Source organism: Microbacterium sp. NPDC019599, from assembly GCF_040632175.1.
Lineage (GTDB): Bacteria > Actinomycetota > Actinomycetes > Actinomycetales > Microbacteriaceae > Microbacterium.
This window is the reverse complement of the sequence record NZ_JBEYBL010000001.1, coordinates 1-57,173: the sequence shown is the minus strand read 5'-3', so window position 1 is coordinate 57,173 and position 57,173 is coordinate 1. Positions and strand designations below refer to the sequence as shown.

Here is a 57,173-nt window from a genome sequence, read left to right as displayed (position 1 = left end):
ATGATCGGCGCCGGTGTGTTCTCGGCCTTCTCGCCCGCGGCCGCCGCGGCAGGCGCCGGGCTGCTCGTGGGCCTCGCGCTCGCCGCTGTCGTCGCGTTCGGCAATGCGATGTCCTCCGCACAGCTCGCCGCCGTGCACCCGACGTCGGGCGGCACGTACGCCTACGGCCGGGCGGAGCTGGGGCCCTGGTGGGGGTTCGTCGCCGGCTGGGGGTTCGTGATCGGCAAGACGGCGAGCTGCGCCGCGATGGCGCTGACCTTCGCCGCGTACGCCGCGCCGCCCGGGTGGGAGCGACCCGTCGCGATCGTCGCCGTCGCCGCGCTCGTGACGGTGAATCTGTTCGGCGTGACGCGCACGGCACAGCTCACGCGCGTCATCGTCGTCGTGGTGCTGCTGACGCTCGCGGTCGCGGTCACGGCGAGCCTGTCGGCACCAGACTCCGCCGACTGGCTCAGCGCCGAGGGCCTCACCGCCGGCGGGTGGTACGGCATCCTGCAGTCCGCCGGCCTGCTCTTCTTCGCGTTCGCCGGCTACGCCCGGATCGCGACGATGGGCGAGGAGGTGCGCGATCCCGCGAGGACGATCCCCCGCGCGATCGTCCTCGCCTTCACGGGCGCGCTCGTCGTCTACGCCGCCGTCGCCGTCGCGGTGCTTGCGGCGCTCGGCCCCGACCAGGTCGCCGCATCGAGCGAGCCCGTCGCGGCGGCGGTCGCGGCATCCGGCTGGTCCTGGGCGGAGCCCGTCGTGCGCATCGGCGCGGCGTTCGCGTCGCTCGGCGCGCTGCTCGCCCTCATCGCCGGCATCGGCCGCACGACGTTCGCGATGGCGCGCGAAGGCGACCTGCCGCGATACCTCGCGGCGGTGCATCCGCGACGACACGTCCCGCACCGGGCCGAGCTGACGCTCGGCGCGATCGTCGTCGTGCTGGTCGCGCTCGTGGATCTGCGCGGTGCGATCGGGTTCTCGTCGTTCGGCGTGCTGCTGTACTACCTCGTCGCCGACGTCGCGGCCTTCCGCCAGCGCGGCGATGCTCGCCGCTATCCGCGGTGGCTGCAGGTCGTGGGAGGCGTGGGGTGCGGCATCCTGTCGATCACCCTGCCGTGGCAGAGCGTCGTCGCAGGGATCGCGATCGTCGCGATCGGCGTCGTCTACCGCGCCCTGCGCCTGCGGCTCACGAGAGCTGCTTGACCTCGAGCGCGTCGCGCGTCGCGCCGGCTGAGACCGTCGCGAACGACGTGTAGCCGTCGGATGCTGCGCGCTCCAGGAGCGGCTTGAGGTTCTTGGTGCGCTGCTCGAGCCGCACGCGCGAGCCCTCCGCGACGAGGGCGGCCTTGAGGGCGAGCAGTTCGCCGACCGGGACGTCGCGGTCGTGCACGAGGACGATCGCGGCCGCGCCGTGGGCATCGGCGGCCTCGACGAGGTCGACGATGCGCTCGAAGCCGATCGAGAAGCCGACGGCCGGCACCTCCTGGCCGAGGAACCGACCGATCATGCCGTCGTAGCGTCCGCCGCCGCCGAGCGAGTACGAGACCGACGGATGCGCGAGCTCGAAGATCGTGCCGGTGTAATACCCCATCCCGCGCACGAGGAACGGGTCGAACACGAGCGGCACATCGACCTCGGCACGCGACGCCGCGACGGCCTCGCCGATGCCGACGAGGTGGGCGACGACGTCGTGGGGCGCTCCTTGCGGCAGCGCCTTGCGGATCTGGCGCTCGCCGTACGGGTTGTACTCGAGCGTCACGGGCCGGGTCAGGAACGCCTCGAAGGCGTCGACCGCCGCGGGGGTCGCGCCGCGGCGGCGCAGCTCGGCGGCGACGCCGTCGGGTCCGATCTTGTCGAGCTTGTCGACCGTGATGAGGACTCCGGGGCGCTCGTCCTGCGTGAAGCCGAAGCTCTCGAGCATCCAGTCCAGGGCGCGCCGGTCGTTGATCCGGACGCTTCCGCCCTCGAGCCCGAGGGCGTCGACCGTGTCGAGGGTCGCCACGACGAGCTCGGCCTCGGCGCGTGCCGAGGCATCCCCGATGATGTCGATGTCGCACTGCACGAACTGGCGGTACCGGCCCTTCTGCGGCCGCTCCGCGCGCCACACGGGGGCGATCTGGATCGACCGGAAGACGGTCGGCAGGCTGGCGCGGTTGCTCGCATAGAACCGCGCGAGCGGCACCGTGAGGTCGTAGCGCAGGCCGAGGTCGGTCAGCGCCGACTGGTCGTCGGCCGCCGCGCGGACGGCATCCGCATCCATACCGCGCTTGAGGATGTTGAACGCGAGCTTCTCGTTGTCGCCGCCGATCCCGGAGTGCAGGCGCGCATACTCCTCGACGACGGGCGTCTCGATCTCGTCGAAGCCGTGCACGCGATAGCGCTCGCGGATGACGGCGAGCACGCGCTCGCGCCGGGCCTTGTCTGCGGGGAGGAAGTCGCGCATGCCGCGCGGCGGGTTCACGGATGCCACGGCACTATCTTTTCAGGTCGACAGGACGGGTCACGCCTGCCTGGGCCCTCCAGCTCGGGATGACGTAACCCGGTCGTTGAGCGAGCGGAGCGAGACGAAACGCACCGAGCCTTCGTGAATCGTCGGTCCGGGGCGTTTCGTCTCGGTCGCTTCGCTCCCTCGCTCAACGACCGGGTGTGGGATCCGCCTCCGCGGAGCGGATGCTGCGCTCGAGGCTGCGGAGACGCTCGCGCAGCGCGCGCTCGGCGTCCCAGCCGTTCGCGCGCGCCGCCGCGACGAGCGCGAGGAGCGCGTCGCCGAGCTCTGCCTCCGAGGTCGGCACGGGGTTCGACCCCTCGACAAGCTCGGGGATCGAGGTCGGGTCGGGGGCGCTGACCGAGGCGGCCTTGCCGACGAGCTTCTGGGCGAGCGCGAGCGAGGGCATGTGGGGTGACACGCCGTCGAGGACGCTCGTGCGGGTGCGCTTCTCGGCGGCCTTGGCGGCGTTCCAGTGCACGAGCACCTCCTCCGGCGTCGTGGCGACAGCATCCCCGAAGACATGCGGATGCCGGCGCACCATCTTCTCCGTCAGCCCGCGTGCGACGTCGTCGATGTCGAACGGGTCGTCCAGGTCGCGCGAGGCGATCTCGGAGTGGAACAGGACCTGCCACAGCAGGTCCCCGAGCTCTTCGCGCAGGTCGGCTCGCGTGCCGTCCTCGACGGCGTCGATGAGCTCGGCGCTCTCCTCGACGAGGTAGGGCACGAGCGCCCGGTGGTCGATCTGCTGTGTCCACACGCAGCGGTCGCGGACGGCGCGCATCGTGTCGGCGGCCTCGCGGAGCGGATCGGTGGTCATGACTCCTCCTTCGCGGTCAGCGCGAGTCTGCGGTGATGCCGGGCGCGCCATGCCACGACGGTCGACGCCAGGACCGCCGCGATGAGCGACCCCGCGAGGACGCCGAGGATCGCCTGGTCGCGGATCGCCTCCTCGGTCGCGAAGGCGAGATTCGCCAGCAGCAGTGAGACGGTGAAGCCGATCCCCCCGAGCGCACCGGCCGCGAGGAGGTCGCCGAACGCCAGCTTCGGATGATCCGGGGATGCCGCGAAGAGCCGCTGACCGAGCCAGCCGACCCCCGCGATCCCGATGAGCTTTCCGACGGGGAGTGCGATGAGGATCGCCCAGAACACGATGGAGAAGCCCGAGCCCGGGGCCGGGATCGGGACCAGCGCCGCCGTGAACGCGAACAGCGGCAGGACCACGCCGTTGACCCAGGGCTCGAGCACGTGCCGCGTCAGCAGGGCGGGGCTCTGCGCCATCGCCAGCCCGAGGAGCACGCCCGCGATCGTCGCGTGGACACCCGACAGGAGGATGAAGATCCACGTCGCGACCCCGAGCACGACGAGCGCCGCGGCGATCCACCATCGCGCGCGCAGGTGCAGGAGGCGGCTCAGGGCGCCGAAGAGAGCCGTCGTGACGAGGCCGGCTGCCAGCATCCCGAACTGCAGATCGCTTGCGAAGAGGACGGCGATGAAGATGATGCCGACGATGTCGTCGAGGATCGCGAGGGCGAGCAGGAAGATCCGGACGTTCGACGGAAGACCTCGGCCGAAGACTGCCAGCACGCCCAATGCGAAGGCGATGTCGGTCGCGGTGGGAATGGGCCAGCCTTCTTCGAATCCGCTCCCCGCAGCGACGATCAGGTAGATCCCGATCGGAACGATGACGCCGCCCGCGGCCGCGAGGGCGGGCTGCAGGGCCCGCCGCGCGCTGCGAAGCTCGCCGCGGGTCAGCTCGAACTGCAGCTCGATGGAGACCACGAAGAAGAAGAGCACCAGGAGCCCGTCCGACACCCAGTGGGTGAGCGACAGGTCCACGCCTGTGCCGGGGACCGCCAGGTGGACGTGCGAGAACTCGACGACGTCATGGCCGATGGGCGAATTGGCGATGATGAGACCCGCGGCGGCCGCGATGAGCAGCAGGATCGCGGGGAACCGGGCAGAGCGCAGCAGCTTCACGGAACCTCCGACAGCGATGCTAGCGAGCGCGCTCGGCGTCACACGTGACGAGTCGGAAACACCGCGGCGTTACCGTTGAAGCCATGCCCGAACTCACCAGGACCGAGGCCATCGACCTCGTCGGACGGTACGAAGCAGGCCAGGAGATCCCGGAGCGGATGCGTGCCGACGTGCGCAGGCTCGGCGGGCTGCTGGGCCGCGTGCTCCGCGAGAGCGGCTCGCCCGGCCTGTACGACGACGTCGAGCGGCTGCGCTTCGCGACGATCCAGGCCTACACCGACGAGACGCCCGAGGCGTTCCAGCGCGCCGCCGAGATCGCCGACTCGTTCACGATCGAGCGCGCCGACGAAGTGGCGCGCGCCTTCACGGTCTACTTCCACCTCACGAACCTCATCGAGGAGCACCAGCGCGTGCGCGTGCTCCGCGAACGCGACGGTCGGCCCGAGAGGGAGGATGCCGCAGACTCCGTCGCGGCCGCGTTCGTGCGACTCTCCGCCGAGGTGGGCGACGACACCGCACTCAAGCGCCTCCAGGCGCTGCGGTTCCACCCCGTCTTCACGGCGCACCCCACGGAGGCCCGCCGCAGCGCCGTCTCGCGCAGCATCCGTCGCCTCGCCTCGCTCCTGGACGAGCTGGACACGGTCCTGCGCAACGGCGCCGACGAGCGCCGCACCGAGCGCCGCATGATCGAGGAGATCGACACGCTGTGGCGGACGGCTCCCCTGCGGCCCGAGAAGCCCTCGCCGACCGACGAAGTGAGGTCGGTCATGGAGGTCTTCGACGAGACGCTCTACACCGCGATCCCGCACGTGTACCGCCGGGTCGACGACGCCCTTCAAGGCCCCGCCGCGGGCTCGCGCGCGCCGATCGTCAAGCCGTTCGTCCGCGTCGGGTCGTGGGTGGGCGGCGATCGCGACGGCAACCCGTTCGTGACGGCCTCCATCACGCGCAAGGCCGCCAAGATCGCCAGCGAGCACGTCCTCATCGGCCTCGAGCGCACGGCGGCCCGCATCGGCCGAACGCTCACGCTCGACGCCGCGTCGACTCCCCCGAGCACGCACCTGCAGCTGCTCCTTCAGCGTCTCGTGAACGACGACGAGGTGGCGGCGGCCGAGATCGCCAAGCGGTCGCCCAACGAGCCGCACCGCCGGACGATGCTCCTCATCACGCGCAAGATCGCGGCGACGGCCCGACGCGATGCGCGGATCGCCTACACGCGCGCCGAGGACCTCGTCGCGGACCTGCGGATCGTGCAGGACTCGCTCGCGCAGGCGCATGCACCCCGTCAGGCGTACGGCCACCTGCAGCAGCTCATCTGGCAGGTGGAGACGTTCGGGTTCCATCTGACCGAGCTCGAGGTGCGCCAGCACTCCGCGGTCCACCGCAAGGCGCTCGAGAATCTCGAGGCCGGCGGCCCGCGCACGGATCAGACGCTCGAGGTGCTCGAGGTCTTCCGCAGCATCGTGGCGATCCAGCAGAAGCTCGGACCGCGCGCCGCGGGACGCTACGTCGTGTCGTTCACCCAGTCCGCTCAGGACCTCGTCAACGTGCACCGCCTCGCGGCGTACGCCGCCGAGGGCGGCGGAGCCGTGCCGGTCCTGGACGTCGTGCCGCTGTTCGAGACGTTCGCAGACCTGCAGGCCGCGCCCAGGATCCTCGCCGAGGTCATCGAGCACCCCGAGTTCCGCGACCGCCTGGAGCAGACGGATCGCCGGCTCGAGGTCATGCTCGGCTACTCCGACTCGTCGAAGGACGTCGGACCCGTCGCCGCAACGCTCGCACTGTACGAGGCGCAGGCCGCGATCTCGGCCTGGGCGCAGCAGAACGGCATCGAGCTGACGCTCTTCCACGGCCGCGGCGGCGCGCTCGGCCGCGGCGGCGGCCCCGCGAACACCGCGATCCTCGGCCAGGCGCCGCATTCTGTCGACGGCCGGTTCAAGCTCACCGAGCAGGGCGAGGTCATCTTCGCCCGGTACGGCGACCCCGCCATCGCGATGCGGCACATCGACCAGGTCGCGGCGGCGGTGCTGCTGGCGTCGGCGCCGTCGATCGAACAGCGCAACCGCGACGCCGCCGAGCGGTACGCCGAGGCGGCCGCGACGATGGACGCGGCATCCCGTGAGCGCTTCTTCTCCCTCGTCAAGGCGCCCGGGTTCGCGCCGTGGTTCGCGCAGGTCACCCCTATGGAGGAGATCGGCCTGCTCGCGCTCGGCTCGCGCCCCGCGCGGCGCGGGCTCTCGGTCGAGTCGCTCGAGGACCTCCGCGCCATCCCGTGGGTGTTCGCGTGGACGCAGGCGCGCATCAACCTCGCCGGCTGGTTCGGTCTCGGCTCGGCGCTGGAGGCCGTCGGCGACGAGGACCTGCTGCGGCGCGCGTACGACGAGTGGCCGCTGTTCCGCACCCTCATCGACAACGTCGCCATGAGCCTCGCGAAGGCCGACAGCCGCATCGCGCAGCGCTACCTCGACCTCGGCGATCGTGACGATCTCGCGCGTCTGGTCATGGGAGAGCTCGAGCTGACGCGCGACTGGGTCATCCGCGTCGCTGGCGGCGACGAGCTGCTCGAGAACCGGCCCGTGCTGCAGCGCGCCGTGAAGCTGCGCAGCCCCTACGTCGACGCGCTGTCGTTCCTGCAGCTGCGGGCGCTGCGCGGACTGCGGGATGCCGCGGCGACGGGCGCGCCCGCCGATCCCGACCTGCAACGGCTCCTCCTGCTGTCGGTCAGCGGCGTTGCGGCGGGCCTGCAGAACACCGGCTGACATGCGAGTCGCTCCTGGCCCCCGCGGAGCCCCGGCGTACCGTGGGGGCCATGGTCAGGACGTGGGAGGACGGCGCGGTCGCCGTCGAGACGTGTCCCGTGTGCGCCTCGCTGGAGGTGCGCACCATCGAGCCGGACTGGTTCGCGGTCGAGCTCGAGCGGAGTGCCGAAGTGCGCGCTCAGGACGTCGGGTTCGAGATCGAGTTCGCGTGCAGGGAGTGCGGCGCGGTCTGGAGGTGACGGGATGCCGGGTCCTCCGGCATCCGCTCACCCGATCTGGACGTCGTGCGCGTGGCGCGCGAGCCCTCGCCCGTAGCGCTCCGTGAGCTGCACCATCAGGTCGGGTGTCTCGCGGTCGAGGCCGAAGACGTAGCCCGGGAAGTCGAGCTCGCGCTGCGCCGCCTGGATCTCGTCGTGGCGCTCCGGGGAGAGGATCTGGACGGGATCGCCGACGGCGACCCACCCGATCGGCACGAGGGTCTCGGGCGGCAGCACGGTGCGCAGGTGCACGACGGCGTTGATGCGGACCTCGCTGCGAACGCCGATCTTCGCGCCGTTGAAGACGCGCGTGCCGGTGGCCAGGAACACCTCGTCGGCGATCGTCGCGCCGCTGATGCTCGCCATCGGACCGACGAGCACGTGGTCGCCGATGTGCACGGGGTTGACGGAAGTCGCGCGGACGAGCGCGTTCTCCATCACGATGACGTTCTCGCCGAGCGTGATGGCACCGCCCTCGGCTGTGATGACGGCGCCGTGCAGCACTTGCGCGCCCGGCCCGATCGTGACGTCGCCGCTGATGACGGCGGTCGGAGCGACGACGGCCTCGGGATGGATCCGCGGTCGCACACCCAGGTGCTCGAACTGCATCATGCCTCCTGCGGGGTCGGTGCCAGCGTAGCGCCGCCTCGTCATCTGGGAAGACGGCTCAGGTGGCGGACATAGGCTGGAAACGGCTTCCCCCCGGCCGCTCCCCTGTACAGAAAGCTCCACCGTGACAGAGACCCTCCTTGCCGTGCCCTCCGTGGTCGACGATGTGTTCACCACCGTCCTCACCCGCAATCCCAACGAGCCCGAGTTCCAGCAGGCCGTCCACGAGGTGCTGGTCTCGATCGCGCCCGTTCTGGAGGCGCACCCCGAGTTCGTCGACGGAGGGATCGTCGAGCGCCTCGTCGAGCCCGAGCGGCAGATCCTCTTCCGCGTCCCGTGGGTCGACGACGCGGGGCGGCTGCAGGTGAACCGCGGCTTCCGCGTCCAGTTCTCGTCGGTGCTCGGCCCGTACAAGGGCGGTCTGCGCTTCCACCCCTCGGTGAACCTCTCCATCATCAAGTTCCTGGGCTTCGAGCAGATCTTCAAGAACGCCCTGACCGGCCAAGGCATCGGCGGCGCGAAGGGCGGCAGCGACTTCGACCCGCACGGGCGATCGGATGCCGAGATCATGCGGTTCTGCCAGTCGTTCATGAACGAGCTCTACCGCCACCTCGGCGAGCACACCGACGTCCCGGCCGGCGACATCGGCGTCGGCGCGCGCGAGATCGGCTACCTCTTCGGGCAGTACCGCAAGATCACGAACCGCCACGAGTCGGGCATGTTCACCGGCAAGGGCGTGCAGTGGGGCGGCGCGGAGGTCCGCACCGAGGCGACCGGCTACGGTGCGGTCTTCTTCGCCGAGGAGATGCTCGCCGTCCGCGGCGAGTCGCTCGAGGGCAAGCGTGTCTCGGTGTCGGGCTCGGGCAACGTCGCGATCTACGCGATCTCGAAGGCGTGGCAGCTCGGGGCGCTTCCGGTGACGGCATCCGACTCGTCCGGCTACGTCGTCGACGACAAGGGCATCGATGTGGACCTGCTCCGCCAGGTCAAGGAGATCGACCGCGCACGCATCAGCGAGTACGCCGCCCGCCGGCCGAGCGCGCGCTTCATCGAGGGCGCGCGGCCGTGGGATGTGCCCGTCGACATCGCCATCCCCTCGGCGACGCAGAACGACGTCGACCTCGACGACGCGCGGGCCCTCATCGGCAACGGCGTCAGCGCCGTCGCGGAGGGCGCCAACATGCCCTCGACCCCCGAGGCGGTCGCGGCCTTCCAGGAGGCGGGCGTCCTCTTCGGACCCGGCAAGGCCGCGAACGCGGGCGGCGTGGCGACGTCGGCGCTGGAGATGAGCCAGAACGCGGCGCGCCAGCGGTGGTCGTTCGACGACAGCGAGGCGAAGCTGCGCGCCATCATGAAGAACGTCCACGACTCCGCGTTCGACGCGGCGGCGCGCTACGGCCACGCCGGTGACTACGTCGTGGGCGCCAACTCGGCCGGCTTCGAGCGCGTCGCGCACGCGATGCTCGCGCAGGGCGTCATCTGACTTTCGAGGAACGGCTCGGGGCCGGAGGATCCGATGCGGATCCTCCGGCCCTTTCTTCGGCGCCTTGAACGGACCTGCCGGTACTCTGTGCTACTTTGTACCGGTACTCGGTAGCACTTTATACCGACGAGACAGGACTTGCGATGGATGACTTGACCGAGATGCTCAAGGGCACGCTCGAGGGCTGCGTGCTCGAAATCATCGCCGGGGAAGAGACCTACGGGTACGCCATCACTCGACGCCTGAACGAGCTCGGCTTCACGGACGTCGTCGAAGGGACCGTGTATACGATCCTGCTGCGGCTCGAGCGCAACCGCCTCGTCGAGGTCGCGAAGAAGCCCTCCGGCGTGGGGCCGCCCCGCAAGTTCTACGCGCTGAACGATGCGGGCCGCGCCGAGCTGGCGCGATTCTGGGCCAAGTGGCAGTACGTCACATCACGGATCGACAAGCTCAAGGAGGGCGAAGGATGAACTTCTGGGAGACCATCACCGGCAGCGATCTGACGAGGGACTGGAAGGCGTTCGAGGCGAGAGCGGGCGCTCTCCCGCCCGAGTACCGGGCCGCGTGGAGCGAGATCACGACACAGCTCTTCGCATACGGAGACTTCACCGGCCGGAACCTCACGCCGATCGCGGACAGCGCGCTCGGACTCCTCGAGGAGACCGCCGGCGACGGTCTGAGCATCGAAGAGGTGTTCGGCCACGACATCCCGGGGTTCTGCGAGGCACTCGCCGGCGGCGCGAATCGCCGCACGTACCGCGACCGGTGGCGGGCGCAGTTGAACAGGAACGTCGCGAGGCGACTCTCGCAGCTGGGAGGCTGACGTGGGCATCAACGAGATCATCGAAGGCAAGAAGCAGTGGCGTGCGCATGTCGCCCGGGTGAATGCGCTCCCGCCCGACTACCGGATCGTCTACGAGGAGATCCAGAAGTACCTCTTCAAAGTGGGACCGGTCAGCCTGACCGAGGGCACGCTCCTCGCGGACCTCGTCGACTTCTTCGAGGAGGGCGCGGCCTCCGGCAAGGGCGTACTCGAGGTCACCGGCAGCGACGTCGCCGCGTTCTGCGACGACCTCATCGGCGACACCGCCACCTACGCGGACGTCTACCAGGAGTCGCTGGGCCAAGGGCGCCAGTCGTAGCGGCGGGTGTGCGCATCTGAGGATGGGCTCCGCGGCGCGACCGCGGGGCCCATCGTCACGTCCGGCGGCGGACCGGTCCAGGGCGCGAGCGGATGCCGCGCGAAGCGACGATGATGCCGTGGACGACGAGTCCCGTCACCGCACCGAGCATCGCAGCAGGCACTCCGACCTCGATCACGGCGAACCAAGCGGTCGGCGGGTACGCGATCAGGCCGAGCACGAGTCCGACGGCAGCACCCGCAAGCGCACCGACGGACAGTCCGAGGAGCACGCGCCTCGACAGGCTCATACGAGAACTATGACTCGTGCGTCGGGGACGCGCCATCCTCGGTCGCGCGGAGTGGTCGAGATGAATGACGAAGAGTGCAGGACCGTCCTATTTCTCATTTCGAATCTTTGTACTACACTGTTTGCAGAAGCAGCGCACGTGCCCACTATGCGCTCGACCGTCGCAGAGGCCTTCTCTGCCCGTTGCGGGAGTGATCGTGGGGCACGACATGAAATCCGGCGTCCAGCCGAGTGCGTGGCCGGCTCTGGACGCGCTCGTCACTGAAGTCGTCGAGACCCGCCGGGCGACGGCCACGCTGCAAGCCCGTGAAGCACGCCTGCTCAGCGAGGCCATCGATCTCGTCGCCGACCGCGCTGCAGAACGGCGCGCGACTGGTCAACGTCTGCGCGAGAGCGATCTGCCCGCGCGCGAAGTGGCCTTCGAGCTCGCCGCAGCAATGCGTCTGAGCGATCGGACGGTCCAGGGTCGGATGAGCGACGCGGTGATGCTCGCGACCCGGCTGCCTGCGACGCTGCGCGCGTGGGAGGCCGGCGACATCGACGCCGGCCATGCGGGTGCGATCCTGGATGCCGGTTCCATGATCGACGACGACGCGGCGCGGGCGCGATTCGAGTCACTTGCTCTCGAGGCGGCCGAGACGGAGTCTCCGGCACGACTGCGTGCCGTCGCAAAGGCCATCGCTGCACGTGTCGACCCGGGCTCGGTCGAGGAGCGCATCGCGCGCAGCCAGGCAGATCGATTCGTGCGAGTCATTCCGCGAGACGACGGCATCGCGAGACTTCTCGCCGATCTGCCCGCTGTCCTCGCATACGCGATCGAAGACCGCCTCACGCAGATGGCACGCGATGTGAAGGATGCCGAGCTCTCGGCTCAGGTCACGGCGGACAGCGGCGGTGCCACGAAACTCGGAAGAGGCGACACCGATGACGTCGATCGCTCGGAACAGCCAGGCGACGTCGTGCACACCGGCCCGACCGTCACCGACGGCATAGCCGCACGGGCACGGACGATGGACCAGCTTCGTGCCGACGTCCTCGCCGATCTCCTGCTCACGGGCTCGCCCGTCGCTCACGGCGACGGCGGCGCGCTCGGCGCCATCCAGGGGCGGGTGCAAGTGACGGTCCCCGTCCTGACGCTCGCGGGAATCGATCACGAGCCGGCGCTGCTGGCAGGCCACGGTCCGATCGATGCTGCAACGGCCCGGATCCTGGCGGCCGGCGCACCGGGGTGGGATCGCGTGCTGACCGATCCGATTACCGGCGTGCCGCTCGCGGTGGACAAGTACCGGCCCGATGCCACTCTCGATCGATACCTTCGGGCGCGGGACGAACACTGTCGTGCGATGGGCTGCACGATGCCCGTGTGGCGGTGCGACACCGATCACACGAAGGATGCTGCACACGGCGGCCCGACCGAGTGCTGCAATCTCGCGCACCTGTGTCGGCATCACCACATGATCAAGCACGCCACCGCGTGGCTCGTGCGCCAGCTCGGTTGCGGCGTTCTGGAGTGGACGAGTCCGGCCGGGCGCATCTACGTCGAGCGACCGCCCGCCGCGGTCAGGTTCGTCCCGAACCACGTCTTCACGCCGAGAGCCGGAGCCTCGGTCGATGACGGCGACCCGCCGCCATTCTGACGACCGGCGCTGTGATCAGTGCGCCGTCGAGAGTTGCTGCGCGGCCCCCGCGAAGTCGCCGAGCAGAGCCGCGAGGTGCGCAGAATCGGCCGTGGGATCCTCGGGGTGCCACTGCACGCCGACGACCCACCCGTCGCCCGCGAGCTCGACGGCCTCGATCACGCCGTCCGGCGCGGTCGCGCTCACCACGAGGCCGTCGCCCAGCTCGTGGATCGCCTGGTGATGGCCCGACCTGATGTCGTGAGGGCCCGCACCCACGACGGCCGCGAGTCGAGTACCGGCCGCGACCTCGACGGAGTGCGTGACCATGAGCACGGCGGAATCGGGGTCGCGGTGGATGCCGATGCCGAGATCCTGCACGAGCGTCCCGCCGAGCGCGACGTTGAGCAGCTGCGCCCCGCGGCAGATCGCGAGGAGCGGCGTGCTCGCCTCGATCGCGGCGCGCATGAGCGCGGCCTCGAAGGCGTCGGCGGCAGCATCCGCAGAATCCATCCAGGCGCCGGCGACTGCCGCGCCGTACCCGGTGGGATCGACGTCCGCGCCGCCGAGCACGATCACTCCCCCGCTCGAGGCCACGAGGTCGTCGGGAGAGGCATCCGGAGCCGCGGCGTTGACCCACCGCACCTCGAGGCCCGCATCCCGCGCGGCCGCCCCCGCCACGTCCGCGAGGTCCCGCAGCTCCTGCGCGAACTGCGCGTCGTGAAGCGGGGTCGAGCTCGAGTACGAGACGACGACGGGGGTCACTGCGCGGACCTGCCCGCCGACGCAGCCGCGTCGGCGGCCGCCGGGGCTTTGACGGGCCACAGCTGGTCGAGCAGCTGTCCGACCCACGCGATCAGGTCGGCGTCGCCGAGAGGACCGCCGCCCGCCGTGGGCAGCGGCACGACGAGCGCTTCGCCGCCGGAGAGCAGCTTGGCCTTCGGATAGAGGCGCTGCAGGCGCACGCGCATCGAATCAGGCAGATGCGCTGGCGCAATGCGCAGGTTCGGGCCCATCGCCACGACGTCGGCGAGACCGGCCTGTGCGGCTCGACGCCGCAGGCGCGCGACAGCGGTGAGTCCCTCGACCTCGGCGGGCGCCTCGCCGTAGCGGTCGCGCAGCTCGTCGATCACGAGATCGATCGCGTCGTCCTTGGCGGTGGCGGATGCCGCGGCCGAGAGCTTCTGATACGCCTCCAGGCGCAGCCGCTCGCTGTCGATGTAGTACTCCGGGATGCGCGCCTGCACGGGCAGCTCGAGCCGGAGCTCGGCCGGCCCCTCGGCCTCCTCGCCGCGGAACGCCGAGACGGCCTCGCCGATCATCCGCAGGTACAGATCGAAACCCACGCCCGCGATGTGGCCCGCCTGCTCGGCACCGAGGAGGTTGCCGGCACCGCGCAGCTCGAGGTCCTTGAGGGCGACCTGCATGCCCGACCCGAGGTCGTTGTTGACGGCGATCGTCTCGAGTCGGTCGGCGGCAGTCTCGGACAGCGGCTTGAGGTCGTCGTACAGGAAGTACGCGTACGCGCGCTCGCGCCCGCGGCCGACGCGGCCGCGGAGCTGGTGCAGCTGCGACAGGCCGTACTTGTCCGCGCGGTCGATGATGATCGTGTTGGCGTTGGAGATGTCCAGGCCCGTCTCGATGATCGTCGTCGAGACCAGCACGTCGGCCTTGCGCTCCCAGAAGTCGTCGACGACCTGCTCGAGCTGGTGCTCGCCCATCTGGCCGTGCGCGACGACGACGCGCGCCTCGGGCACGAGCTCGCTCAGCTCGGCGGCGACGCGCTGGATCGACTGCACTCGGTTGTGGACGTAGAACACCTGCCCCTCGCGGAGGAGCTCGCGCCGGATCGCCGCGGCGATCTGCTTGTCGCTGCGCGCTCCGACGTAAGACAGGATCGGATGCCGGTCCTCGGGTGGAGTCTGCAGCGTCGACATCTCGCGGATTCCCGTGACCGCCATCTCGAGCGTGCGCGGGATCGGCGTCGCGCTCATGGCGAGGATGTCGACGTTGGTCTTGAGCTTCTTCAGGGCGTCCTTGTGCTCGACGCCGAAGCGCTGCTCCTCGTCGATGATCATGAGGCCGAGGTCCTTGAAGACGACCTTCTCGGTGAGGATGCGATGCGTGCCGATGACCATGTCGACGGTGCCGTCGGTCAGGCCCGCGAGCGTGTCGCGTGCCTGCTTGTCGGTCTGGAAGCGCGACAGCGGCCGCACCTTCACGGGGAATCCGGCGAACCGCTCCGTGAACGTCTCGAGGTGCTGCTTGGCGAGGAGCGTCGTGGGGACGAGCATCGCGACCTGCTTGCCGTCCTGGATCGCCTTGAACGCCGCGCGCACGGCGACCTCGGTCTTGCCGAAGCCGACGTCGCCGGACAGCAGCCGGTCCATCGGGATCGGCTTCTCCATGTCGGCCTTGATCTCGTCGATCGTCTGGAGCTGATCGGGCGTCTCGGCGAACGGGAACGCCTCTTCCAGCTCGCGCTGCCAGGGCGTGTCGGGGCCGAAGGCGTAGCCCTTGGCCGCCATGCGTGCCGAGTAGAGCTTGACGAGCTCGACCGCGATGTCGCGGACCGCTTTGCGCGCCTTGCCCTTCGCCTGCGCCCAGTCGCTGCCGCCCATCTTCGACAGGGCGGGAGCCTCGCCGCCGACGTAGCGCGACAGGAGATCGAGCTGGTCGGTCGGGACGAAGAGCTTGTCGCCGGGATAGCCGCGCTTGGACGGCGCGTATTCGAGGACGAGGTACTCCCGCACGCTCTTGACGGCGTTGCGTCCACCACTGGAGACCTCGCGCTGCGTCAGCTCGACGAACTTGCCGATCCCGTGCGTCGCGTGCACGACGTAGTCGCCCGCCTTCAGCTGCAGCGGGTCGACGACATTCTTGCGCCGCGACGCGAGCTTCTTCACGACCCGGCTGTCGCCGCCGATCGTCCGGCCGTAGAACTCGGTCTCGGTGAGCACCGCGAGCTTCGCGTCGGGTGCCTCGAAGCCGCGCTCGAGCACCGCGGCCACGACGTGCGCGACGCCGGGCTCGGGCGCCTCGAGCACGTCGTCGACCTTGCGCGCCGCGATCCCGCGCTCCCCGAGCACGTCGCGCGACCGCTCCACGAGTCCTGATCCGGATGCTGCCACCACGACGCGCCAGCCGGCTGCGAGCAGCTCGCCGATATGCGCCGTCGCGCCGTCGACGTTGCCCTGGAACGAGGGCACGGCACCGCCGGGCACGCGGATCGCGGCGGAGGCCTCGAGCGCGACGTCCAGATCGTCGAGCAGCCCTTCCGCCGAGGCATCCGCCGCCCCGGAGTCGAAGCCGGACAAGGTCCACCAGACGTCACCGCGATCGGCCGCGACCTCTCGGAGCCTCGGCAGCGTGAGGAAGTCGCCCGCACCGAGGTCGATCGGGGTGCTCGCGCCCGAGGTCGCGGCGCTCCACGCGGCATCGAGGAACTCTCGATTGGTCTCGCCGAGCGTGATGGCGCGCGTCACCGACCGCTCCGGGTCGGCCAGGGCGATCGCCGCGCCTTCGGGGAGGTAGTCCACGATCGTCACGAGATCGTCGACGAGCGCCGGCAGCAGCGACTCCATGCCCTCGACGGGGATGCCCTCCGCCATCTTCTCGAGCATCGTGCGCAGGCCCGGGAACTCGTCCTTCAGCTGCCGGGCACGACCGCGCACCTGATCGGTGAGCAGGAGCTCCCGGCTCGGGACGAGGGCGACCTCGCGGACCTCGCCGGGCAGTGAGCGCTGGTCCGCGACCGAGAACGCCCGGATCTGGTCGACCTCGTCCCCGAAGAACTCAATACGGTAGGGATGGTCGGCCACCGGCGGGAAGACATCGAGGATGCCGCCCCGCAGCGCGAACTCGCCGCGCCGCGACACCATGTCGACGCGGTGGTACGCGAGTTCGACGAGCCGCGCCGCGACCTCGGACAGCTCGTGGCCGCGACCGCCGACCGTCAGCGCGATCGGAGCGACCTCGGCAAGGCCGCCGGCGAGAGGCTGCAGGGCGCCGCGGACCGACGCCGTCACGATGAGCGGGGCGTCCTCGGACCGCTCCGCCAGACGACGGATGACCTCGAGCCGCCGCCCTACGGTCTCGGGGCTGGGGCTCAGACGCTCGTGCGGCAGGGTCTCCCACGCCGGGAAGTGCACGACCTCGGCCGTCGGGACGAGCCCTTCGAGCGCGACGCCGAGCGACTCGGCACGACGCCCCGTCGGCGCGATCGCGAGGAGGACGGGTGGACGGCCTGACGCGCGCCGACGCTCGAGCAGGGCCGCGAGGAGCGGCGCATCGAGGCCGTCCGGGAGCGAGAAGTCGGCATCGAAGGATGCCGCGGCCGCGGCATCCGCGAACGACTCGGCCTGTTCGAGGGCGCGCACGATCCCGGGAACTGTCACCGGAAGATTCTACGGTCCGCCTGCGACACGGCGGCCGGCGAGGCGGCTCCTAGGATGAGTGCGTGAGCGACCCCCTCCCGCCGCGACCGCCGCTGCCTGCGGCCGCACAGCCGACGCCCGCGCCCGCGTGGCCGCCGCTTCCGCCGAGGCAGCCGGCGACCGCGCCCGCCGGATCCCCGGTGCCGCCGGCCGGATCCCCCACGGTCGCGCGCCGGCCCGCCTACGGCGGACCGCTCTCCTCCCCTGCCCGCACCAACACCGTCGGCCGCGTCGCACTCGTGGCCGGCATCCTCGCCTTCGCGCTCTCGACGATCGTCGTGTCGATCGCGGCGTTCCAGATCGGCCTCGGCGCCGGCCGCGAGCTCGCTTCACGAGAGTTGACGGCGGACTTCGACTGGAGCATCCTCTCCCCCGTCCGCGACTGGGTGCTGCTCGGCGAGTCGGCCTTCTGGGCCGGCACGATCCTCGGCCTCTGGACCCTCGTGCAGGGCATCGTCGCCCTCGTGACGGATCGCGGTCGCCGCGCCGGCATCGCCGCCGTCGTCCTCGCGATCGCGGCCCCCATCGCCTTCGCCATCGCGCTCAACGTCTTCCTGACGATGGGCCTGTCCGCAGGCTCCGGCATCGGCGGCTGACGCCCGGACGGACTCAGCGGGGCGAGTGGTGCTTCTGCTGGGCCGCGAGCAGGCCCTCGTCGATGAGCTGCTCGACGGCGTCGGCGGCGTCCCCCACGAGGACGCCGAGATTCTTCCGCTCCGAGGCGCCGAAGGGATCGAGCACCCAGTCCGCGGCGTCCTGACGACCCGAGGGGCGGCCGATGCCGACACGCACGCGAGGGAACTCCGCCGTCCCGAGAGCCTTCGCGACGTCGCGGACGCCATTGTGCCCGCCGTGACCGCCGCCCACTTTGAGCTTGATGGTGTCGAAGGGGATGTCGAGCTCGTCGTGGACGACGACGACGCGGTCCGGCTCGATGCCGTAGAACTTCGCAAGGCCGGCCACCGGTCCGCCCGACACGTTCATGAAGGAGTTGGGCTTCGCGAGGATGATCTTGGGGCCGCCGGGGCGCAGCCAGGTCTCGGCGGCGCGAGCGTTCGCCTTGTGCTGCTTGAACGGCTCGTTGCGGCGGGCCGCGAGCTCGTCCACGACGAGCTGGCCGACGTTGTGACGCGTCAGCTCATACCGCGGCCCGGGATTGCCGAGGCCCACGATCAGCCATGCGTCCGCCATGTCTTCCATCCTCCCCGATCCGGCGACCTGCGCCGGAATGCGACGAGGGGGTGCGGCATCCCGCACCCCCTCGCCGACTCAGTGGTCTTACTCGGCGGCAGCCTCGGTGGGCTCGGCCTCGTCGGCCTGCTCGGCGGCGGCAGCCTCGTCGGCGGCCTCGATCTCCTCGACGGCGGCCGCGGACGGGACCGCGACGGCCACGATGAGGAGGTCGCCCTCGGCCGCGAGCGTCGCGCCCGCGGGGAGCTTCAGGTCGGCGGCGGTGACGTGCGTGCCGTCCTCGAGGCCCTCGACGTCGAGCTCGATGTGCTCGGGGATGTGCGTGGCCTCAACCTCGAGCGCGACGCTCGTGGCGTCGAGGTTCGCGATGGCGTCACCGGCGGGCTCGCCCACGACGACGATCGGGACGTCGACCTGGATCTTCTCGCCCTTCTTCACGACGAGGAGGTCGATGTGCTCGATGATCTGGTGTACCGGGTCCTTCTGGACGTCCTTCACCAGCGTGAGCTGCTCCTTGCCGTTGACGTCGAGCTCGAGCACCGCGTTGGCACGGCGGACCAGCAGCGACACCTGGTGGCCGGGGAGCGCCACGTGGACGGGCGACGTGCCGTGGCCGTAGATGACCGCGGGGATCTGGCCGGCGGCGCGGAGGCGGCGGGCGTAGCCCTTGCCGAAGTTCTCGCGAAGCTCGGCGTGGACCTTGGTGTCGGTCTCGGTCGACATGATGGTTCTCCTTGCGGGCGCACGGGCCCGTATCAGTTCAGGCGCGAAGCCTGGCGTATGGGGTCTGGATTCGACTCGAACGCGTGCGCGTGAGGAAAGCCGTGAGCCTTGATCACCGCGTCGATCACGGATGCCGCATCCGGCCGTCGGGCCGGTGCGAGGCATCCCTCGCCGAAGTTCAGTCGGCAAGTCTACCAGTGAGCGGGGGCGTGCCACGGACAAGCGCCCTCGAGATCACTCGAGCAACCATGAGCGCCCGCCCCGCTACGATGAGGAGCGCCCACTCGCCCCGACCGGAGGTCCCCATGGATTACGGCTTCGCATCCCACGTCGTCCTCTGGCTCATCGGCGCCCTGGCCGCTGTCGGCGGCGTCCTGACGGTCTTCGCGTTCTGGTCGATGGGGCGTCAGGCGTACCGCAAGAACTGAGCGCCGACCGCCTCGACGACAGCATCCACGACCCGCTCCGTCACACGCGGGCCGAGTCGAACTCGATGAGCACCTTCGAGGATGCCGCTGCCTGGCCCGCGATCTCGAACGCCTCGACAGCGCGGGCCACGGGGAGCACGTGGGTGACGATCCCCTCGACGTAGAGACTGCCGTCGGCGAGCGCCGCGATCACGGGCTCGAGGTCGGCGCCGAATCGGAACGACCCCACGAGACTCAGTTCACGTGTGATCGCGGTGGCAAGCGGCGCCTCGACGGACCCGTGACGCTGCAGTCCGAGCATGACGACGGTGCCTCCGCGAGCTGCCGCCTCGATCGCCGCGGCGAGGCCCGGCACTGTGCCGCTGGACTCGACGACGACGTCGGCGTGAAGGGCCGCGATCGCCTCCGCGTCACGAGCGTCGAGAGTCCGTGCGCCGAGCGACTCCGCGATGCGGCGCGGCAGCGGCTCGAGGTCGGTCGCGATGATCTCGGCGGCGCCGTGGTGGCGCGCGACGGCCGTGACCAGGAGTCCGATCGGCCCGGAGCCGATGACCGCGACGCGCTTGCCGCGCACGTCTCCGGCGCGCTCCAGACCGTGCCAGGCGACCGCGGCCGGCTCGACCAGCGCCGCCCGCGCGAGGCTGAGGGAGTCGGGGACCGGGTGCAGCATCCGCGACGGCAGTGCCGCCCGGTGGACGAACGCGCCCTGCGTGTGCGGCAGACGCAGCGCGGAGCCGAGATAGGTCGAGCCCGGTGCGAGGTTCGGGCGGTCCTGCGGCCACGGGGTGACGCCGTCGCCGTGCGGCGTCAGCGGGTGGACGGCGACACGCGTGCCGGCGACCGGTCCCGAGCCGTCGGCCGCCGGCGCGACGACCGTCCCGGAGACCTCGTGACCGAGGAGCATGGGCTCGCGGAGGACCGAGAGCCCCGCCGCGCCGTGGCGCCAGTAGTGGAGGTCCGAGCCGCACACCCCGCCGTACGCGATCTCGACGATCGCCTCCTCCGGCGCGGGCACGGGCTCGGGGAGGTCGGACACCCGCAGATCTCCTGCCGCATGGGCGACGACACCGATGTTGGACATGGCGGACTCCTCTCGTCAGCGCGTGGGCGTGACGAGCAGGACGTTCCCGACCTGGACCTCGACCACCGCCCCCGGCTCGATCGGGACATTGGTGAAGGGAGCACCCGTCATGACGACGTCGCCCGGGCCCAGAGGCGCCCACGACGCGATGTAGGCGAGGCACTCGCGGATCGAGACGGGCAGAGCCGCGGCATCCGTCTCGCCGACGGTCGTGCCGTCGACCCGCAGCGCGAGCGTCACGGTGTCGATGTCGGCCTGGGTGTCGATCCACGGCCCGAGCGGCGTGTAGCCTGTCCCGGCCTTCGACTCGAAGTTGCGCGGGTCGGACGCGCCGCGGTCGGGGCTCGAGAGATCGTCGACGGCGGTGACGCCGAGGACGTACTCGTGGGCGTTGGATGCTGTCAGCCCCGCGGTGTCGCGCCCGATGACGACGGCGATCTCACCCTCGGCGACCGTGGTGCCGGCATCCCGTCGGAGGGTGACGGGGATGCCGCTCCCCACGACGCCGCGCGGGCTCTTCAGCCACGCCTGCACGGGCGAGGCGTGCGACGGGCCGTTCTGGGCGACGCCGACGACGAGAACGGGCTGCGACGGTGCGATCAGCTCCCCGTCGACCGCTCCCCCGGCGTCGGCCGGGGACTGCCCCGTCGCGAAGGCCGCGTAGGGATCGGCGATCTCGATCAGGTCGTCGCCGGCCTCCCGCACGTGGACGGGACCGTCCGCCGTCATCACGCGCCCGATCCGCATCACACCACCGCCGTCATTCCACCGTCGACGTAGATCGTCTGACCGTTGACGAAGTCGCTCGCGGCGCTCGCGAGGAAGACGAGCGCGCCGACGAGGTCGCGGGTGCGGCCCCAGCGGCCGGCGGGCGTGCGCCCGCGCACCCACTGCGAGAACTGCTCGTCGGCGACGAGCGCCTTCGTGAGCTCGGTGTCGAAGTACCCCGGGGCGAGGGCGTTGGCCTGGATGCCGTGCGGCGCGAGGTCGGCGCAGAGCCCCTTCGTGAACATCGCGATGGCCCCCTTCGTGGCCGAGTACGGCGCGATGCCGGGTCGAGCGAGCTGCGATTGGACGCTGCCGATCTGGATGAGCTTGCCCGATCCCCGCGCCACCATTCCGCGGGCCGCACGGCGAGCGACGTAGAAGACGCTCGAGAGGTTCGTGGTCACGATGTCGTCCCAGTCGGCGTCGGTGAACTCCGTTATCGGCGCGCGGCGCTGGATCCCCGCGTTGTTGACGAGGATGTCGAGGGCCCCGTGCTCGGCCTCGAGGGCGCCGATGCCGGCATCCACGGCGGCGGGGTCCGTGACGTCGAACACCGTGCTGGAGACGGGGCGGCCCGTGGCGGTGGCGATGTCGTCCGCCGTGCGTGCCGCCTTCGCGGCGTCCCGCCCGTGCACGACGACGGTCGCCCCCGCTTCGGCCAGGCCTTCCGCAAGCGTCCGGCCGATGCCCTGGCTCGAGCCCGTCACGAGCGCCACCCGGCCCTCGAGGCCGAACAGGGCCGTCACCACTCGACGGTCCGGATCGTGACGGTCGTCGCGCTCACGTCGTCGCCCACCTCGTCGCGCGAGACCTTGACGGCGTCGTCCCGGCGGAGCAGGTCGCGGCGCAGCGTCTCGGGAACGAGGAAGGTCGAAGCCGTCGTGATGACCGCCAGCGTCGCCATGTAGATCGCCAGCAGGAGCCAGTTGCCGCCGCTCACCGCGATGAGGTACGCACCGAGGACGCCGGCGAGACCTCCCGCCAGGACTGCCGAGAGCTCGCGGGCCATGGCGACGCCGAGGTAGCGGTGACGGTTGCCGAACAGCTCGGGCAGCATCGCGCACTGCGGTCCGAGCATCGAGTTCACCCCGACGCCGATGCCGACGGCGACGACCGCGATCGCAAGCCAGTAGTTGCCGAGCGACAGCGACCACCAGGCCGGGAACGAGTAGAGGAGCAGGAACACGGCCCCGAAGCGGTACACGGTGCGCCGACCGAACCGGTCGGACAGGGCGCCCGTGATCGGCACGGAGAAGATGCCGATGAGCGAGCCGAGCGTGACGCCCCACGTCAGGAGGCTCCGGTCGGCGTCCGCGCCGATCATCGAGACGAAGAAGGCCAGCGCGAGCGTGTTGAACATGTACGAGCCGCCGTTCTCGGCCATGCGCAGGCCGATGCCGACGATGACGCCCGGCAGTCCTCTCGTGAAGATCTCCTTGATCGGGTGCTCTGCGATCTGCTCGCTCTTCTCGAGCTCGATGAACGTCGGCGTCTCCTTGAGGCGCATCCGGATGAACAGGGCGACGAGGATCAGCAGGAACGATGCGAGGAACGGGATGCGCCAGCCCCACGTGAGCAGGTGCTCCTCGGGAAGCAGTGTGATAAGGCTGAAGACGAGCGCCGCGAGCAGCGTGCCGGCCTGGATGCCGATGAACGGCAGCGCGGAGAAGAACCCGCGGCGCCGGACCGGCGCGTACTCAGCCATGAGGACCGTCGCACCTGCCTGCTCGGCACCGGCTCCGAAGCCCTGCAGCAGTCGGCACGTGACCAGGAGGATCGGGGCCAGGATGCCGATCGCCTCGTAGGTCGGGAGGAGCCCGATCGCGGTGGAGGCTCCGCCCATCAGCAGGATCGTGATGACCAGCACCCACTTGCGGCCGAGCTTGTCACCCAGCGTTCCGAAGAACAGCCCGCCGAAGGGACGCGCGAGGAAGCCGACGCCGTAGGTCGCGAATGCCGCCACCGTCGCCATCGCCGGGTCGTTCTGCGGGAAGAACAGGACGTTGAAGATAAGTGCTGTCGACAAGCCGTACAGCGCGAAGTCGAAGTACTCCAGTGCGCTGCCGATGCTCGATGCGAGCGTCGCGCGGCGCAGATTGGCCGCGTACTCGGGGTCGTCGGTCGGCATCGGTGCCAGGTCGGGGGTAACGCTGCTCATGCCATCTCCTTCGATCGGCATCGCCGAGGTGGCGATGTCCTCACGATACCAACCCGATGGACAGAGTTCAATATGTTGAACAGAACTTCCTAGCGAGCGCTCTTCCGGGCGGCAGCGCTGAAGGGGTTGGTCAAGGCCTCGGCGGCTTCCGAGAGCGCGGCCGCGACCCGCTGGATGTGCGCGTCGTCGGCCTCCGCGACGGACATGCCGACCCCGAGGGCGAGACGCGGATCGCCGGGAGCCCACGGATCCAGCGGCACCGCGACGCCGACGATCCCGGGGTACGACTCCTCGGCATCAAGCGCCCACCCGCGCTCGCGCGCGGCGGCCAGACGCTCCAGAAGAGCGGGGAGGTCGCTCGGGGACCGCTCCGTGAGCTGGGGGAAGGGAGCCTGGTCGGCGAGGAGCTCGGTGACGAGAGCATCTTCGAAGCCCATCAGCAGCGCCCGCCCCGTCGCCGAGAGCGCCGCCGGCAGGCGTGAGCCGAGCGGCGTGCCGAGACGCACCCTCGCCCCGCCCTCGTGTCGCGCGAGGTAGAGCGCATTCGTCCCGTCGAGCATCGCGACCTGCACCAGCTCATGACGGAGCACCGGCGAGGCGTCGCAGACCGAGTAGAACTCCCGCACCTGCTGGAACTGCGCCGCGAAGGCCCCGCCGAGCTGCGCAGTGCGGCGTCCGAGCCGGAAACCCACCGCGACACGCTCGATCATGTCGGAGGCCTCGAGCGCGAGGCACAGGTTCGCCGTCGACGACTTGGCCAGCCCGAGAGCAGTGGCGAGCTCTGTGAGGGTCATCGGGCCGCTCGACTGCGCGAGCAGTTCGAGCAGACGGATGCTGCGCGTCACTGCGGGAGCGGGATCACGGCCCAGTCGGTCGTCCTGGTCGTCGCTCATCGCAGTCCCTTCGCTTGGAGCTGCGCGGTTCGCGCGCGCTCAGTAGAACTCGACCGTATCCACCCTGCCTCGGGGGGCGCGACCATCCAGGAGCCGTGTCGCGCTCTCGGCGAAGCGCCGCGCGATCCGCTCCTCCTCCTTGCTGCTGAGAGCGGCTGTGTGCGGACTCAGGAGAACGCTCGGATGGGACCAGAGTCGAGAGTTCGGCGGGAGCGGCTCGACCTCGAAGACGTCGAGGGCAGCGAACGAGATGCGTCCGTCGTCGAGCGCGGGCAGCAGCGCCGCCTCGTCGATGACCGTGCCGCGCCCGACGCTCGCGAGGATCGCTCCGGGCTTGACGGCCGAGAGCACCCGCTCGCCGATGATGTGGTGCGTCTGCTCCGTGCCGGGCAGCGTCACGACGATCGCGTCCACATCGGCGACGGCCGACTCCAGCTCGTCGAGCGGGATGAGCCGGTCGACGCCGTCCACCGGCGTGCCGGACCGGCTCGTGCCCCAGACCTCCGCGCCGAGGGCGCTGAAGCGGCGCGCGCATTCCGCCCCGATCCCGCCGAGCCCGACGACGAGCACCGTGAGCTCGTCGAGCTGACGCATCTCCCATCGGTCGGGCCACGCCCCCTCCCGCTGATCCTGCAGGAGTCGCGGGAGACCCTTCGCGCCGGCGAGCACGCCGAACACGGCGAACTCGGCGAGCGGGCCGCCGTGAACGCCCGCGCTCGTCGTGAAGACGATGCGGTCGAGCGCCTCGCGGTCGAGGTCGGCCGCCTTGATCTGACTGCCGCCGCCGGCCGCCGTGGTCATGACCCAGCGCAGGCGTGGATTGGCGGCCACGGTCCGGGCGAGCGCGGCGGGATCCACATCCGGGATGCCGAAGAGGGCGTCCGCCGAGTCGATCATCTCGTCGAAGGCCGCCTGCTGCTCGGGCGTTCGCACGAAGCCGGGGTCTCCGGACCAGTCGGCCGCCCCGCGCATGGGGCGCATGAGAGTGTGGTCGCGGATGACCTCGACGCGGGGCTCGAGCCGCTCGATGAGCGCGCAGAGGTCCTCGCGCAGCGGCACGGCGGCCACGACGCGCAGAGTCGCCACCTCGACGGCGGTCTTCACTGAGTCGATCATCGGGATCCCTTCCTCGGGGTCAGTCCTTCCACTCTACCGTGAGTTCAGCCGGTTGAACACTGTCCTTCAGAATGGCCATGTCGTATGCTTCACGGATGAGCACCCTCCCCACGCGCGACGACGAAGCGAGCGGCATCTCGAGTCCCGGCATCCTGGGCGTGATCGGGCTCGGCGCGATGGGCGAGCCGATGGCCCGACGCCTCCTCGCCGCGCGCGGGCGGCTGGTCGTGCATGGTCGAAGGCGGCACGCGGGCCTCATCGACGCGGGAGCCGTCTGGGCCGCGACGCCCCGGGACCTCGCTCGTGAGGTGGACGCGGTTCTCGTGATGCTGCCGGATCTGCCGGAGCTCGAGGCGCTGCTGGAAGGGCCCGACGGCCTGCTGGCGGGCGCGCACGAGCTGCTCGTCATGATCGGGTCGACGTCCTCCCCCACCGGCGTCCGCGCGCTCGCCGACCGGCTCCGCGCCGTGTCCGACGGCCGCATCCGCGTCGTCGACTGTCCTGTGTCGGGCGGCGTCGACGGGGCGACGGCGGGGACGCTGTCGATCATGCTCGGCGGCGGGGCCGAGGACGCCGCGCGGGCCGCCGAGCTCCTGCGGCCGTGCGGACGTCCGGTTCACCTGGGACCGCTCGGCGCGGGAGAGGTCGCGAAGGCGTGCAACCAGCTCATCGTCGCGGCGACGATCCTCGCGCTCGGCGAGGCGACCGTGCTCGCGGAGCGCTCGGGCATCGACCCGCGCACGCTGTGGGACCTGCTCGACGGCGGCTATGCAGGCTCGAACGTCCTGACCAGTCGGAAGGACCGGCTCGTGACGGGCGACGACTCCCCCAGCGGCGCGGCGAAGTACATGGTGAAGGACCTCCGGTTCGCGACCGATGTCGCCGAAAAGACCGCGACGTCGCCCGTCGTGCTGCCTGCGGTCCGCGCGGGATTCGACGAGCTCGTCGCGGCAGGCCTCGGCGATCGCGACATCGCCGTCACGCGCCGCTTCATCGAGGAGCGGGGTCCATGACCCCTCACAATCCGCGCCCGGCGGCCGTGAGCATCCTGCCCACGGCGCGTAACACCGGTGCGCCAGACTCTAGGCTTGATGTCAACCCCTGCGCTTTTCACCCAAGGAGCACGTGTGTCTGAGACCACTTCGAATACCGACCCGGCCGTCCAGACGAAGGTCTCCACCGACCAGCAGCAGGCCCCCGAAGAGGCGACCACCGCCCACGAGGGCGCACCTCCCATCGAAGAGGTCGAGCGCCCGGCGCCGACGCCCGAGGGTCCTGCGGCTGCGCAGCCGACCGCCAACATCGGCGTCGTGGGCCTCGCCGTCATGGGCTCGAACCTGGCCCGCAACCTCGCGTCGCGCGAGGGCAACACCGTCGCCGTCTACAACCGCAGCCGGTCGAAGACCGACGAGCTGGTCACCGAGCACCCCGAGGCCGAGTTCGTCCCCTCGTTCTCGTACGAGGAGTTCGCCGCCTCGCTCACCAAGCCCCGCACCGCGGTCATCATGGTCAAGGCCGGTCGTCCGACGGATGCTGTCATCGACTCGCTCCTGGAGGTCTTCGAGCCGGGCGACATCATCGTCGACGGCGGCAACGCCCTGTTCACCGACACCATCCGCCGCGAGAAGGCCGTCCGCGAGACCGGCGTCAACTTCGTCGGCATGGGCGTCTCGGGGGGCGAGGAGGGCGCGCTCAACGGCCCGTCGCTCATGCCCGGCGGCCCCGACGAGTCGTGGGTGACCCTCGGCCCGATCCTCAAGGGGATCGCGGCGGTCGCCGAGGGCGAGCCGTGCGTCACGCACGTCGGCCACGACGGCGCGGGCCACTTCGTCAAGATGGTGCACAACGGCATCGAGTACGCCGACATGCAGCTCATCGCCGAGGCCTACGACCTCATCCGCCGCGGCACGGGCAAGACCCCCGCCGAGATCGCGGAGGTCTTCGCCGAGTGGAACACCGGCGAGCTGGAGTCCTACCTGATCGAGATCACCGCCGAGGTGCTCCGCCAGAACGACGCCGAGACGGGCAAGCCGCTCGTCGACGTCATCCTCGATCAGGCCGGCGCCAAGGGCACCGGCGCGTGGACGGTGCAGACGGCCCTCGACCTGGGCGTCCCCGTCTCAGGCATCGCCGAGGCCACCTTCGCGCGGTCGCTGTCGAGCCACCCGGAGCAGCGCTCGATCTCGACGAGCCTGCCCGGCCCCTCCGAGGCCCTGAAGGTCGACGACGCCGACGCGTTCATCGAGGACGTGCGCCTGGCCCTGTTCGCCTCGAAGATCGTGGCTTACTCGCAGGGCTTCGACGAGATCCGCGCGGGCGCCGCCCAGTACGACTGGCAGATCGACCTCGGCGCCGTCTCGAAGATCTGGCGCGCCGGCTGCATCATCCGCGCCCAGTTCCTCAACCGCATCGCCGACGCCTACGCCGCCGAGTCCGACCTCGCGGTCCTGCTCACGGCGCCGTACTTCGTCGAGGCGCTCGAGCGCGCGCAGGGCGCGTGGCGCCGGATCGTGTCGACGGCCGCGGGCTCCGGCATCCCCGCCCCCGCCTTCTCATCGTCCCTGGCGTACTACGACGGGCTGCGCGCCGAGCGCCTGCCCGCGGCCCTCATCCAGGGCCAGCGCGACTTCTTCGGTGCGCACACCTACAAGCGCATCGACAAGGAAGGCACCTTCCACACGCTGTGGTCGGGCGACCGCACCGAGATCGAAGCCGAAGACACGCACTGACCGTGACACACGAGGAGGCTCCGGGCGACCGGGGCCTCTTCGCATATCCGCCGCCGATCAGGCGGGGACGACGTTGTGGTTGCGCGAGAACAGGTTGCGCGGGTCCCACTGCGCCTTGAGGGCGACCAGGCGCGCCATCGTCTCGGGCGGATACATCCGGGCCGCGAAGGCGGGATCGGTCGTCGTCGTGAAGTTGCCGTAGACGCCGGCACCACGCGCCTCGAGGTCGGCCCACGCGGCCTGCAGCTCAGCACGCCGCGCATCGTCGACCATGCCGGGGATGTCGAAGGCGCCCGCCATCGCGAACCACGTCGCCCCACGAGCCGGGAACGGCGTGGCATCCTGCGCCACTTCGCCGAACGCGCCGCCGAGCGAGCGCAGGAACAGCACCGACGCCGGAGTGCCCTCGCGGAAGGCCGCGAGGCCGTCGATCAGCTCGTCGTCGAGGTCGACGACGAGGGTGTTGCCGCCGATGAAGCCCGGAAGCGGCTGCTCGGGGTCGGGCATGGGCGCGTCGAGCAGGATCTCGGGGTACGCGCGCACGCTGAGGTCGACCTCGGTCACGGCGTCGAGCGCGAGCAGCGGCGCGAGAGCGGAGCGCAGCGCCTGCTCGTCGTCGCCGATCCAGCACGCCACGATCGAGGCCCCCGCCGGAGCGCTCGGGTCCATGGCGGGGACGTCCATGTACGTCACCGTGAGCTCGCGCGGAGCCGTCGCGAGCACGTCGCGCAGCACCCCGAGGATGGGGCGTGCGTCGCCGGAGACGCCGAGGGTCGCCGACACGACCGCCGGCAGATCGTGCGCGCGGAAGTCGAACCGCGTCACGACGCCGAAGTTGCCTCCCCCGCCGCGCAGCGCCCACAGCAGCTCGGCGTGCGAGGACTCGGAGACCTCGACCAGCTCGCCCTCGGCCGTCACGACCTGCGCGCCGACGAGCTGGTCGGCCGCCAGGCCCCACGCTCGGACCATCCAGCCGATCCCCCCGCCGAGCGTCAGGCCCCCGACGCCCACCGAGCGCGTGTCGCCCGAGCTGATCCCGAGGCCCTGCTCGGCCAGTGTGTCGGCGACGTCGCCCCACCGCGCTCCCCCGCCGACACGCACGAGCGCTCCGCCGTCCGGATCCTCGACGACCTCGACGGCGTCGAGGGCCGTGAGGTCGATCAGGATGCCGTCGTCCAGCGTGCACCAGGCGCTGTGGCCGCCGGCACGGACGACCGCGACCCGTCGGGATGCCGCGGCGAAGCGCACCGCCTCGCTGACGTCGTCGACGGAGGAGACCCGCACGATCACCTCCGGCCTTCCGACTCCCGCGTGGGAGGCGCGGGCCCCGTCCCACCCCTGTTCCCCGGCGGCGAGCACGGATCCTGACACAGCGGTGCGCAGCGGCGTGATGTCCATATCGGGCACGCTACCGGCATCCGCCGACATGCGGGCAGCCCGGCTGTCAACCAGGTGGCGGCATCCGCACGGGCCCTCTAGCGTCGGCCCGTCGGCGGCGACCTCGGAAGGGCGGACCACGTGCGGGTAGCGATGCTCGGACCGATCGCGTGGCGGACCCCGCCCGTGCATTACGGTCCGTGGGAGCGCGTCACGAGCCTCCTGACCGAGGGGCTCGTGCGGCGAGGCGTCGACGTGACGCTCTTCGCGACGGCGGACTCCGTCACGTCTGCGCACTTGGAGGCCGTCGCACCGCACGGGTACTCCGAGGACGACGCCATGGACGGTCGCGTGTGGGAGGCGCTGCACGTCGCGCATGCGCTGGTCCGCTCGGGCGGGTTCGACCTCGTCCACAACCAGCTGGACTGGCTCCCCCTGGCCTTCGACCGGTCGTGGCAGGCACCCGTGGTCACGACGATCCACGGGTTCTCCGGCTCCGGCATACTTCCCGCCTACGCGCGTTCGCGATCGGCGTTCGTCTCGATCTCGGACGCGGATCGATCGCCCGAGCTCGACTACGTCGCCACGGTGCATCACGGCATCGATCTCGCGGAGTTCGACGACCTGCCGCCCGTCGGCGACGACCTCGTGAGCTTCGGGCGCATCCATCCCGACAAGGGAACCGCCGAGGCGATCGCCATCGCCGCGGCCGCCGGTCGGCGTCTCGTGATCTGCGGGATCGTGCAGGATGCCGCGTACTTCGCCGAGCAGGTCGAGCCGTGGATCGACGGGGAGCGCGTCATCCACCTCGGCTCCGTGGGTCCGGCGCAGCGCACGGCGGTGCTCGGCGCGGCGGCCGCGCTCCTGCATCCCATCGCGTTCGACGAGCCGTTCGGCCTCTCGGTCGTCGAAGCCATGGCGTGCGGCACGCCGGTCATCGCGTACCGGCGGGGATCCATGCCCGAGGTCGTCGACGACGGCGTGACGGGATTCGTGGTGGACGGTCGGGAGCAGGCGATCGCGGCCGTCGACCGCGCCGTGGGACTGGACCGCACCATCGTGCGGGCTCGTGCGCGGGAGCGATTCCACGTCGATCGGATGGTCGGCGAGTATCTCGACGTCTATCGGTCGGTCCTGGAGGACCCGCGATTTGTCAAGGGTCGATGACGTCGCGCGGAACGGGTGTTCAATGGCCCTGCGCGGAACGGGAGTGCCGCGCGCACGCCGGACTTGATGAAGGCGAGACCCTCGCACTGACAAGAAGGCGCTCATGACCCGATTCGGCATCCTCTCGACCTATCCCCCCACCAGGTGCGGTCTGGCGACGTTCACGCACGCGCTCGAAACCGCGCTCACGGCCTCCGGCCGCGACACCGCGCTCATCGTGCGGGCCGTCGACGGGCCGGCGGACGACATCCCACGGGGGCGCGAATCGGCGCGGTCCGCCGGTCCTGAGCTCGTCGCCGGCGACCCCGCGAGCATGCGGAGGGCGGCGTCCGCCCTCGACGCGTGCGATGTCGCGATCATCCAGCACGAGTACGGCATCTACGGCGGCCCCGACGGGGACGAGGTGGTGACACTGCTCGGGATGCTGGGCGTGCCCGTCATCGCGGTGCTGCACACCGTGCTCCCCTCGCCGTCGGAGCATCAGCGGGTGGTCCTCGAGCGGGTGTGCGCGAGAGCCGCCGGCGTCGTCGTCATGACGAACAACGCGCGGGAGGTCCTCCTCTCGACGTATCGGGTCGCCTCGGCGAAGGTCGTCGTCATCCCGCACGGCGTGGCCGTGCCGCAGCAGGCCGCTGCCGCCCACGGCGCGTCTGCGCGGCGGCGGATCCTCACGTGGGGGCTCATCTCGCGGGGGAAGGGCCTGGAATGGGGCATCCGCGCCCTCGACAGACTGCGGGACCTCGACGTCGAGTACGTCATCGCGGGCCAGACGCATCCGAAGGTGCGGGCGACGGAGGGCGAGCAGTACCGGGAGCATCTCGCGAGCGTCATCCGCGAACTCCGCCTGGAGGATTCCGTGATGCTCGAGGATCGCTACCTCGATGCCGCCGAGCTCGACCGTCTCGTAGCGACGGCGGATGTCGTGCTCCTGCCCTACGAGTCGACCGAGCAGGCGACCTCCGGCGTGCTCGCCGAGGCCGTCGCCGCCGGGATCCCGGTCGTCGCGACCGGCTTCCCGCATGCGGTCGAACTGCTCGGAGACGGCGCGGGACTGATCGCCGCGCATGGCGACCCCGCGTCGATGGCAGAGGCGCTGCGGGCGATCCTGGAACAGGACGACGACACGCGGCGCCTGCGGACCGCCGCGTCCCGGCACGCGCCGCGCTGGACGTGGCCCGTGGTCGCGGAGCGCTTCCGCGACCTCGCAGGCACTGTGCGGGCGGTGCGCGCGGCATGACGCCGTGGCATGACCGCCCCGTCTTCGCCCACCTTCGGGCGCTGACCGACGAGCGCGGCGTCTTCGAGCACGCGCTCCGGGACGAGCCCCGCCGCGGCGGCGGCTATTGCGTCGACGACGTCTCGCGCGCGCTCATCGTGCTCGCGCGCGAGCCCGACTCCCGGCCCGACGTGCGCGGCGTCGTGAGCCTGTGCCTCTCGTTCGTCGAGGCCGCCGTCGCGCCGAGCGGACGGGTCCGCAACCGCATGGCCCGCGACGGACGCTTCACCGATGTGCCGGCGGTCGGCGATTGGTGGGGCCGCGCCCTCTGGTCGCTCGGCGTCGCCGCCGCGCGACTGCCCGACGAGGCCGAGGCGGCGCGTGCGCTCGCGGCGTTCCACCGCGCCGCGTCCGCTCGCTCGACCTATCTGCGAGCGATCGCGTTCGCGGCGCTCGGCGCCGTCGAGGTGCTGCGGGTCCGCCCCGGCGACGACCGCGCCGTGCATCTCCTGCGCCGCGCCGCCGGCGTCATCCGCCCGGGCGCCGATCCGCGCTGGCCGTGGCCGGAGCCGCGCCTGCGCTACGCGAACGCCGCCCTGCCGGAGGCGCTGCTCGCGGCCGGAGCGGGGCTGGAGGATGCTGGACTCGTGGACCACGGGCTCGGGATGCTGCAGTTCCTCCTCGACGTCGAGACGAGCGACGGCCATCTCTCCGTCACGGGAACGCGCGGACGGGGTCGCGGCGAGCGCAGCCCGCAGTTCGATCAGCAGCCGATCGAGGTCGCCGCCATCGCGGATGCATGCGCGAGGGCCTTCGACCTGACGGGCGATCCGGCCTGGAGGGAAGGAGTGGCGATGGCGTGGGCGTGGTTCGAGGGGGACAACGACACCGGCATCCCCATGCTCGACCCGCAGACCGGAGCCGGGTTCGACGGTCTCACGCGCGCGGGGCGCAACGAGAACCGCGGCGCCGAGTCCACGCTCGCGATGCTCGGGACCTTCCAGCAGGCGCGACGCCTGGGTGTGATCACGGCGGCAGTCCGATGAGACTCACGGGTCACGACGCGCACCTCGCACACGACCCGGGGCGCGTCGTGACCCGGTTCTTCCTTCCGGGCGAGGATCCGGCGTCGTCCGAGGCGCGCGCCGAGAGCATCGTCGCGCGCGTCCTCACCCTCTCACCCGACGAGCTCGCCGCGACGGCGCGGCAGGTCGTCGCCGAGTTCGCGTCGCAGCACGGCGATGTCGAGGCGACGCTCGTGGCCCACGCAGAGGCTGTCGTCGACCGCGGCGCCGGCGAGGGGTCACTGACCCGCGACCAGGAGCTCGTGATCGGCTCGGTCTTCACGGCCGACTTCGCCGTCGAGGGAGCGGCCCTGTGCAACCCGAGCGCCGTGCCGCACCCTGCGCAGGACGGGCTTGCGGCCGGCGAGCTGCGGGTCGCGCTATCGCTCCGCTGCATCGGGGAAGGACACATCTCGTCGATCGGCTTCGCCGAGGCGGTGATCGGCGCCGACGGGTCGTGGACCTTCGGCGAGCGCGAGAGGCCCCTCATCCGGCCGCGCGTCGCGGCGGGCGAGTGGTCACGCGCGCACTTCGCCCACGTCGTCGCGGACGGCGACGGCGTCGGGGCCAGCGACATCGCGCACGCCGTGCTCGCAGCCCTCCCCGAGCGATTCGGTCACGCCGACGTGGAGGCCGCGATCGAGGGTCTCCCCTATGCGCTGGCGGTGCGCCCCAGCAGCGCAGGCCCGATGCGAAGGCTGCGCGAAGCCTGCCTGTCCGCCTACGCCGCCGCGTTCCCCCCTGAGTCGCCGCTGTCGTCGCGCACGCTCATGCCGGTCAGACCGGAGGAGGACCACGGCGTCGAGGACGCCCGCTTCGTGCGCTTCATCGACGGGGACGGCGCCCCGACGTACCGCGCCACGTATACGGCGTACGACGGCAAGCACATCGCTCCGCGGCTCATCACGTCGCCCGACCTCGTGGAGTTCTCGTTCCACCGGCTGAGCGGGACGGGCGCTCACAACAAGGGCATGGCGCTCTTCCCGCGCCTCGTCGGCGGTCGTCACCTCGCCCTGACGCGTCTCGGCGGCGAGGACATCTCGCTGGCGGCTTCGGAGGACGGCCTCGTGTGGGATGACCTCGGGCGGATCTGCGCGCCCCAGGAGCCGTGGGAGCTCATCCAGCTCGGCAACTGCGGCTCGCCGATCGAGACGCCGGAGGGATGGCTCGTCCTGACCCACGGAGTCGGACCGCTGCGGACCTACTCGCTCGGCGCGCTGCTGCTCGACCTCGACGACCCGTCGAGGATCATCGGTCGTACGCGCACGCCCCTCCTCCGGCCCGAGGGAGAGATGGCCGCCGGATACGTCCCGCGCGTCGTCTACTCCTGCGGCGCGATCGCCCATCGCGACACCCTCTGGATCCCGATCGGCGTCGGGGACCGGCGCATCGAGGTCTACTCGATCTCGCTGCGCGACCTCGCGGCGGCGCTCGACCCGGTGCCGGTCAGAGCCAGCCGCGGCGCTTGAAGATGAGGTAGAGGGTCACGCTCGTGACGGCCATGAGCCCGAGTGCCATCGGGTAGCCCCACGGCCAGTCCAGCTCGGGCATGTACTCGAAGTTCATGCCGTACACGGTGCCGACCAGCGTCGGCGCGAAGAGGATCGCAGCCCACGACGAGACCTTCTTGACCTGATCGTTCTGCGTGATGCTGTGCTCCGTCATGCGCCGCATCGCGTCGTTGTTGGCCTGCTCGACGAGCGTCGCATGCACGCCGAGGGCCGATTCCAGCGTGCGACGGAAAGCGTCGACCCGATCGGTCACGTGGCGCGCGGCATCCTCCACCTCGTGGAATGCCGGAGCCGTCGCGCTCTCCGCGGCATCCCCGAGCTCGTCCTGCACCCGCACGAGCATCCCGGGCAGCGGCGAGGTCGCGTGCTGCAGGTCGATGACCTCGCGCTGGAGCTTGAAGATGCGCCGCGAGACGCCCTCGCCGTGGGAGAAGAGCTGGTCCTCGATCTCGTCGATGTCGTTCTCGACGCCCGCCAGTACGGGCCCGTACTCGAAGAGGATGTGCTCGACCATCGCCCACAGCGCCGCGAGCGGGCCCTTGGCCAGGATCTCGGGATGCTGTTCCAGCTTCGCGCGGACCGCCTCGTCGTCGATGCGATCGTCGCTGTCGACCGTCACGACGTAATCGGGCCCGACGAAGAGGTCCACCTCTGAGCACTCGACCGTCTCGCGGTCGTCGAAGTAGCGCGCGGGCTGCAGGACGACGAACAGCAGGTCGCCGTAGCGCTCGAGCTTGCTGCGCTGGTGGCCCTTGAGGGAGTCGCGGACGGCGAGCCGGTCCAGATCGAGCAGCTCTGCCAGCTGCTGGAGCTCCTCGGGGCGGGGCCGGCTCAGCGAGATCCACGCGATGCCGCCCGCGGCGCGCGCCTGCTCGACCGCCTGTGCGGCCCCCAGGCGACCCCCGGCCCGCGCTCCCCCGACATAGACGCCCGCGTCGATCACCGCCACGAGGCCACCCTAGGCCTCCCGTCGGATCGCGAGACTTCACGAACGGGGCACGACACGCCGTCGCACACCCCGTTCGTGAAGTCTCGCGGGAGGTGGGGCGGTCAGCCGCGCGTGATGTCGCGGACAGTGCCCTTGTCCAGGCGCAGACGGCGACGGGCGCGGCGGGCGACCGCCGAGTCGTGGGTCACGACGATGAGGGTCAGGCCCTCCGCGTTGAGCGACTCCAACACCGCGAGGATCTCGTCGCGCATGTGCTCGTCGAGATTGCCCGTGGGCTCGTCGGCCAGCAGCACGCGGGGGCGCTTGACGATCGCCCGGGCGATCGCGACACGCTGCTGCTGACCGCCGGACAGCTCACCGGGCCGGTGGTCGCCGCGGTCTGCGAGGCCCACGTGGGAGAGCGCCTCGGTCACCCGCGCCAGGCGCTCCGCCTTGGACAGGCCGAGCGGCTCGAGCGCCATGTCGACGTTCTCGTGGGCCGTGAGCGTCGGGATGAGGTTGAAGCCCTGGAAGACGAACCCGATCTCCTCGGCGCGCAGGCGTCCGAGCTGCGCGTTCGAGGCGGTCGCGGCATCCGTCTCGCCGATGACGACCGATCCGGTCGAGGGGCGATCGAGGGCCCCGAGGAGCTGGAGCAGCGTCGACTTGCCGCCGCCGGTCGGGCCCTGGATCGTCACGAAGTCGCCTGCGGCGATCTCGAGATCGACGCCCGTCAGGGCCTTCACGATGCGGTCCTTCTGCTGGTAGGTGCGCGTGACCCCGGTGAGCCGGTAGATCGGCGCAACGGGCGCCTCGGGGCTGAGCTCGGCGGGCGAGCTGTCGATGATCGTCATGGCTGGATCTCCTGTCGTGGGTGACTGTTGCGGAATGGTGTTCATGGCCTCAGGCCACCGAGCGCAGCGCTTCGGCGGGGCTCAGGCGCGCGGCGCGCCACCCGCCGAAGGCTCCCGCGATGAGTCCGCCCGCGACGGCGAGACCGACGGCGGCGACGACGACCCACAGCGTGAGGGGTGCGGTGAGGACGATGTCCGTCGCGGTCTGGGACATCGCCTGGAAGATCCCGCCGCCGGAGCCTCCGCCTCCGGGGCCGCCGGCGAAGCCGTCCTGCGCTGCGGGAGCCGACGAGATCGTGGGCTGGATGACGTTGATCGCGAAGATGCCCGCGAGTCCGACGACGAGGCCGATGGCGCCGCCGATGAGCCCCTGCACGACGGACTCGCCCGCGACCTGGCCGACGACGCGGCCGTTGGACCAGCCGATGGCCTTCAGGGTGCCGAACTCGCGCGTGCGGCGCGAGACGCCCGAGATCGTGAAGAGCACGGCCAGCACGACCGCGACGGCCAGCACGATGATGGACAGCCACGTGCCGAGGTTCGTGATGAGCGACGTCGCGCTGGACAGGGACCCCGAGACGGTCGAGGCGAGGTCGGACTGCGAGCTCACCGTCGCGTCGGGCAGCTCGGCCTCGATCGCCGACTGCACGGCCGAGATCTGGTCGGCCGACTCGGCCTGCACGTACACCGTCGACACGACGTCGCCGGCGCCGGAGAGGTCCTGCGCGACATCCAGCGGGATGTAGACGTTCGCCGCGGTGTCGGCCGAGCTGCCCGTCGAGGAGATGATGCCGACGATCTCCATGTCGGTGCCGCCCACGTCGATCGTGTCGCCCACGGCGAGATCGCTCGAGGTCGCGTACGTCTCGTCGAGCACGGCGACGAACTGTCCTGCGTCGGACGTGTCGAGGGCTCGGCCGTCCACGACGTCCACGGCCGAGAGCGGGCCCACCTCGGTGTTCGCCGAGTCGATGCCGAGGACGCTGAACGCATCGACGTCGAACGAGCCGCCGCCGAAACCGCCCTGGCCGCCGCCCTGCTGCGCGCCGTCCTGCGGGGGCTGCTGGCCGTCGGTGCCCTCCGTCGGCCGCTGCGGGAGCTCGCCGTCGAAGGTCGTGTTCGTGAGGGAGAGGGCTCCGGATGCCGCCTCCACCCCGTCGACGGAGGCCACCGTGTCGACCGTCGACGACTCGAGCGTGCCGCGCATGAAGTCCGTCATGAGGCGCGACTGGCTGAGGTTCGTCGTGCCGTCGTCGGAGGTCTCCCCGCCGTCCTCGTCGAACTCGAAGCGCGGACCGCCGCCTTCGCCCGGCTCGGCCTGCGCGCCCGTCACCGTGAGGTCCGTGCCGACGCCGTAGACCGACTCGAGCGCCTGCGCCTGAGCGGCGCTCACTCCCGCCGACAGGGCGTTGACGATGATGACGAGGGCGATCGCGATGGCGAGGCCCGTCGCGACGATGATCGTCTGCTTCTTGCGGCCGGCCAGCTCCCGCCGCAGGTAGGTCCAGTACATGAGTCTCCTCTCGGCAGGCAGGGGGCCGGCCGTCGGGATGACGCTATGGAGGCCGTCGATGCGACCGATCTGGGAAGCCTATGAGTGGGTTATGCGCGAGGACGCGGCATCCCGATCGCGTCGCCCGTTTCACAGGAGGCGCATAGGATTCGCCATAGGAACCGCATAGGTTGGCGGCTCAGGATGGTGGCATGACCGTGACAGCTCCCTCTCCCGCTCTGCGCCGACCCGACGGCTCGCCTCTTCGCGTTCTGGTCGTCGACGACGAGCAGATGCTCACCGACCTGCTCTCGATGGCGCTGCGGATGGAGGGCTGGGAGGTCCGCACCGCGGCATCCGGCTTCCAGGCTCTCCAGGCCGCCCGCGACTTCGATCCGGACGCCATGGTGCTCGACATCATGATGCCCGACCTCGACGGCATGGCCGTCCTGCAGCGGCTGCGTCAGTCCGGCAACGACGTCCCCGTCCTGTTCCTGACGGCCAAGGATGCTGTCAGCGACCGCGTCGCAGGACTCACCGCCGGCGGCGACGACTACGTCACGAAGCCGTTCAGCCTCGAAGAGGTCGTCGCGCGGCTGCGCGGACTCATGCGCCGCGCCGGGACGGCGCTCGCAAGCGACGCCGAGCCGATCCTCCGCGTCGGCGACCTCTCGCTCAACGAGGACAGTCACGAGGTCGAGCGCGCCGGCGAGCAGATCGAGCTCACGGCGACCGAGTTCGAGCTCCTCCGCTACCTCATGCGCAACCAGCGCCGCGTCGTGTCGAAGGCGCAGATCCTCGACCGCGTGTGGAACTACGACTTCGGCGGGCGCTCGAGCGTCGTCGAGCTCTACATCTCGTACCTGCGCAAGAAGATCGATCAGGGCCGCGAGCCGCTCATCCACACGGTGCGCGGCGTCGGCTACATGATCAAAGCGCCCCAGTGACGATCACGACCACGGCCATGACCGCCACGGAAGCGCCCCCTCCCCCGCCGCCGTCGCGGGGACGGCGGCCTCTGAGCCTGCAGACGCGGCTCATGGTGACGATCACGGCGATCGTCGCCCTGATCCTCGTCGGCATCGCCGTCGCGATCAGCGCGTCGCTCGGGCAGATCCTGCAGGAGAACCTCGACACCAAGGTGCAGGATGTCGCGAACGTCACCGCGGCGACCCACGCGCGCATGCAGGGCCCGCCCGTCGCCGGCGCGGAGGTCACGGCGTACGACGTCCTGAGCGAAGTGCGCCAGCAGGGCACCCTGTTCGTGGTGAGCCCCTTCAACGGCACGCCCACGGGCGCCGTGGTCGAGGACGACGGCACCGTCACGGAGCTGACCTCCGTTCAGGTCGACGAGGTGCTCGACGCGATCCAGCATCCCGGCCTCGACTCCGTCACGATCGACGGCCTCGGCGAGTACCGCGTCTACGCCTATCAGCTCCAGTCGTATGTCGGCGTGGTCGGCCTGCCGCTGAGCGAGGTGCAGAAGACGCTCGCGCAGATCGTGACGGCCGTCCTCGTCGTGACGGCGGCCGGGCTCGTCCTCGTCGGCGCCGCCATCGTGCTCATCGTCCGCGCGGGACTGCGGCCGCTGCACGCGGTGGCCGAGACAGCGACGCGCGTCGCGTCCCTGCCGATGTCGGAGGGCGCGGTCTCGATCGACGAGCGCGTGCCCGCTGAGGAGGCGGACGACCGCACCGAGATCGGACGCGTCGGGCACGCCCTGAACACGCTCCTCGACCACGTCGGCGAGTCGCTCGACGCGCGCCAGCGCAACGAAGAGCGCATGCGCCGGTTCGTCGCCGACGCGAGCCACGAGCTGCGCACGCCGCTCGCGTCGATCCGCGGGTATTCGGAGCTCTCCCTTCGCGCGATCCGTCAAGCCGAAGCATCCGGAATGCCCTTCGAGGACACCGCCGAGACGACGGGACAGTCCCTCGAGCGGATCCAGGCGCAGTCGCTGCGCATGACGACGCTCGTCGAGGACCTCCTGTTGCTCGCGCGCCTCGACGAGGGGCAGGAGCTCGTCTACGGCAGCGTGGACCTGACGAGGCTCGCGATCGAGGCCGTGGAGGATGCCCGTCCCGCCGGACCCGACCACGTGTGGCAGCTGGAGGTCGGTGAGGAGCCGGTCGTCGTCGCAGGCGACTCGACGCGCCTGCACCAGGTCGCCGCCAACCTTCTCGCGAACGCGCGCACGCACACGCCGGCCGGAACGGTCGTCACGGTGAGCGTGGCGCGCGACGGCCACGACGCCGTCCTGCGCGTGCACGACGACGGGCCCGGCGTCGATCCCGGCATCCGCGACGAGCTCTTCGAGCGCTTCTCTCGGGGCGACCGCTCCCGCGCGCGCAAGACGGGCGGGACGGGGCTCGGCCTGTCGATCGCCAGCGCGATCGTCTCAGCGCACGACGGGACGATCACCGCCCGCAGCCAGCCAGGCGACACGACGTTCGAGGTGCGCCTGCCCGCGCGGCCCGCCGACCCCGCGGCATCCTGACCCGGCCCGGTCGTTGAGCGAGCGGAGCGAGACCAAGCGCCTCGAGCCCGGCTGATCAGTAGCCCGAGAAGGCGTCGGTCGTGATCGACCGCGCCTTCTCGAGCGCGGGTGCGAGCTCGGCGATGAGGCCGGGCGCGCCCGAGATGTAGGCGTGGCGGGACGCGATGTCGGGCACGACCCGCAGGAGGCCGTCGGCGTCGAGGCGCACGCCGCGCGCCCACATCCAGTGCGACGGCAGGTCCTTCGGCAGATCGCGCGTGAACACGATGACGGGGATGCCGGATGCCTCGAGCTCTTCGCGGAAGGCCAGCTCCGAGGCATCCGACGCGACGTAGACGAGCACGACGTCCCGGTCCTCGCCCGCGAGGCGCAGGTGGCGCAGCTGCGACGCGAAGGGCGTGATGCCGATGCCGGCCGCGACCATGAGGACGGGGCTCGTCCCGCGCTTGGGCAGGACGAAGTCGCCCCACACGCCCGTGACCGCGAGCCCGGCCCCGGGCTGCACCTCGGCGAGGGCCTTCTTGTACGACGACTGCGGCTTGGCGCCGGGGCCCGACATCTCGCGGAAGGCGACGGTGAGCTGAGGCAGATCCTCGGGCGCCGACGCGATGCTGAACTCGCGACGCGTGCCGCGGGCATCCGGATGGCGATGAGGCACCTCGAGCTCGAGGTACTGGCCCGGGATGAAGGCGAGCCTGCTGTGCGTGCGGAACGTCAGCTGCCGCACCGTCGGCGTGAGATCCGTGCGCGCGATGAGCGAGAGGCGGACCGCCGAGCGCAGCGAGAAGGCGAAGACGAACGCGACGGCATTGCCGACGAGGAGCGCGCGCTCCTGACCGAGCGTGATCTCGCCGAGGGAGATCGGCCAGCCGGCGAGGACGCCGACGACGGCGGCGATCGTGAACTGCTGCCAGCGGCGCGGCGGGAGCGTCAGCGGCTCGGAGAGCATGAAGGCGCCGAGGAAGAGGAACGGTGAAGCCCACAGGATCTGCCAGAACACGTCGGAGGCTGGGAACTCGATTCCGAGCGTCTGGTACTGCACCGCCACCCGCATGAACGCGACGACGACGGCGATGACGAGGAACACGGCGACGACGCGGACCTTCTCGGTCCGCAGAAGGACGAGGAGCCCCAGGATGACGACGGGCGCCGCCAGGACCGGCGTCCCGATCCACCACGACGACGCGCCGAGCCCGGGCAGCCAGATGCTCAGCACCGTGAGGACCGTCGCTCCGACAGCCGCCGGGTTGAAGATGTGCCGCCCGCGCCACGCGAGGAGGTACTTCGAGGCGGAGGCGACGATCCCGGCGATCGCGATGCCCGCGAGCGCCGCGAGATCGAGCGTCGGCCGCAGGACGAACAGCAGGATGTGCGCCGTGATGAGCGACGACTCGATGCGCCACGGGAGTTTGAGGATCGCCTGGGCCGCGGCATCCGTCGCGGCGCACACGGCCGAGAGGAGGGCGAGAGTCGCGACGAGTTCGAGCGGCTGCGGCGCGATCGAGCCCGTGAACGACACGAGGAAGGCGATGACCGCGAGCGCCGCGAGCGCGAGATAGACGAGGCGGTACATCGAGACGCGCCCCAGCACCGCGAAGACGCGGTTCCACAGGGCCGTGAGGGATCCGATCACGTGAACAACTCTGCCTTACTGCCGGGCGACCACTCGACGCGGCCGTCCGTCGTCATGCGCACCCAGTCGACGCCCCACTCGTGCGCGAGCCGAGGGCCGCCGTCGAAGAAGAGCGCCGTCGCGACGGCATCCGCCCGCATCGCCGTCGGCGCGATCGCCCACGTCGCCGCGATCGTGCGGACGGGCTCGCCCGTGCGCGCGTCGAGCACGTGATGCAGTCCGTCGCCCCAGGCACGCCGGTTCGTCGCGGACGCGCAGAGCGCGGCATCCGTCACTTCCACGACCCCGATGGCGCGACGGGGGTCGTACGGATGCTCGAGCCCGATGCGCCGCGCGGGTCCGCGCACCGCGAGATCGCCGCCGGCGTCGACGACCAGGTCATCCGCCGCCCACGGCGCAAGGGCCGCAACCACGAGGTCGACGAGGCGGCCCTTGCCGAGCGCCCCGACGTCGAGGACGGCGGGCTCGCTCAGGGCGAGCTCGTCGGCGGACCACGTCAGGATCCCGCGCCAGGCGGCCGGCGCGGCTGCCGGTCCGTGGTCGGCGAACGAGTACACCGGGTCATAGCCGCGTCGCGCGAGCGCGTCGCCCACGAGCGGGTTGACGGCGCCGTGCGTCGCGTCGGCGAGGTCGGCGTAGAGCCCGAGCATCGCGCCGGCATCGGCCGGCGCAGGGGCCGCGCCCCCGCCCGCGAGGCGGGAGACGACCGAGTCGGGACGGAACCGGGACCACTCGGCGTCGAACGACGCGATGCACGCCGTGACGGCGCTCCGCGCAGCCGGTGGCAGGGCCTGAGGGGTCTCGATCTCCCACACCGTCCCGATGGCGTCGAAGCCCCACACCGAGCGGGCATCCGGGCTCATCGGCGTCAGGCGGCGGCTTCGGACTTGATCTGCTCGATCGCCTGGTTGAAGCCGCCGCTCGTGAGGGACGAGCCGGCGACACGGCTGACCGAGATCTCGTCGATGTCCTGGCCGACGACGACATCGGCGATCCCGCCGATGAACTGGCCCTGGTACTGCTCGGACTCGCGCGCCTGCGGGTCGCCCGACACGTCGACGGACGTGATGACGTCGTCCTCGAGTGTCACGGTGACGGTGATCGTCTCGACGGCCTCCGGTGTCACGTACGAGCCCTCGGCCGTGTACGTGCCGTCGGCGTAGCTCGCGTCGCCGCCCGAGCCCGAGCCCGAGCCGCTGTCTGTGGTCGAGCCGGTGTCTGTGGTCGAGCCCGCGTCGGACGTCGTGTCGGAGCCGGAATCGGCGGCGGAGCACCCGGCCAGGGCGATGATTCCGACGACACCGACGGCAGCGGCGCCGGCGCGGACGGAGCGGGGTACGGCGGCGGTGCGGATCATCATGGTCCTCCTTCGTCGGTGCCTCGCGGCGGGTCTCATTCCACGCTAAAGGACACGGTGCGAGGGCCCGGCCGGTTCAGCTATGAACCCCTTGTGAATTCAGCCGCATGGATCAGCGCCGGCGGCGGAAGAGGCCCTTCAGGATCTCGACGGCGAAGAAGATGACGATCGACAGCCCGATCGGGAGGATCCACGACGTCGCAGCGAGCGGCTCGGACTCGAAGAGCGTGTTCATGACGGGCACGTACGTGTAGAGCAGCTGCAGCACGATGAGCGCCCCTGCCGAGATCCAGATCATGCGGTTTCCGCGGAAGACGTCGAGAGTGAGGCTCGAGCGCGTCATGAACCGGCAGTTGAGCAGGTAGGCGAGCTGCCCGAGCGCGAGCATCAGGACGGCCTCCGTGCGTGCGTAGTTCACGTCCACGCCGCCGGCTGCGACGCCGTAGAACACCCCCATCGCGGCACCGCCGATCAGGAACGACACGATGAGGATGAAGGCGAGCTCCTGCAGGTTGATGATCGGCCCACCGCTCTTGCGGGGCGGGCGCTTCATGATCCCGCGCTCCGCCGGCTCATAGGCCAGGGCGAGCGAGAGCGTCACGGCCGTCACCATATTGACCCACAGGACCTGGACGGACGTCAGGGGCAGGGTCAGACCGAAGACGACCGCGACGAGGATGACGAGGGACTGCGCGCCGTTGGTCGGCAGCAGGAACACCACGGACTTGCGGAGGTTGTCGTAGATGCGCCTGCCCTCCGCGATGGCGCTGCGGATCGTCGCGAAGTTGTCGTCCGCGAGCACGACCTCGGCGGCCTCCTTCGTCGCCTCCGTGCCCTTGATGCCCATCGCGATGCCGACGTTCGCGCGCGTGAGGGCGGGCGCGTCGTTGACGCCGTCGCCCGTCATGGCGACGACCTCCTCGTGGGACTGCAGCGCGCGCACGATGCGGATCTTGTGCTCGGGGCTCGTGCGCGCGTAGACGTCGACGTCGCGCACGACCTCCTTGAGCTGGTCCTGGCTGAGGGCCTCGAGGTCGGCCCCGGTCAGGACCCGGACGTCCTCGCCCCGGACGAGGCCCATCTCGCGTCCGATCGACAGCGCGGTGCCCGCGTGATCGCCCGTGATCATCTTGACCTTGATCCCGGCCGTGTGGCAGTCCGCGATGGCGTCGATCGCCTCGGGGCGCGGCGGGTCGACGATGCCCCACAGCCCGAGGAACTCGAGGTCCTGCAGATCGTCGACCGCGAGCTCGTCCGAGCCGGACCGGACGGCCTTGCGCGCCGCCGCGAGCACCCGCAGCCCCTGCGCGCTCAAGTCGTCGATCGCGGCCCCCCAGCGCACGAGGTCCAGCGGCTCGGCGCCCGCGGCGCCGCGCTGCGTGAGGGAGCGCTCGAGCAGGCGGTCGGGAGCGCCCTTCACGAGGATCGCGCGCGAGCCGTCGGCCCCCTCGTCGAGGGTCGCCATGAACTTGTTCGCCGAGTCGAACGGGATGACTCCCACCCGCCGCGAGCCGCCCGGGTCGAGGCGGCCCTTCATCGCGACGACCTTGAGCGCACCCTCGGTCGGCTCGCCCACGAGCGACCACGCGGGCGCCGATCCTGAGCCTGTCGAAGGGCCGGACTCGACGATGTGCGCGTCGTTGCACAGGGAGGCGACCGCGAGGATCGCCGTCAGGTCTCCCCCGGCCTTCGCGTCGGCCTCGGGGACGATCTCGCCGTCCGGGTCGTAGCCGAGGCCCGTCACCTCGTAGCTCGCGAGCGGCGTGACGATCCGGCGGACCGTCATCTCGTTCTTCGTGAGCGTGCCGGTCTTGTCGGAGCACACCGTCGTGACAGAGCCGAGAGCCTCGACGGCGGGCAGCTTGCGGGTGATCGCGTTCTGGCGGGCCATCTGCTGCACGCCGAGCGCGAGCGTGATCGTCACGAGCGCGGGAAGGCCTTCCGGGATCGCCGCGACGGCGAAGCCGATCGCCGCCGAGATGAGCTCGTCGAAGGGCATCTGGTGGAGGAACCGGCCGATGAGCAGCATCGCGGCGGCCATGCCCAGGATGACGATCGTGAGCACGCGGCCGAAGTCGTCGAGCTGCCGCGTCAGGGGTGTGGCGAGCGCCCCGGCTTCGTCGGCGAGCGTCTGGATCTTGCCGATCTCGGTCGTCGTGCCCGTCGACGTCACGATGCCCCGGCCTTGCCCGGCCGAGACGATCGTCCCGGAGAACGCCATCGAGCTCCGGTCGCCGACGCCGGCATCCGTGTGGACCGGGTCGACCTCCTTCGACGACGGCACCGACTCGCCCGTCAGCGCCGATTCGTCGATCCGCAGCTGGAACGCCTGGAACAGCCGGACGTCGGCGGGCACCTTGTCGCCCGGCATGAGCCGGATGACGTCGCCGGGGACGAGCTCGGCCGCCGGCACCGTGACCCAGCCGCCGTCGCGGCGCGCGTGCGCCTCGGCGGACAGCATCCCTCTGATCCCCGCGAGGGCCTTCTCGGCGCGGCCCTCCTGGATGTAGCCGATGACGGCGTTGATGATCGCGACGGCCATGATGACCCAGAAGTCCAGCCAGTCGCCCATGACGGCCTTGATGACCGCGGCGGCCAGCAGGATGTAGATCAGGGTGTCGTTGAAGTGCGAGAGGAACCGCACGACGGCGGGCTTGCGCTTCGGCTCGGGCAGCTCGTTGCGCCCTGCGAGGGCCAGGCGGGCTGCGGCATCCGCCGAATCCAGACCGGACTTCCGCACCCCGAGCTCGCGCACGACCTCGTCGACCTCGAGCGCGTAGGGGCGTGCGACGACGAGCTGTGCCTCAGTGAGCTGCGGTGCCATGGCGGTCCCTTCGACAGGGTCAGGCTATGGCACGTTCCGCCCGCCGGGGTCACTACCACTCCGGGCCGGCCTCGCACGGTCGCCGACCTCGTCGCGCGTGAGCCCGATACTCATCTCCGGTCGTTGACCAAGCGACGCGAGACGAGACGTGCGGACCCAGGGCCGCGCTGCCGATCGCTGAGCTTGTCGAACTCGAGCCCGCCGCCGGGCGCGCCTTCGACCCTTCGACAAAGCTCAGGGATCGGGACTCAGGGATCGGGGAGCCCCGGGGACCGTACCCCACGCCTCGGTCGTTGAGCGAGCGAAGCGAGACGAAACGCGTGAGCCCGGCGTCGGCGTGGTGGCACCCATCGGCTCCGGCCGCATCGTCTCGGTTGCTTCGCTTCCTCACCCGACGACCCATCCCCACCCGATCGCTGAGCTTGTCGAAGCGTCGAACACGAGCCCGCCGGCAGGGCTCGGGTTTCGACCCCTCGACAAGCTTGCGGATCGGGGTTGGAAAGTTCGCTTGAACGGGGATTACCAGCATCCGGGATGTCGGAACCCCTCGTCAGAATAGGGTCATGGAAGCCCTGCTCGACACCCTCCGCGGCACCGTCGAGCAGCTCCACGACCTCACCGATCAGGGCCTCCGCGGCGGCGCGATCCGCACGTCGTCCGACGCCGACTTGGTCGACGCGCTCCGCATCGCGGGTGACGCCGCGCGGCTGGTCGACGCACTGCTGGTCGAGGGCGCGGGCGAGGTGGCCCGTCGTTCCCGGATGCCCGAACGCGACTTGCGCCTGTCGACAAGGATGGGCTGCCACGACGTCAACGAACTCCTGCAGCGCCTCACCCGCCTCGCCCCGTCCTCCACCGCACGACTGCAGCGCGCCGCGCGCGCCGTGCTGGTCGAACACCGCCTGGACGGCGAGGAACTCCCCGCGACGCTGCCCGCGATGCGCGAAGCACTGATCGACGGCCAGGTCGGTCTGGACGGCCTCCTCGCGGTGGCCGGGCCGTTGGAGGCGATGGGCGACCGGGTCGGCCGGGAGGACCTGCTCACCGCCGACGCCGTGCTGGCCGCCGAGGCCCGCGGGGAGGGGCCCGATGCCGCACCCCCGGCCTGCGCCGACCTGCTCCGCGTGCAAGCCCTGGTGTGGGCGGCGGCGCTGGACCAGGACGGCCCCGAACCCCGCGAACAACGCGCCACCCGGCTGCGCGGCGTCTGGTTCGGTCGGGAGCGCGACGGGATCATCCCGATCAAGGGCGCGCTGCTGCCCGAGGTCGCCGCGCAGTTCCAGCGGATCTGCGACGCCACCGGGTCACCCCGCGCATCCGGCAACGGGGTGAGCTTCCACCCCGACGCCCTCGAGGCGGACCCGGTCCTGCCAGACCCGCGCACCACCGCGCAACGCACCCACGACGCCCTGGCGACGGCCCTGTTCACCGCCGCATCGAGCGAACTGCTGCCCACCCTCGGCGGCGCCGCGCCCACCCTGGTCGTCTCCGTCCGGCACGAAGACCTCCTCGCGGGCACCGGGTGGGCGCACGTGGACGGCGTGACGGAGCCGGTGTCCATCGCGGCGGCCCGGCATGCGGGGTGCGCCGGCGTCATCCAACGCGTCCTCCTCGGCGGCAACGGCCGGATCATCCGGATCGGGACCGAGGAACGCGTGTTCAACAAGCACCAGCGTCGCGCCATCGCCCTCCGCGACGGGAACTGCATCATCCCCGGCTGCGGCGTGCCCGCCGCCTGGTGCGAAATCCACCACGTCACCGACCACGCCCAAGGCGGCCCCACCCACACCGACAATGGTGTGCTGCTCTGCTGGCACCATCACCGGTTCATCGACACCGGCACCTGGAAGATTCGGATGAACCACGGCATCCCGAAATCCAAGCCCCGAAATGGCACGACCCCAGCCTCCGGTGGAGACCCGTCACCACCTCCCCGACGCACCTCCGCGACCGCACCGTCAGACGCACCTGAGCGGATGTCGCCCCAGCACCGTGCGCTCAGGAGACGTCGCTACGTGGTGGTCGCGCGACGCCTCGCCGCACGGCCGTGACACCATCGCGCGACGACGCGAATTCGAGCCGCGTCCGGTTTCGACGCGATCAGGCCGCGCCGTCGAACATGCTGGTGACCGAGCCGTCCTCGAACACCTCGTGGATCGCGCGCGCCAGGAGCGGCGCGATCGGGAGGATCGTGAGGTTCGGGAAGCGCTTCTCGGGCGGGAGCGGGATCGTGTCGGTCACGACGACCTCGTCGATCGCCTCGCTCTGCAGCTTCTGCGCGGCGGGGTCGCTGAAGATGGGGTGCGTCGCGGCGACGATGACCTTGACGGCGCCGTTCGCCTTGAGCGCCTCGGCCGCCTTCACGATCGTGCCGCCCGTGTCGATCATGTCGTCGACGAGGAGGCACACGCGGCCGTCGACCTGGCCGACGATCTCGTTGACGGTCACCTGGTTGGCGACGTTGGGGTCGCGGCGCTTGTGGATGATCGCCAGCGGGGCGCCCAGGCTGTCCGACCACGTGTCGGCGACGCGGACGCGGCCCGTGTCGGGCGAGACGACCGTGAGCTTGGCGCGGTCCTCGTCGCTGAGCGTGTTCTCGAAGTACTCGAGGAGGACGGGCTTGGCGAAGAGGTGGTCGACGGGGCCGTCGAAGAAGCCCTGGATCTGTGCGGCGTGCAGGTCGACGCTCATGACGCGGTCGGCGCCCGCCGTCTTGAGCAGGTCGCTGACGAGCCGGGCGCTGATGGGCTCGCGCCCGCGACCCTTCTTGTCCTGTCGCGAGTACGGGTAGTACGGCGCCACGACGGTGATGCGCTTCGCGGAGGCGCGCTTGGCCGCGTCGAGCATGATGAGCGTCTCCATGAGCCACTCGTTGACCGGCGGGCCGAAGCTCTGGATGAGGAAGAAGTCGCAGCCGCGGATGGAGACCTCGAAGCGGGTGAGGATCTCACCCGACGCGAACGTGCGGTACTCGGTCGGCACGAGCTCGGTCCCGAGCGACGCCGCGACATCCGCCGAGAGAGCGGGGTGAGACCGGCCCGACGCGACGACGAGCCGCTTCTTGGTCTTGGCGACCAGTCCGGGTGCGATGTCGTTGTCGCGGTCGAGATCGACCGTCTTCCTCTTACGACCCATCGTCCGCCTTCTGTGCGGACCGGGCACGGGCGGCGACGTCGGCCGCTCCCGTTCCCGGTCGGTTCTTCTCGACCCACCCCTCGATGTTGCGCTGAGGAGCGACGCTCAATGCCAGTGCGCCGGCGGGGACGTCCTTGCGGATGACGGCCCCGGCGCCGGTCTTGGCACCATCACCGATCCTAACGGGCGCCACGAAGACGTTGTGCGAGCCGGAGTGCACCTCGTCGCCGATCTCGGTGCGGTGCTTGGCGAGGTCGTCGTAGTTCGCCGTGATGGCGCCCGCGCCCAGATTGACGCCGCGTCCGATCGTGGTGTCGCCGACGTAGGACAGGTGCGGGACCTTGCTGCCCTCGCCGATCGTGGAGTTCTTCGTCTCGACGAACGTGCCGATCTTGCCGTCCACCGCGAGGACCGTGCCCGGCCGGAGGTACGCGAACGGGCCCACGCTCGCGCCTGCGCCGATCACCGCGAGCGTCGCGTCGGCACGCCGGACCGTCGCGCCCTCGCCGATCTCGCAGTCCACGAGGCTCGTGTCGGGGCCCACGATCGCGCCCGTCTCGATGACTGTCGCACCGAGGATGTGCGTGTTCGGGAGGATCGTCACGTCGGGCGCGAGCTTCGCGTCGACGTCGATCCACGTCGTCGCGGGATCCAGGATCGTCGCACCCTCGAGCTGCCAGCGCCGGACCGTGCGGGCGTTGAGGATCCGCGCCGCCTCGGCCAGCTGCGCGCGGTCGTTGACGCCTAGGGCGGCCGCCGCATCCGGGGCCGTCGAGACGGCCATCGGCAGGTGGGCCTGGTAGAGGAGCCCGACGACGTCGGTGAGGTACTTCTCACCCTGCGCGTTCGCGGTGCCGACGATCGCGAGGTGCTCGCGCAGCGCGCCCGCGCGGAAGACGTAGACGCCGACGTTGATCTCGGAGACGGATGCCTCGTCCTCGGTCGCGTCCTTCTGCTCGACGATCCGCTCGAGGTCGCCCGCCGAGCCGCGGATGATGCGGCCGTAGCCCGTCGCGTCGTCGACGTTCGCGCTCATGACGGTCACGGCCGCCCCGGAGTCGCGGTGCTCCGCGACGAGGGCGGACAGCGCGTCGCCGTCCAGCAGCGGCACGTCGCCGCTCAGCACCAGGATGTCGCCGTCGAAGGCGTCGAGCTGCGCGAGCGCGATCTCGACCGCGCGGCCCGTGCCGGGCACCTCGTCCTGATCGACGACGAGAGCGTCCGGCGCCGCGGCCAGGACGGCTTCGGCGACGAGGTCGCGCTCGTGCCGGACCACGACGAGGATGCTGGCCGGCGCGAGGCGGTGGGCTGTGTCGAGGACGTGTCCGACGAGCGGGCGTCCGCCGATGCGGTGCAGTACCTTCGGCAGCGCGGACTTCATGCGCGTCCCCTGCCCCGCGGCGAGGACGATGACGGCGAGCCCGGGATCGGCGGCGGTGTTCGACATGCTCCGCCGCCAGGACTCGAACCTGGACCTAACAGCTCCAAAGGCTGTCGTGCTGCCATTACACCACGGCGGATCGGCGGCCCTCGGGGCGGCCGTCGTCCAGTCTGCCATGGTCGCACTGGACGCTCGGTGAGGGGTCCCGGATGCGCACTCGGCATCCGGGACCCCCGGCTCAGCGCTTCACCGTGACTGCGAGCGTCTTGCTGGAGGTGATGCCCGCGTCGTTCAGGAATTCGACCCGGTACGAGTGCGAGCCCTTCGACTGGCCCACGACCGCGAGAGTCGCGGCCTGCGCGCCCGGCGACTTGGCGACGAGGGCGCCGGTGGCCACGACCACGCCGTCCTCATAGAACCGGTAGCCGGTCGCGTTCGTGCCCCACCACAGGTTCGCCGTGACGGTGTACGTGCCGTCGCCGTCGTGGTTGTCGTGGCTGAGGACCGGGATGCCGGGCTTCGCGTCGGTCACGGTCACCGTGACCGGCGAGACGGCCGTCGTCCCCTTCGAGTTGACGAGCTCACCCGTGTAGACGTACGAGCCGTCCTTGCGGCCCGACACCGGCACGACCGCCGACTGCGCCGACACGCCGCCGTACGTGAGCGGCACGGCCGCGATGAGCGTCCCGTTCTCGTAGAGCCGGAACACCGACGCGTTCTCGCCCCACCAGAGGTTGAGCTTGACGTTGTACGAGCCGTCCTTGAGGCCCGTGTCCCAGCCGTTGTCGTGCGACAGGACCCCGCGCGCGGGTGCCGTCCGCGAGCCGTCGTCGATAGGCACGAGGCCGCCCAGGGCGAGCTCGAGGGCCTTGCGAGCCCCCGCGACGTCCGCGGCCGAGGGCCAGTCCGCGCCCAGCACGATGCGCGCGCTCTCGAGCGCCGACACCACGCGGGCCGCGGTCGCAGGCTGGTAGCCCGAGAGGTCGCGGGCTGCGGCCGCCTCGACGTCCGCCTCCAGCGCCGACGTGTCCACGACGGGGCCCACGCGCTCGAGGCGCACCTCGTCGAGCGTGCCCCACGCGTTCGCGCTCAGTGCGAGCTTGGCGGAGACCGTCACGACGCCGTCGGCCCCGACCGTCACGGGAGCAGTCGTCCCGGTGCGGAACACCTGCCACCCGGCGAGCTCGAGCGGTGCCGACGCCGATCCCGACGAGGTCGCCGCCGTGAGCGTGACCGTGTCGCCGGCAGCGGCATCGCCACCCTGGGTCGTGGCAGACAGGGTGTACTCGCCCGCCGGCACGCCCGTGATGCGCTGGCTGACGGTCGCGGTGTAGGCGCTGTCGAGCCAGAACTTCACCGCACGGGCGCCGGCTGCGGCATCCGTCGTCGCCTCGATCGCGGCGCCGGTGCCCGTCAGGATCCACATGGAGGTGTCGGCGTCCTCGAAGCCGGGATTGGCGACCCACTGGCGCGCCTTCACAGTGATCTTCGCGGTGACGTCGCCTTCGGCATCCGTCGTCCCCGGAATCGTGTACGAGCCGGGACCCTTGATCTCCGACACCGCGTCGGACCAATCGACCGGGATGCTGTCCGCCGCGCCGTTCCATCGCACGACGTCGACGGTGCCGGGGAGGGCGATGGGCTCGCCCTCGACCGTCTCGACCACGACGGGTGCGACGGTCGGCGCAGGCTCGTCGCCGGCGAGCTCGAGCGCGTCGAACGCGGCCTCGAGGTGGGCGAGGGCGTCGTCGACGAGCTGCTGGCTCGGGCTCGTCGCCGCCAGCACGACGTCGGCGACGTCGAGGGCGTCGTCGAGCTCGGCGAGCGACTCCGGCGTGGCCGCGTCGCGCACGACGAGGTCGGCGCGCTCGATCGCCGCCTCGAGCGCATCCGTGTCCGCCGCGGTCGCGGCCTTCACGAGCTGGACGTCGTCGATGGTGCCCCACGATCCGGCGGGCAGGGTCGCCGAGATCCGTACCGTCACGGTGTCGCCTGCGGCGACCATGACGGCGTCCGTCGTCGGCGTGGACCAGTTGCGCCACCCGTTCAGTCCGAGCGGCGCGCTCGCGCTCTTGCCGCCGGGAGCGCTCGAGAGCGTGAGCTGGACGCCACCCGTCGTGCCGGTGTTCTGCCCCTGCGTCGAGGCTGACGCCGTGTAGGTGCCCGCGGCGAGGCCCGTCACCGTCTGCGTGAGGGTGAACTGGAAGGCCGAGCCGGAGTAGAAGTGCGACGAGCGCGTGCCCGTCTTCGGGTCGTCGGTCGCCCGGACCGTCAGGCCGGTGCCGGTCTTGATCCACATGCTGACGTCCGTCGCCTCGAAACCCGGATTGCGCAGGAAGTTCTGCGCGAGGACGGTGACGGTCGCCGTGGTGGCGTGACCGGATGCTGTCTTCCCCGCGATCGCGTACGTGCCGGGCCCCTTGATCCAGACCGCCGACTCCGACCACGTGACGGCCTCCGCCTCGGACGAGCCGTCGTTGTAGGTGACCTTGACGGTCGCCGGCAGGGCGATCGCCTGGCCGTCCGTGAACGTCACGGCGGGGGCTTCGACATCCGTCACCTCGCGCGGAGCGACGGCGCCCGTGCGGGCGTACGAGAAGACGTTGAGCGACTCGAGCGGCGTGCCGTCGAAGGCGAAGAGACCCTGGTTCTCCCATGCGGAGCCGCCGTAGTACACGCCTGCGTCCGCGGGGTCGTACTCCGCTGCGAAGCTCGACGCCCAGCCCGAGCCGTACTGCTCCCACAGGAGCTTGTTGGCGGCCAGCTGGGACGGCGGGCCGACGGGGAGCCACGCGGGCTCCCAGTAGAAGACGCCGATGCCGGCCGTGCCGACGTTCGCGACGGCCTGGATGACGTCGCGGACCGCGGTGGCCTGGCCCTGGACGCTCACGGGGTACTGCGTCGCCTCGGACGGCAGGTCGATGACGTTGCCGTGGCCGTCGCCGTCCTCGAGGGTGTACGCCCAGCTCGTCTCGGCGACCATGACCTTCTTGCCGTAGGTGTCGGCGACCTGCTTGAGGACCGAAGTGAGGTTCGAGAGAGTCCCGTGCCAGTACGGGTAGTACGACGACGCGAAGACGTCGTAGTCGACTCCGTACGTCTGGAGGTTCGCGGCGTACCCCGCGTAGCGCCCCGAGGTCTCGGGGTTGGTGAAATGCACCGCCACGAGCGCGTCGGGGAAGACGGTGCGGACGGCCGCCGAGCCGGCCGAGAAGATCTTCGCCATGTTCGCGAATCCCGTGACGCCGGCGACGCCGTTGTTCGTCTCGTTGCCGACCTGCACCATCTCGACGTTCACGCCCGCGTCCTCCATCTGCTGGAGCGCGTCCTCGGTGAACTCCTCGACGGCCGCGGCCTTCTCGTCGACCGTGAGGGCCGTCCACGCCTTGGGCGCCTTCTGCTTGCCCGGGTCGGCCCAGAAGTCGGAGTAGTGGAAGTCGACCAGGACGCCGAGTCCGGCATCCGTCGCGCGCTCCCCGATCTCGACGGCGCGCGCGACATCGACCGTTCCGCCGCCGTAGCCCTTCCCGTTCGCGTCGAACGGGTCGTTCCAGAGGCGCACGCGCACATCCGTGATGCCGTGGTCGGCCAGCACCTGGAACAGGTCGGCGGGCTGCCCCGCGTCATCCCTGAAGACGACTCCCGACTCCTCGAGGGCGATCGCCGATGACACGTCGACGCCGTTGACGAAGTCGGCGGGCAGGTTCTCGACCTTCTGGACGACGATGCCGGCCTCCACCGGCCCGTCGTCCGCGGCGGCGGGCACGGCCAGGCCTGTCGTGGCCAGGGCGGCCACGGTCAGGACTGTGACCGGTCCCAGGATGGCGCGAACGCGATGATGCATGATCTCTCCGATCGACGGTGACAGAAGGATGCGGGTGGGCGGCCCGCGAAGACTAGCCCTTGACAGCCCCTGCGGTGAGGCCTCCGACGATGTAGCGCTGCAACGACAGCACCAGGACGGTGATCGGGATGGCACCGATCACTGCGCCGGCCGTGAACAGGCCCCAGTTCGCGGCGAGCTGGTCCGACACCCATTGGTACATGCCGACGGCCAGCGTCCAGTTGTCCTCCGACACGAGCACGACCTTCGCGATGACGAAGTCGCCGAACGTCGAGATGAACGACAGGAGGGCGACGACGGCGAGGATCGGGGTGACGAGCGGGAAGATGAGCCGCCAGAAGATCACGGCGTGCGAGGCGCCGTCGATCTTGGCGGACTCATCGATCTCGATCGGCACCGTGTTGAAGAACCCGTACAGCAGGAACGTGTTGGCGCCGAGCACGCCGCCGAAGTACACGCAGATGAGCGAGAGCTTCGAGTCGAGGCCCAGCGACGGGATCACGGCGCCGAGCGACAGCAGCATGAGGAAGATCGCGATGAAGGCAAGAGCCTGCGGGAACATCTGGATGATGAGCAGCGTGCCGAGGCTCGCGCGCCGCCCGGTGAACCGGAAGCGCGAGAACGCGTAGGCCGCCGACGCACCCATGAGCACCGACCCGACGGCGACCGCCGTGCAGATGATCAGGGTGTTGAGCACCCACGTCCAGTACATCGTGTCGCTCAGGGCGGCGTAGTTGACGCCGGAGATCTCGCTGAACAGCGCGGTCGCCGCCGACAGCGTGCCCCGGGGATTCAGCGACGCCGAGAGCACGTATGCGAGAGGGAACACGGCGTAGAAGATGATCACGAGAGCGAGCAGGTACTTCCAGCCGACGTCGAGGATCCAGCGGCGGCGTCGAAGACCCTTGCCTCCCCGGGCGGGCGCCGTGACCGGCACCTTACCGGTGAGGACCGGGATGACGGTGGAGTCGTTCTTGGCCATCACTGGAACTCCTCGAGCTTGCGGGTCTGACGGAAGGAGAAGAAGGCGATGATCCCGACGAACAGGAACGCGATGATCGACAGCGCGCTCGCCAGGCCGTAATCGGCCCTGCCCCCGGAGACGCCCGAGATGTCGTAGATCGCCGAGATCAGAATGTCGGTGTAGCCCAGCGCGAACGGTGCGCCCGGTATCGCCGGGCCGCCGTTGTTGAACATGTAGATGACGGTGAAGTTGTTGAACGCCACGGCGAACGACGAGATCGCCAGCGGTGCCGTCGATACGAGCAGCAGCGGGAAGATGATCGACCGGAAGCGCCGGAACTTGCCTGCCCCGTCGATCTCCGCCGCTTCGAGTGCGTCCTGCGGGATCGCCTGCAGCGCGCCCGTGCAGACGAGGAGCCAGTAGGGATAGCTCAGCCATACGTTGACCCAGACGACGGCGATGCGCGCGAGCGTCGGATCGCCGAGCCAGTTGATGTTCGCGCCGCCGAAGAAGATGTCGTTGATGACGCCGAACTCGGCGTTGAACATGCCCTTGAAGACGAGCGCCGACATGAACGCCGGGAAGGCGTACGGGAGGATGAACACGACCCGCATCCACTTTCGGCCCTTGACTCTCGCGTCGTTGTAGATGAGCGCGATGACGAGGCCCAGTGCGAAGGGGATGACGACCGACAGCACCGACCACACGATCGTCCACCCGCCCACGATGAAGATGGGCTCGGCCAGCTCGGGATCGGTGAACAGTCGCGTGAAGTTCTCGAATCCGACATTGACGGCCCACCCGGCGGGGAGCGCCGAGCCGTCGTCGGCGACGAAGCTTCCGTGGTCCGTCGCGTGGTAGACGGTGCCTGTCGTCGTGTCCGTGATGGTCTGCGCCTGCTCGTCCCACACCATGGTCGACAGATAGACAGCCGCCGTGACGGCGTCGCGCGTGCGCAGCGACCCTTCGTTGGGATCGTCGGACACCGGCACGCGGAGATCGACGACCTGCTGCTGCAACGCGGGGTCCGACAGGAGCTCATTGCGGCTGACGACCTCCCAGCCCTGGACTTCGCTCGGTGCTCCGCCTCCGGACACCTCGCCGGCGTCCTGCAGTGGCTGCTCCTCGGAGCCGACGCGCACGGTGCCCTCGTCGTTGATTGCGAACCCGAGGACGCCGAGCTGCTGGACGACGGTGAGCGGATAGCTCGGCGAGCTGTCGACGCGACGCTCACCTTGGATCAGGGCGGCCTCGACGGCCTGTTCCTGCGTTCCGGCGTGGCCCGTGCCATAGTTCGTGAAGGCGATGTAGGCCGTGTAGGCGAAGATGAAGATCTGAAACGTGAAGAGGAACACGAGCCCTGGAAGCAGGTACTTCAGCGGGATCGTGCGCTTCGAGAAGTAGATCCAGTCCGCGGCCGCGACGATCACGACCATGCCGACGAGGATGAACCAGTTCTCGACGCGGAACGCCGAGTAGATGACGAGCAGTCCGAAGGCGTTGATGAGCGCCATCAGGACGAGCTTGACGACGAAGCCCCATCCACCACCGCGCCAGTTGCGCGCGTGCGACTCGCGGACGGGTCGGTCCGGCGCTTCGCCGGGAGGCGCGGGCGCCTGCGTGGTGGTCTGATTCACAGACATCCTGGTCTCTTTCTCTCTCGTCGCGCTCGGGGAGGAGGGTGCCGTGGGGGGGGGGGGGGGGCCCCCCCCCCCCCCCCGCGGGGGGGGGGGGGGGGGGGGGGCCCGGGTCGGGTGATAGAAATGTTAAGAGGTAAGGACGGGAGGGGGGGGGGGGGGAGT

47 protein-coding genes and 1 tRNA gene (1 of these 48 running past the window's edge) are annotated in these 57,173 nt (G+C 70.7%); 19 read left to right on the top strand and 29 right to left on the bottom strand.

The genetic code is table 11. The features are described from left to right. A protein-coding gene (locus ABZ477_RS00240) for an APC family permease (protein ID WP_360126085.1) crosses the window boundary here: on the top strand, positions 1-1,188 show its 3' portion. Its footprint begins 57 nt before the window's first position; the window shows 1,188 of its 1,245 coding nt (coding positions 58-1,245); the start codon falls outside the window, past its left edge; the stop codon is at positions 1,186-1,188. Here ABZ477_RS00240 and hisS read toward each other — a convergent pair. From hisS to ABZ477_RS00225, 3 genes are all read right to left on the bottom strand, one after another. Next, positions 1,172-2,428, bottom strand: a complete 1,257-nt coding sequence (gene hisS / locus ABZ477_RS00235) for a histidine--tRNA ligase (RefSeq protein ID WP_360127858.1) — start codon at positions 2,426-2,428, stop codon at positions 1,172-1,174. The two genes, ABZ477_RS00240 and hisS, sit on opposite strands and share 17 nt — an antisense overlap. A gap of 190 nt (positions 2,429-2,618) precedes the next feature. Next, positions 2,619-3,290 carry a MazG family protein gene (locus ABZ477_RS00230; protein WP_360126082.1) on the bottom strand — a complete coding sequence of 224 codons (672 nt, stop codon included), beginning with the start codon at positions 3,288-3,290 and terminating at the stop codon, positions 2,619-2,621. After that, positions 3,287-4,450, bottom strand: a complete 1,164-nt coding sequence (locus ABZ477_RS00225; RefSeq protein ID WP_360126079.1) for a Na+/H+ antiporter NhaA — start codon at positions 4,448-4,450, stop codon at positions 3,287-3,289. Before ABZ477_RS00225 ends, ABZ477_RS00230 begins: the two co-directional genes overlap by 4 nt. An 83-nt stretch (positions 4,451-4,533) precedes the next feature. Between ABZ477_RS00225 and ABZ477_RS00220 the strand changes: the two genes are divergently transcribed. Beyond that, positions 4,534-7,209 (top strand): phosphoenolpyruvate carboxylase, encoded by a 2,676-nt coding sequence (locus ABZ477_RS00220; RefSeq protein WP_360126076.1) that lies wholly within the window; start codon positions 4,534-4,536, stop codon positions 7,207-7,209. A gap of 50 nt (positions 7,210-7,259) precedes the next feature. Then, entirely contained in the window at positions 7,260-7,448 is a 189-nt protein-coding gene (locus ABZ477_RS00215) for a hypothetical protein (RefSeq protein ID WP_360126073.1), read from the top strand. A gap of 27 nt (positions 7,449-7,475) precedes the next feature. On the opposite strand, the gene ABZ477_RS00210 is transcribed toward ABZ477_RS00215, so the two are convergent. After that, the gene (locus tag ABZ477_RS00210) at positions 7,476-8,075 is read right to left on the bottom strand and encodes a gamma carbonic anhydrase family protein (protein ID WP_360127855.1); all 600 of its coding nucleotides are present in this window, start codon (positions 8,073-8,075) and stop codon (positions 7,476-7,478) included. Positions 8,076-8,220: 145 nt separating this feature from the next. Here ABZ477_RS00210 and gdhA point away from each other — a divergent pair, with 145 nt between their 5' ends. The 4 genes from gdhA (at position 8,221) to ABZ477_RS00190 (ending at position 10,700) form a co-directional block, all read left to right on the top strand. Further along, positions 8,221-9,558: an NADP-specific glutamate dehydrogenase gene (gdhA, locus tag ABZ477_RS00205; protein WP_360127853.1), complete on the top strand. Its 1,338-nt coding sequence runs from the start codon at positions 8,221-8,223 to the stop codon at positions 9,556-9,558. A gap of 143 nt (positions 9,559-9,701) precedes the next feature. Continuing rightward, positions 9,702-10,028 (top strand): PadR family transcriptional regulator, encoded by a 327-nt coding sequence (locus ABZ477_RS00200; protein WP_360126070.1) that lies wholly within the window; start codon positions 9,702-9,704, stop codon positions 10,026-10,028. Continuing rightward, the gene (locus tag ABZ477_RS00195) at positions 10,025-10,381 is read left to right on the top strand and encodes a DUF1048 domain-containing protein (protein WP_360126067.1); all 357 of its coding nucleotides are present in this window, start codon (positions 10,025-10,027) and stop codon (positions 10,379-10,381) included. The genes ABZ477_RS00200 and ABZ477_RS00195 overlap by 4 nt, the downstream gene beginning before the upstream one ends. 1 nt (position 10,382) lies before the next feature. Continuing rightward, entirely contained in the window at positions 10,383-10,700 is a 318-nt protein-coding gene (locus ABZ477_RS00190; protein WP_360126064.1) for a DUF1048 domain-containing protein, read from the top strand. Between the two features lie 55 nt (positions 10,701-10,755). On the opposite strand, the gene ABZ477_RS00185 is transcribed toward ABZ477_RS00190, so the two are convergent. Further along, entirely contained in the window at positions 10,756-10,989 is a 234-nt protein-coding gene (locus tag ABZ477_RS00185; protein WP_360126061.1) for a hypothetical protein, read from the bottom strand. 208 nt (positions 10,990-11,197) lie between these two features. On the opposite strand from ABZ477_RS00185, the gene ABZ477_RS00180 reads away from it, so the two are divergent. Next, complete coding sequence (locus ABZ477_RS00180; RefSeq protein WP_360126058.1) at positions 11,198-12,625, top strand: DUF222 domain-containing protein; 1,428 nt, start codon at positions 11,198-11,200, stop codon at positions 12,623-12,625. A 15-nt stretch (positions 12,626-12,640) separates the two neighbouring features. On the opposite strand, the gene ABZ477_RS00175 is transcribed toward ABZ477_RS00180, so the two are convergent. Together ABZ477_RS00175 and mfd are read right to left on the bottom strand one after the other, a co-directional pair. Further along, complete coding sequence (locus ABZ477_RS00175; protein ID WP_360126055.1) at positions 12,641-13,369, bottom strand: gamma-glutamyl-gamma-aminobutyrate hydrolase family protein; 729 nt, start codon at positions 13,367-13,369, stop codon at positions 12,641-12,643. Further along, positions 13,366-17,001, bottom strand: a complete 3,636-nt coding sequence (gene mfd, locus ABZ477_RS00170; protein WP_360126052.1) for a transcription-repair coupling factor — start codon at positions 16,999-17,001, stop codon at positions 13,366-13,368. Before mfd ends, ABZ477_RS00175 begins: the two co-directional genes overlap by 4 nt. Before the next feature lie 62 nt (positions 17,002-17,063). Between mfd and ABZ477_RS00165 the strand changes: the two genes are divergently transcribed. Then, positions 17,064-17,636, top strand: coding sequence for a hypothetical protein (locus tag ABZ477_RS00165; protein ID WP_360126050.1), 573 nt, complete (start codon positions 17,064-17,066; stop codon positions 17,634-17,636). Between the two features lie 13 nt (positions 17,637-17,649). On the opposite strand, the gene pth is transcribed toward ABZ477_RS00165, so the two are convergent. Next, positions 17,650-18,231, bottom strand: coding sequence for an aminoacyl-tRNA hydrolase (pth, locus tag ABZ477_RS00160; protein ID WP_360126047.1), 582 nt, complete (start codon positions 18,229-18,231; stop codon positions 17,650-17,652). Between the two features lie 87 nt (positions 18,232-18,318). Continuing rightward, entirely contained in the window at positions 18,319-18,954 is a 636-nt protein-coding gene (locus ABZ477_RS00155) for a 50S ribosomal protein L25/general stress protein Ctc (protein WP_360126044.1), read from the bottom strand. Positions 18,955-19,259: 305 nt separating this feature from the next. On the opposite strand from ABZ477_RS00155, the gene ABZ477_RS00150 reads away from it, so the two are divergent. Then, a complete protein-coding gene (locus ABZ477_RS00150) occupies positions 19,260-19,382 on the top strand; it encodes a hypothetical protein (protein ID WP_360126041.1) in 123 nt (40 codons plus the stop codon). Positions 19,383-19,422: 40 nt separating this feature from the next. Here the strand turns inward: ABZ477_RS00150 and ABZ477_RS00145 are convergent, their stop codons facing one another. From ABZ477_RS00145 to ABZ477_RS00120, 6 genes are all read right to left on the bottom strand, one after another. Next, positions 19,423-20,463 (bottom strand): zinc-binding dehydrogenase, encoded by a 1,041-nt coding sequence (locus ABZ477_RS00145; RefSeq protein WP_360126038.1) that lies wholly within the window; start codon positions 20,461-20,463, stop codon positions 19,423-19,425. 15 nt (positions 20,464-20,478) lie between these two features. Next, positions 20,479-21,192: a fumarylacetoacetate hydrolase family protein gene (locus ABZ477_RS00140; RefSeq protein WP_360127850.1), complete on the bottom strand. Its 714-nt coding sequence runs from the start codon at positions 21,190-21,192 to the stop codon at positions 20,479-20,481. 17 nt (positions 21,193-21,209) lie between these two features. Continuing rightward, positions 21,210-21,977: an SDR family oxidoreductase gene (locus ABZ477_RS00135; RefSeq protein ID WP_360126035.1), complete on the bottom strand. Its 768-nt coding sequence runs from the start codon at positions 21,975-21,977 to the stop codon at positions 21,210-21,212. Then, entirely contained in the window at positions 21,974-23,389 is a 1,416-nt protein-coding gene (locus tag ABZ477_RS00130; RefSeq protein WP_360126032.1) for an MFS transporter, read from the bottom strand. Before ABZ477_RS00130 ends, ABZ477_RS00135 begins: the two co-directional genes overlap by 4 nt. Positions 23,390-23,478: 89 nt before the next feature. Further along, positions 23,479-24,282 (bottom strand): IclR family transcriptional regulator, encoded by an 804-nt coding sequence (locus ABZ477_RS00125; RefSeq protein ID WP_360126029.1) that lies wholly within the window; start codon positions 24,280-24,282, stop codon positions 23,479-23,481. Positions 24,283-24,321: 39 nt separating this feature from the next. After that, positions 24,322-25,398 (bottom strand): D-2-hydroxyacid dehydrogenase, encoded by a 1,077-nt coding sequence (locus ABZ477_RS00120; protein ID WP_360126027.1) that lies wholly within the window; start codon positions 25,396-25,398, stop codon positions 24,322-24,324. Between the two features lie 95 nt (positions 25,399-25,493). Here ABZ477_RS00120 and ABZ477_RS00115 point away from each other — a divergent pair, with 95 nt between their 5' ends. Together ABZ477_RS00115 and gndA are read left to right on the top strand one after the other, a co-directional pair. Continuing rightward, positions 25,494-26,411, top strand: a complete 918-nt coding sequence (locus ABZ477_RS00115) for an NAD(P)-dependent oxidoreductase (protein WP_360126024.1) — start codon at positions 25,494-25,496, stop codon at positions 26,409-26,411. A gap of 222 nt (positions 26,412-26,633) precedes the next feature. After that, positions 26,634-28,127: an NADP-dependent phosphogluconate dehydrogenase gene (gndA, locus tag ABZ477_RS00110; RefSeq protein WP_360127847.1), complete on the top strand. Its 1,494-nt coding sequence runs from the start codon at positions 26,634-26,636 to the stop codon at positions 28,125-28,127. A 57-nt stretch (positions 28,128-28,184) separates the two neighbouring features. On the opposite strand, the gene ABZ477_RS00105 is transcribed toward gndA, so the two are convergent. Then, the gene (locus tag ABZ477_RS00105) at positions 28,185-29,525 is read right to left on the bottom strand and encodes an FAD-binding oxidoreductase (protein WP_360126021.1); all 1,341 of its coding nucleotides are present in this window, start codon (positions 29,523-29,525) and stop codon (positions 28,185-28,187) included. 132 nt (positions 29,526-29,657) lie between these two features. Between ABZ477_RS00105 and ABZ477_RS00100 the strand changes: the two genes are divergently transcribed. The 4 genes from ABZ477_RS00100 to ABZ477_RS00085 all read left to right on the top strand — a co-directional run bounded on the left by ABZ477_RS00100 (position 29,658) and on the right by ABZ477_RS00085 (position 34,420). After that, positions 29,658-30,671, top strand: a complete 1,014-nt coding sequence (locus ABZ477_RS00100; protein WP_360126018.1) for a glycosyltransferase family 4 protein — start codon at positions 29,658-29,660, stop codon at positions 30,669-30,671. A gap of 103 nt (positions 30,672-30,774) precedes the next feature. Further along, complete coding sequence (locus tag ABZ477_RS00095) at positions 30,775-31,908, top strand: glycosyltransferase (RefSeq protein ID WP_360126015.1); 1,134 nt, start codon at positions 30,775-30,777, stop codon at positions 31,906-31,908. Then, positions 31,905-32,933, top strand: coding sequence for a glycosyltransferase (locus ABZ477_RS00090; RefSeq protein WP_360126012.1), 1,029 nt, complete (start codon positions 31,905-31,907; stop codon positions 32,931-32,933). Before ABZ477_RS00095 ends, ABZ477_RS00090 begins: the two co-directional genes overlap by 4 nt. Then, a complete protein-coding gene (locus tag ABZ477_RS00085; RefSeq protein WP_360126009.1) occupies positions 32,930-34,420 on the top strand; it encodes a glycosylase in 1,491 nt (496 codons plus the stop codon). The genes ABZ477_RS00090 and ABZ477_RS00085 overlap by 4 nt, the downstream gene beginning before the upstream one ends. On the opposite strand, the gene ABZ477_RS00080 is transcribed toward ABZ477_RS00085, so the two are convergent. From ABZ477_RS00080 to ABZ477_RS00070, 3 genes are all read right to left on the bottom strand, one after another. Then, entirely contained in the window at positions 34,398-35,411 is a 1,014-nt protein-coding gene (locus ABZ477_RS00080; RefSeq protein ID WP_360126006.1) for a magnesium and cobalt transport protein CorA, read from the bottom strand. The genes ABZ477_RS00085 and ABZ477_RS00080 overlap by 23 nt on opposite strands. Before the next feature lie 101 nt (positions 35,412-35,512). Next, positions 35,513-36,244, bottom strand: a complete 732-nt coding sequence (locus ABZ477_RS00075) for an ABC transporter ATP-binding protein (RefSeq protein ID WP_360126003.1) — start codon at positions 36,242-36,244, stop codon at positions 35,513-35,515. Positions 36,245-36,293: 49 nt separating this feature from the next. Continuing rightward, complete coding sequence (locus ABZ477_RS00070) at positions 36,294-37,757, bottom strand: ABC transporter permease (RefSeq protein WP_360126000.1); 1,464 nt, start codon at positions 37,755-37,757, stop codon at positions 36,294-36,296. 191 nt (positions 37,758-37,948) lie between these two features. Between ABZ477_RS00070 and ABZ477_RS00065 the strand changes: the two genes are divergently transcribed. Together ABZ477_RS00065 and ABZ477_RS00060 are read left to right on the top strand one after the other, a co-directional pair. Next, on the top strand, positions 37,949-38,683 hold the full coding sequence (locus tag ABZ477_RS00065) for a response regulator transcription factor (RefSeq protein ID WP_360125997.1): 735 nt from the start codon (positions 37,949-37,951) through the stop codon (positions 38,681-38,683). Positions 38,684-38,775: 92 nt separating this feature from the next. Beyond that, complete coding sequence (locus ABZ477_RS00060; protein WP_360125994.1) at positions 38,776-40,233, top strand: HAMP domain-containing sensor histidine kinase; 1,458 nt, start codon at positions 38,776-38,778, stop codon at positions 40,231-40,233. Positions 40,234-40,288: 55 nt separating this feature from the next. Here ABZ477_RS00060 and ABZ477_RS00055 read toward each other — a convergent pair whose 3' ends face one another. The 4 genes from ABZ477_RS00055 to ABZ477_RS00040 form a co-directional block, all read right to left on the bottom strand. Further along, on the bottom strand, positions 40,289-41,866 hold the full coding sequence (locus ABZ477_RS00055) for an FAD-dependent oxidoreductase (RefSeq protein ID WP_360125991.1): 1,578 nt from the start codon (positions 41,864-41,866) through the stop codon (positions 40,289-40,291). Further along, on the bottom strand, positions 41,863-42,729 hold the full coding sequence (locus ABZ477_RS00050) for an FAD:protein FMN transferase (RefSeq protein ID WP_360125988.1): 867 nt from the start codon (positions 42,727-42,729) through the stop codon (positions 41,863-41,865). Before ABZ477_RS00050 ends, ABZ477_RS00055 begins: the two co-directional genes overlap by 4 nt. 5 nt (positions 42,730-42,734) lie before the next feature. Next, positions 42,735-43,223, bottom strand: coding sequence for an FMN-binding protein (locus ABZ477_RS00045; RefSeq protein ID WP_360127844.1), 489 nt, complete (start codon positions 43,221-43,223; stop codon positions 42,735-42,737). Between the two features lie 112 nt (positions 43,224-43,335). Continuing rightward, positions 43,336-46,047 carry an HAD-IC family P-type ATPase gene (locus ABZ477_RS00040; protein ID WP_360125985.1) on the bottom strand — a complete coding sequence of 904 codons (2,712 nt, stop codon included), beginning with the start codon at positions 46,045-46,047 and terminating at the stop codon, positions 43,336-43,338. Between the two features lie 563 nt (positions 46,048-46,610). Here ABZ477_RS00040 and ABZ477_RS00035 point away from each other — a divergent pair. Further along, positions 46,611-48,098 (top strand): DUF222 domain-containing protein, encoded by a 1,488-nt coding sequence (locus ABZ477_RS00035; RefSeq protein WP_360125982.1) that lies wholly within the window; start codon positions 46,611-46,613, stop codon positions 48,096-48,098. A 49-nt stretch (positions 48,099-48,147) separates the two neighbouring features. On the opposite strand, the gene ABZ477_RS00030 is transcribed toward ABZ477_RS00035, so the two are convergent. The 6 genes from ABZ477_RS00030 to ABZ477_RS00005 form a co-directional block, all read right to left on the bottom strand. Further along, on the bottom strand, positions 48,148-49,182 hold the full coding sequence (locus ABZ477_RS00030; protein WP_360125979.1) for a ribose-phosphate diphosphokinase: 1,035 nt from the start codon (positions 49,180-49,182) through the stop codon (positions 48,148-48,150). Next, positions 49,172-50,629, bottom strand: a complete 1,458-nt coding sequence (gene glmU / locus ABZ477_RS00025; RefSeq protein WP_360125976.1) for a bifunctional UDP-N-acetylglucosamine diphosphorylase/glucosamine-1-phosphate N-acetyltransferase GlmU — start codon at positions 50,627-50,629, stop codon at positions 49,172-49,174. Before glmU ends, ABZ477_RS00030 begins: the two co-directional genes overlap by 11 nt. A gap of 1 nt (position 50,630) precedes the next feature. Further along, positions 50,631-50,702, bottom strand: a tRNA-Gln gene (locus ABZ477_RS00020). 99 nt (positions 50,703-50,801) lie between these two features. Next, the gene (locus ABZ477_RS00015; RefSeq protein ID WP_360125973.1) at positions 50,802-54,407 is read right to left on the bottom strand and encodes a glycosyl hydrolase 53 family protein; all 3,606 of its coding nucleotides are present in this window, start codon (positions 54,405-54,407) and stop codon (positions 50,802-50,804) included. Positions 54,408-54,459: 52 nt separating this feature from the next. Further along, positions 54,460-55,389: a sugar ABC transporter permease gene (locus tag ABZ477_RS00010; RefSeq protein WP_360125970.1), complete on the bottom strand. Its 930-nt coding sequence runs from the start codon at positions 55,387-55,389 to the stop codon at positions 54,460-54,462. Then, positions 55,389-57,014: an ABC transporter permease subunit gene (locus tag ABZ477_RS00005; RefSeq protein WP_360125967.1), complete on the bottom strand. Its 1,626-nt coding sequence runs from the start codon at positions 57,012-57,014 to the stop codon at positions 55,389-55,391. Before ABZ477_RS00005 ends, ABZ477_RS00010 begins: the two co-directional genes overlap by 1 nt. Between the last annotated feature and the right edge of the window lie 159 nt (positions 57,015-57,173).

Excerpts from the sequence above, each read along its gene's own strand:
- hisS (WP_360127858.1), bottom strand. The coding sequence starts at position 2,428 with ATGCGCGACTTCCTCCCCGCAGACAAGGCCCGGCGCGAGCGCGTGCTC.
- ABZ477_RS00230 (WP_360126082.1), bottom strand. The coding sequence starts at position 3,290 with ATGACCACCGATCCGCTCCGCGAGGCCGCCGACACGATGCGCGCCGTC.
- ABZ477_RS00220 (WP_360126076.1), top strand. The coding sequence starts at position 4,534 with ATGCCCGAACTCACCAGGACCGAGGCCATCGACCTCGTCGGACGGTAC.
- ABZ477_RS00215 (WP_360126073.1), top strand. The coding sequence starts at position 7,260 with ATGGTCAGGACGTGGGAGGACGGCGCGGTCGCCGTCGAGACGTGTCCC.
- ABZ477_RS00210 (WP_360127855.1), bottom strand. The coding sequence starts at position 8,075 with ATGCAGTTCGAGCACCTGGGTGTGCGACCGCGGATCCATCCCGAGGCC.
- ABZ477_RS00200 (WP_360126070.1), top strand. The coding sequence starts at position 9,702 with ATGGATGACTTGACCGAGATGCTCAAGGGCACGCTCGAGGGCTGCGTG.
- ABZ477_RS00195 (WP_360126067.1), top strand. The coding sequence starts at position 10,025 with ATGAACTTCTGGGAGACCATCACCGGCAGCGATCTGACGAGGGACTGG.
- ABZ477_RS00185 (WP_360126061.1), bottom strand. The coding sequence starts at position 10,989 with ATGAGCCTGTCGAGGCGCGTGCTCCTCGGACTGTCCGTCGGTGCGCTT.
- ABZ477_RS00180 (WP_360126058.1), top strand. The coding sequence starts at position 11,198 with ATGAAATCCGGCGTCCAGCCGAGTGCGTGGCCGGCTCTGGACGCGCTC.
- pth (WP_360126047.1), bottom strand. The coding sequence starts at position 18,231 with ATGGCGGACGCATGGCTGATCGTGGGCCTCGGCAATCCCGGGCCGCGG.
- ABZ477_RS00155 (WP_360126044.1), bottom strand. The coding sequence starts at position 18,954 with ATGTCGACCGAGACCGACACCAAGGTCCACGCCGAGCTTCGCGAGAAC.
- ABZ477_RS00150 (WP_360126041.1), top strand. The coding sequence starts at position 19,260 with ATGGATTACGGCTTCGCATCCCACGTCGTCCTCTGGCTCATCGGCGCC.
- ABZ477_RS00145 (WP_360126038.1), bottom strand. The coding sequence starts at position 20,463 with ATGTCCAACATCGGTGTCGTCGCCCATGCGGCAGGAGATCTGCGGGTG.
- ABZ477_RS00140 (WP_360127850.1), bottom strand. The coding sequence starts at position 21,192 with ATGACGGCGGACGGTCCCGTCCACGTGCGGGAGGCCGGCGACGACCTG.
- ABZ477_RS00130 (WP_360126032.1), bottom strand. The coding sequence starts at position 23,389 with ATGAGCAGCGTTACCCCCGACCTGGCACCGATGCCGACCGACGACCCC.
- ABZ477_RS00125 (WP_360126029.1), bottom strand. The coding sequence starts at position 24,282 with ATGAGCGACGACCAGGACGACCGACTGGGCCGTGATCCCGCTCCCGCA.
- ABZ477_RS00120 (WP_360126027.1), bottom strand. The coding sequence starts at position 25,398 with ATGATCGACTCAGTGAAGACCGCCGTCGAGGTGGCGACTCTGCGCGTC.
- ABZ477_RS00115 (WP_360126024.1), top strand. The coding sequence starts at position 25,494 with ATGAGCACCCTCCCCACGCGCGACGACGAAGCGAGCGGCATCTCGAGT.
- ABZ477_RS00105 (WP_360126021.1), bottom strand. The coding sequence starts at position 29,525 with ATGGACATCACGCCGCTGCGCACCGCTGTGTCAGGATCCGTGCTCGCC.
- ABZ477_RS00100 (WP_360126018.1), top strand. The coding sequence starts at position 29,658 with ATGCTCGGACCGATCGCGTGGCGGACCCCGCCCGTGCATTACGGTCCG.
- ABZ477_RS00095 (WP_360126015.1), top strand. The coding sequence starts at position 30,775 with ATGACCCGATTCGGCATCCTCTCGACCTATCCCCCCACCAGGTGCGGT.
- ABZ477_RS00090 (WP_360126012.1), top strand. The coding sequence starts at position 31,905 with ATGACGCCGTGGCATGACCGCCCCGTCTTCGCCCACCTTCGGGCGCTG.
- ABZ477_RS00085 (WP_360126009.1), top strand. The coding sequence starts at position 32,930 with ATGAGACTCACGGGTCACGACGCGCACCTCGCACACGACCCGGGGCGC.
- ABZ477_RS00075 (WP_360126003.1), bottom strand. The coding sequence starts at position 36,244 with ATGACGATCATCGACAGCTCGCCCGCCGAGCTCAGCCCCGAGGCGCCC.
- ABZ477_RS00070 (WP_360126000.1), bottom strand. The coding sequence starts at position 37,757 with ATGTACTGGACCTACCTGCGGCGGGAGCTGGCCGGCCGCAAGAAGCAG.
- ABZ477_RS00065 (WP_360125997.1), top strand. The coding sequence starts at position 37,949 with ATGACCGTGACAGCTCCCTCTCCCGCTCTGCGCCGACCCGACGGCTCG.
- ABZ477_RS00060 (WP_360125994.1), top strand. The coding sequence starts at position 38,776 with ATGGTGACGATCACGGCGATCGTCGCCCTGATCCTCGTCGGCATCGCC.
- ABZ477_RS00050 (WP_360125988.1), bottom strand. The coding sequence starts at position 42,729 with ATGAGCCCGGATGCCCGCTCGGTGTGGGGCTTCGACGCCATCGGGACG.
- ABZ477_RS00045 (WP_360127844.1), bottom strand. The coding sequence starts at position 43,223 with ATGATCCGCACCGCCGCCGTACCCCGCTCCGTCCGCGCCGGCGCCGCT.
- ABZ477_RS00040 (WP_360125985.1), bottom strand. The coding sequence starts at position 46,047 with ATGGCACCGCAGCTCACTGAGGCACAGCTCGTCGTCGCACGCCCCTAC.
- ABZ477_RS00035 (WP_360125982.1), top strand. The coding sequence starts at position 46,611 with ATGGAAGCCCTGCTCGACACCCTCCGCGGCACCGTCGAGCAGCTCCAC.
- ABZ477_RS00030 (WP_360125979.1), bottom strand. The coding sequence starts at position 49,182 with ATGGGTCGTAAGAGGAAGACGGTCGATCTCGACCGCGACAACGACATC.
- glmU (WP_360125976.1), bottom strand. The coding sequence starts at position 50,629 with ATGTCGAACACCGCCGCCGATCCCGGGCTCGCCGTCATCGTCCTCGCC.
- ABZ477_RS00015 (WP_360125973.1), bottom strand. The coding sequence starts at position 54,407 with ATGCATCATCGCGTTCGCGCCATCCTGGGACCGGTCACAGTCCTGACC.
- ABZ477_RS00010 (WP_360125970.1), bottom strand. The coding sequence starts at position 55,389 with ATGGCCAAGAACGACTCCACCGTCATCCCGGTCCTCACCGGTAAGGTG.
- ABZ477_RS00005 (WP_360125967.1), bottom strand. The coding sequence starts at position 57,014 with ATGTCTGTGAATCAGACCACCACGCAGGCGCCCGCGCCTCCCGGCGAA.